Origin of the sequence: Stenotrophomonas sp. GZD-301 (assembly GCF_049310345.1) — a bacterium.
Taxonomy (GTDB): domain Bacteria; phylum Pseudomonadota; class Gammaproteobacteria; order Xanthomonadales; family Xanthomonadaceae; genus Stenotrophomonas.
This window is the reverse complement of the sequence record NZ_JBMOWY010000054.1, coordinates 1-56,834: the sequence shown is the minus strand read 5'-3', so window position 1 is coordinate 56,834 and position 56,834 is coordinate 1. Positions and strand designations below refer to the sequence as shown.

The following is a 56,834-nucleotide window of genomic DNA, read 5'->3' as shown; positions in this document are numbered from 1 at the left end:
GACGAAGACGAGGCTCTCCTTGCCCTTGGCGTCGTAGTCGTAGACCCGATAGCTGGCGTAACCGCTGGTGGTGGGCGTGACCTTGAGTACGCCACTCTCTGCGTAGCGCTTCAGATCTTCCCTGGCAACCTCCTGCGACATGCCGCCGTAGTGGATCACCCGGGTCAGCCTGCCGTCCACGCCATACATCTCCTGGCGGTTCAGGTCGGCGCCCCGCCATTGCCGCTGGCGGGGCGCGCGGCGGTTGGCGTCGAAGAACTCCATCACCGTGGACCCGCTGCGATGCGGATAGGTGCGTACGCGCGGGTACTTGTCGAGTGAAGCGAACTGATCGTCGATGACCGAGAGCGGAACCGGCTGGGTCGGGAAGTCGTATGCCAGCTTGGCGCTGCCATCCGTGCTGCGCAGCTGGTAGGGCGGCTGGGCATCGAAGGCGGCAAATCCCATGTCATGCGTGGCGAACGTGTAGATGCCCTGCTTCGGAATGAAATTGAACAGTGCTTCTTCGCGCTTGGCGTCTTTGCCTTTCAGCCACGCGTTGCCCTGCCCCCGGCCGCGCGCGCTCGGCGGCTGCGACGCCGTGTCGTCATCCGCCTGCCCGGGGCCCGGGGTGCGCAGATACGACAACAGCGTACCGTCGGGATAGTAGGCATACGTGGACATCGCCGCCGTGTCCGGCGCGACCTGGCTGCACTGGAAACCCGGCTGGAGGCTCACGGCTTCGCTCGGGCCGCTGGCCATCGTCATCCGGCCCTGCGCATCGTAGCGGGCACAGAAGGTCAACCGGTCGGCCACCACGGAGCGCGCGGTGTGATTGCGGGCCACCGTGATGTCCGGCGTCTCATGCATGCGTGCCTCGACCAGGTGCCCACCCGCGTCGTAGAAGAAGGCGTCGACGCGGGTCATGAAGTAGTGGGGCGTCAGTTTGGCCAGGATCGGATTTCGCTCCTGTCCGGGCATGGGACGCGGTGCAGCCGCCTGCACCTTACCGGCAGGGGCACGACGCAGACCGGGCTTGCCATCCGGCTGCGGGCGCTCCAGGGGGCTGTACACCCGGCTTTCCCATTGCTCCAGCCGGCACACGCGCTGGCCGCCCTTGCCGTCCGATTCCAGATAGACCACCTGGCCCTCGGCCGGACCGAACCGGCCCGCCGCGAGGCTGGCGGCGGACGGCACCAGTGCAGGCGGCCGCAGACGGCCGTCCTCCTGGATCTGGCCGTGCTGCAGCATTACCCGCGCGCCGGCGCCGTCGTTGAACATCAGCGTCACGCCTGCGACGGGCGACGCCAGCGGATCGGACCGGTCCGTGCAGGCGGCCGCCGCCTGGAACGCCGCGGCCCCCATTGCGATCGACACCGCCCCCGTCACGCAGCGCTTGAATCTCATACCTGTTCCGTGCCCGTCTTGATCGGGTTGACCGATGCCATGCGTGTTCCTTCGTCGTGGATGCCACGGTGCGTCGGCACGGCGGCGATGATCTGGTTGGGCATTGCGGCGGCAGGGTCGTCCATGTTGTGACCCCACTCCAGCGGCATCGTCACCCAGAACCCCTTTACCGCTGCTGCACCATCGCGCAGCCGCGCAAGGCCCTTGCTGACATTGTGGCGCCCTACGGTCCGGGTTACCTCGCCGTCCATCACACTTGGAACCGACATGTAGCCGGCCTGCAGGTCCGATGGCTGGGCGTAGATGTAGCGCCGGACTTTCTCGCGCTTCTCATCCATGCCAGCCGTGGCGAAGCCCTGGAACACCGCATCGTAGGTGCCCATGCTGTTGCGCGGGACGTTCTGGAACACCTCTTCGAACGCCGCCGCATTGGCATCGGCGAGCTTCTGGATCGCGGTCCAGCACGCACGACTGGCCGGCTGCTCGATGAAGGACACGTCATCCGCGTTCGGCCGGATCGGCGGGTGATAGGCGCTCCCCGCCATGTTGGTGTAGCCCTGGTCCTTGGCGACGCGCCCCGGCACAGCCCCCGTCTCGATGGATTTCCCCAGGAATTTCTTCCAGAGGCGCAGGCGCAGGTCGCGCGCGAAGCTCCGCGTCACCACCATCGCGCCATTGCCCAGGTTGCGAACCTTGTTTTCCGTGTCCACGATGACGGCCGCGATCTCGGTATCGCCGGTGCCTTCCAGGCTGCGGTCGTTGCAGTTGGCACTGCCGATGATCGCCACCGCGTCGTCGACGATCAGCAGCTTGGAGTGCACGTAGCACTGCTCGGTCACCAGGTACACCGGGGGATTCGCGCTGCTGCCCTCGGCGGTTGGCGGCGCGCTGCGGTAGTTGTCGTGGTTGATGTCCTTCAACACGCCATAGCTGCGCAGATTGAGGATGGTCAGGTAGTCCTTCCAGCCGCCTTCGGCGACCGCCGCGCGCAGGTCGGTTTCGCTCACACTCTCGCGGCGGATCTTCAGCTTGCGGGCCACCAGCGCGCGCGCGATCTGCCGGATGAGGCTGTCGCGCCCACGCAGCAGGCTCTGCTGCACCCAGTACTGCTGCTTGAGCACCGCGCCATCGAACAGGCTGCCTTCCGGGTGCACCGGCAAGGTCACGTAAACGTGGAAGTCCTGGCCGCAGCCGATCGCCTTGATGATGCGCGAAGCCAGCGTGGCCACCAGCTTGTTGTGCGCCGCCGATGGCTGGCCCTGCCGGAATTCGCGGATGTCCTTGATCGCGTTGCCGGCACCCAGCCGATCAGCGACGCCCTGGGTGGCGCCCAATCCCCGGTCGGCGATCTTGGCCTTCTTGTCCTGCGCCGGGGTCAATTCGCCGCGGCGGCCGCCGGTGATGATGGTGTCCAGCTTTCGCCCGGGCTCGGCATCGGAGAAGCCACAGTCGGAAATCAGGAACTGCGTTTCCACATAGACATAGGCCTGGGCGGATTCGATGCAGTTGAGCATCGCATCCTGGATGGAGCGCATCGGCTCGTTCCGGTCCCAATACGGGCTCAGCCCGGGATCACTCATGTCCAGGCCGTGCTCCTTGCAGGCCTCGCGCTCCATCGTGTGCAGCGCCGTACCGGACGATCGGAGCACCTGTACCGTGACGCCACCCGCGGTGCCGCGCCGCGTTACATCACCGAACAGTGCCTGCCGCCCGCCCATCGCCTCCAGCCATTTCCCGGACAGCGGAGTCAGTTCGCGGCCACGCGCCAACGACACCTGCTCGGGGATCGCGGCACCGATCCGGTTGGCGGTTCGGATGCCCGCGTTGGTGGCCTCGCGGATCTTCTGGCCTGCAGCCCGGTCGCCACGCTGGTTCTGCCAGACCATCGCGTTCCATCGGTGCATGAAGTTGCGGCAGATATCGGACACGGCAGGCCCTTCCATGCGGGCGTGTACGTCCTGCCAGGGCATGCGCGCATGGCGGCCTGCGTCCAGCAGCATCTGCGCACGGTCGATGGGTTCGTTGAGCCACTTCTCAAACGCGAGGAACGCATCCTTGGCCTTCTGCAGCGCGTCCAGCGCGGCCGCCTTGAGCTTGTCCACGTCCTTGCCGATTTCCGAGGGATCATCGATGTAATCACCCGCCCGATCGATCACCTTGCCGCCGGTCTCACGGACCGCCTCGACGGTCGCCTTCAGCTCATTCCAGCGGGCCATGAATGCCTTGGCCTGGATGTCGGCGAAGGCCTTGGCGGCATTCAGGGCATGGTCGGTCGCACCGCTGACATTGCCCTTGCCCAGTTCGTCGTAGCTGCGGTTGCTGGAGGCGATGACCTCCGAGTACTTCAGATCGGCCTGCGCCAGGCTCTTCTGGATGCCCTCCAGCAGGGTGCCCAGGGTCTGGACCAGGCTGGTGGCGGTGGAGTAGCCCGGAATGACCAGACTGCGGATCTTCTCCGTCACCGCGTGCTCGGCCGCGTCGGGAATGCCGGCCTTGTCGGCGTAGTCGAGGATTTCCGCCAGGGCGGCCCCCTTCTCCCACTGGTCCTTGAGCAGGTCCATCGCCGTGGCCATGTTGGGCAGGTAGGCCGCCGCGAACCCCGGCCGCATCCGGCCGGTGGCGTCGGGGCTGGTATCCATGACGTCGCGGGTGAGCTCCCACTCGTCCCCGGTCATGCCGCGCGCCTTGGTCACGCTGTTGTTGTAGTGATCGTTGATGACGTGCAGCGCCGGGTCGCAGACCACGTCGAAGTTGCCGTCGTCCCAGCGGCCATGCGCGACGTCCAGACCACCCACGAAACCGATCTTGCCGTCGATCACCAGAATCTTCTGGTGATGCGAGAAGGCGATATTGAACGCGTCGGAGCGGCCGGTAGCCGGGTTGTGCAGGCCCACTTCAATGTTGCCCGGGGTGTTGTCGTCGCGCATCTTGTACAGCGCGGTCCGGGCTTCGTTTTCGTGCGTGTAGGCGGCGGCCTCGATGCTGTCGTAGAGCAGCACACGCACGTCCACGCCACGCAGGTTGATGGCGTCGAACAGCAGCTCACTGAGACGGCTGCGGTGCTCCTTTTCTCCGCGCCCGGTCAGCTCGGTATCGAAGTTCATCTGCCAGTCGGCGATGAAGATGAACTTCTTCGCGCCGCGGATGGCCTCTGCCATTGCATGCATGGCAGAGCGTCCATCAGTGAAGGACTTGACCGCGTTGCCCTCGCGGATCGGCGCGAACTGGCGATCGGCCGGCGCGTAGTAGTCACGGCTGGACGTGCTCTGCTGGCCGGTCTGGCAGGTCAGCGCGTTGCGCGCGACGGTGCTGGTGTTGGTCCCATCGGCCATGACTCAGATCTCCTTGCGCTGCTTGGGCGTAGCGGTCAACTGGGACTGGAACTCGTACTCGATCCGATGGCGGATGGCGCGCAGCGCGTCGCTGTCGGGCAGCAGCTGGAGGTCCTTGCTGTAGTTGTTGGCATCCAGGGTTTCCACCATCTCGCGGACACCCGGGCCGGTACTGAACTGACGCATCTGCAGCGGGATCGCGTCGATGCCGTGCACCAGATACAGGCGCCCCGGGAAACGGGCCACCGCATCCCAGACCGCCTTGCAGTCGGCATCGTCCAACGCGACCTTGCCGTCGCCGTCGGCGCTGCCCTCCTTGAGCACCTCCACCCACTCGTCGGCGTCTACCGCGTGCAGGTTGTCGGGGGTATCGGTGGCCGCCTGGCGCGTCCGCACGATCTTCCACGGCTGGCCGGCCAGCGCCACGCCCTGTGGGCCGGGAATGTCCTGCAGGCGGAAGGCGAAGGTCGGCATCACCTCGGGCGACTCGCTGCGCGGCATGGTCGGCAGCGGGTAGGTCAGGTTGGTCGGGCCGACGAACGACTTGCTGCCGGCATGGACGGTGATGGTGCCCGGGCAGGTGACCGTCAGGTTGCCACCTTCCAGGGTGATGCTGGCGCCGCCGGCGGTGGCCACATGCAGGGTGGTCGGCGCTGCCAGTTCAACTGCGGCGGACGCACTGGCCATGCGCAGGCTGGCCCGCGACTGCACCAGGATCTGGTTGTCCTGGGCCTGCACGATGAGCTCGCCCAGGCCGCTGACCACGCTGAGGCTGTTGCCGGTGGGCGTGCCCATCGTGGCGGCCAGTGCACCGACCGCCTGCCCGCCGTGCAGGCGTGCGCTGCCCTGCACGATGCCTTCGGACGCCAGGCCGCTGGCCAGGGTGAGCACCTCGCCGACCGCCCATTGCAGGCTCTGCCCGGCGACCTGGGCAATGCCAGCGCTGGCCGACAGGCCCAGCGTGGGCTCACCGGTGTGCGGCAGGCGGCCGGGGCCGGCATCGCTGGCGAACGCCGGCGCATCGGTGCGGCCGGTGTCGAACGCGTCGCCGCCGACGGTGGTGCGGGTGCTGCGCAGCAGCTGTGCCAGCGGCGCGGGTTCGTCACCCTGCCCCGCCACGCCGGCATGGCTGGCCAGCACCACGCTGCGATGCGTCTTGGCAGCCTGGTCCTGCGCCTTGCCCAGGTCGCGCAGCTGGGTCAGCAGGGCGGCCTGCGCCGCTGCTTCGCCGGCCGGCGCCTGTGCCGAACGCGACTGTGCGGTGAACCACAGGCCGGCGCGCGCGCGCACCGCGCCCCACGCATCGGTGCGCAGTTCATTGCCTTCGCCGCGCAGGCTGCCGCGGAAGTTGTCGGCCTGGTGGATCAGGTGACCCAGGTTGAGCTGGGTGCTGGCATGGGTGGTAGCCAGCTGCAGCCGCAGCTGGCCATCGCTGTCGTCGAACACCAGCCGCGAATGGCCTTCACCATGCCACTCGCGCGACTGGATGCCCCACAGCGCGGCGGCATTGCGGTGCGCGTCGTCGCCCTTGCCCATCGCATGCCAGGCCGGGGCGTGGCCACCGGCCAGGTTGCCCTGCGCGCTGGCGAGGGTGTCGCCTGCCTGCGCGTAGGCCGCAAGATCGGAGGACGCCGAGGCACCGGCCGGGGTGGGGGCAACGCCGGCTTCGCCGCGGCCGTTGTAGAGCGCCCCGACCACCAGCGGCCGGTCGATGTCACCCTCGAGGAAGGCCACCAGCACTTCCTGGCCCACGCGCGGCAGGAACTGGCTGCCCACGCCCGGGCCTGCATAGCGCTGCGCCACGCGCAGCCAGGCACTGCCGTCGTCGCCGTTGCCCGGGGACTGGAAATGGAAGCGCACCTTGATCCGGCCGAGCGTGTCGCAGGACACCTCGCCGGTGTCGCCGCCGTCGGCCGCGATCACGCGCGCGGTCTGGTAACCCGGCGCGATCGGACGGGGATTCAGGCGCAGGCCGGTGCCATCCTCGCGCGCCGGGCGCCACGGCTGGCGGCGGTCCACGCCGTCGAACGCGTTGGCATAACCGAGCGTTTCGGCACGGGCCTGGAGGCGGGCGAAGCGCTCGGCATCGGCGCCGCTCGACGCCGGCATCGGCTCGCCCAGGCGCTGCTGCAATGCCTCGCGCGTGGCGGTGGGGAAATTGTTGCTGCCCTGGTGCAGCACCCGGGTGACCAGCACGGACGGCGCACCGCCGCGGTCGGCCATCGGCCACTGGCGCACCCCGAACCACGTGCCGGTGCGCAGGCTGGGCGCGGTGCTGCTGCCCAGCCAGGATGCGCCGCGCGATTCGTGCGCCTGCGCGGCCAGGCGGCTGTAGTGCTCGGCCGCGGCGCGGCCGGCGAAGGCGTAGGCACCCACCGGCGCATAGTCCTCCAGCGCGGTGCCGTCCTGCTGCGCCGCCAGCACCGGGGTCTGCCCCTGGCGGGCCTGACGCGAGACGTAGTCGTCGCTGGCCAGCACCAGCCGGGTCACCCCGACACGCTGGGTACGGCCCAGTGCCAGCACGCTGTCGGTGGCTTCGGTGGCATCGCTGCGGTGGAAGCGCAGCCCGCCGTCACGCTCGGCGGTGGCGTCCTGCGCCTGCGCGCCGCTGTCGGCGAACACCACCAGCGCATGGCCGGCCGGGGCGCTCTCGTCTTCCTCGATGCGCCAGCCCAGCCCTTCTTCGGCCAGCAGGCGCTGCATGAAGTCCAGGTCCGACTCGCGGTACTGCACGCAATAGCTGCGCGCCGGCACCGCTGCCAGGAAGTCCACCACTTCATCACTGACCCGCCAGGCGGCATGCGCGCTGTACGGCTCGATCACGCTCTGCAGGATCTCCAGCACCGTGCGTTCCTGGAACACCCGGCTGTGTCGTCCCTGGCCCATCGCCCAGGTCCAGGGCACCAGGCACAGGCGGTAGCGGGCCAGGCCGCCATCGGCGGCGATGCAGGCCGCTTCGCGGACCACGCCACTGCGCACGGCATCGTGACCACCGGTCTGCCGCGAGCGCAGCGTGGCCGTTGTGCCCAGCCAGCCATCCAGATCCAGATGGGCATCGGTGGCGAGCACGTCGACCCACCATTCGAAGCCGTCGGACAGCTGTTCGTGACCCCACCAGCGTTCCACCAGCAGCGGCGCGCCGGCGGCCAGCGCCAGGCGATGCGGACGGCTTTCCCCGTCCATCCCTGCCACGCCCGTCAGCGCGGAAAACACTGCGACTGCATCCTGCATCGTACCCGTCCATTCGCGGCCATCCGGCCGACTCATTGGTCCAGAAACCACCGTGCGCCACGGCTGCCCGGATCGCGGACTGCCATCGTGCACCTCCATGTCCTGCGGACTGCGTCGCATGCGGGATCGTCCACGCACCCCCTGTGCGCTGGACGCATCCGTCGACCGGTCTGCCCGGCGCAAGAATATCGCAGATGGCCGCCCCGTACGGGTTCCGGTCGAACTCTTAGTGCAATTCTTACGCCAATGTCAGAAATCCCTGACGTGAATCCGCCGTGCATGCGGGGGCGTGCTGGTCATTTCCTGACCACCCGGCCACATCCCCTGCGGCACAAGGCGCTTCCCACGCTATCCACAGGTTGACCGCATCCAGGTCCACATCCTGTGTGGACAACCGGGAATGCGACCGGCGGTTTTTTCACCACGGCTGTTCCGGCCTGCCCGCACAAGGGCTGCCGGTGGATATCCACAGGTTTGCCAACGAGACCTCCACACCCGGTGTGGACAACCGGCGACGCTGGCAGGCACCCGGAGCGCGCGCTACCCTGTAGACCCTTTCCCTGCCCGCGGCCCGGTCCCTGGATCGAGGGCCGCCAGACGCAATGACCGCACTGTCCCAACGCGATTTCACCCTGGCCCCGGAGAACAACGAGCAGCTCGCGAACCTGGCCGGCCCCTTCGATGAGCACCTGCGCCAGATCGAGCTCAAGCTCGGCGTGGAGATCGCCAACCGGGGGCATGTGTTCCGAATCACCGGCCCGAAGGCGGTGGTCGACGAGGCGCAGACGCTGGTCGAGGCGTTGTATGCCGAAGCGGCCGAGGTGAGCTTCGACGCGCCTGCCATCCACCTGCGCCTGAACCAGGCCAACGTCGAGCACGTGGTGGAGCGTGCCTACGAGGCCCAGGACGTGGCGATCAAGGTCAAACGCGGCACCGTGCGCGGGCGTGGCGCCAACCAGGCGCGCTACCTGCACCAGATCACCACCCACGACATCAACTTCGGCATCGGCCCGGCCGGCACCGGCAAGACCTTCCTGGCCGTGGCCAGTGCGGTGGAAGCGCTCAACGAATCGCGCGTACAGCGGCTGATTCTGGTGCGCCCGGCGGTCGAGGCCGGCGAGAAGCTCGGCTTCCTGCCCGGCGACCTCAGCCAGAAGGTCGACCCTTACCTGCGCCCGCTGTACGACGCCCTGTACGAAATGCTCGGCGTGGAGAAGGTGCTCAAGCTGCTGGAAAAGAACATCATCGAGATCGCGCCGCTGGCCTACATGCGCGGACGCACGCTAAACGATGCGTTCGTGATCCTGGATGAAGCGCAGAACACCACCGTGGAGCAGATGAAGATGTTCCTGACCCGGCTGGGCTTCGGCTCCACCGCGGTGGTCACCGGCGACCTCACCCAGACCGACCTGCCCAAGCACGTGAAGTCCGGCCTGCGCGATGCCATCGAGGTGCTGCGCGACGTCGAAGGCGTGAGCTTCACCTTCTTCGAGGCGCGTGATGTGGTGCGCCATCCGCTGGTGGCACGCATCGTCAGTGCCTACGACCGCCGCGACCTGCAGCAGGTGAAACCGGGCGCGGAGTAGCCGTAGACTCTCCCCATCGCCGCGCGCACAGGGAGTGCCATGTTTCATCAAGGGAAGAGGCTCGCCATCGTGCTGCTGTCGCTTGCGGCGGTGGCCACGGCAGCCGCCAAGGTGCCCACGGCACCGCAGGCATTCGTCGACACCAGCTATGTCGTTGCCCCGCGCGAAGCCGGCGGCTTCACCCTGGAACACAGCAGCTACGATCCGGGCAGGCGGCTGACCGGTGCCAGCTTCCAGTATCGGCTGGCCGAACACCCGGATGTGGTGGTCAGCGTGTACGTCTATGCCGCCGGGCGGATGGCGCCCGACGACGCGCTCGCCACCGGCATGCAGGCCTTCCGTACGGACCTGCAGCACGCTGTCGATGCGGGCACCTATGCGCAGCTGGAGGAACGCGGCCAGACCGGCTTTGCGCTCTCCCCCGCCGATGTTCCTGCGCCCACTACGCAGCGCGGGGTCGACGATGCAACCCTCTCGGCGATCATCGGGCCGGACCGGGTGAGCGGGCAGAAGCTGCGCCTGGACATGCAGCACACCAACAGCCGTCAGGCGCTGCTCTCCAACGGCTACCTGTTCTACCGGCAGCTGTACTACGTCAAGGTGCGCGTCTCGGCCTTCCGCACGCTGCTGGCCGACACTGCCTTCGATGCACTCGCCGACCGCGCCGCGCGCGCCCTGGTGCCGGCGATGCAGGTGGTCAACGTCGGCGGCTGCGCCAACGCGACCATCCACCTCGACGTCAATGCGACGCCGGCGCAGTCCGCCGCCGAACTGAGCCGCCAGTGGAGGGTGCACAAGGGGTACAACTGCTACGCCTCGGCCGAAGAGGCAGGCATCGCCGAACGCACCCGCAGGGCCGATGTCATCCCGATCCATTACGACGCCTCGGACTGGACGTCGCAGTGACGGCCTGCACGCGCGATACTGTCGCTTCCTGACTGTTCTGAATTGCCGGTATCGCCATGACCAAGGGTCCTGTCCGCCTCGATGTCGCCGTGAGCTACGCCCTGCCCCGTGCCGGGCTGCCCTCGGCGGTGAGCTTCCGCAAATGGGTGGCCGCCGCGCTGAAGGGCCGCATCCGTGAAGCCGACCTGGCCATCCGCCTGGTCGACGCCAAGGAGGGCCAGTCGCTGAACCGGCACTACCGTGGCAAGGATTACGCCACCAACGTATTGAGCTTCCCTGCCGACGTGCCCGAGGGCCTGCCCAAGGGGGTCAAGTTCCCGCTGCTGGGCGACCTGGTGGTCTGTGCGCCGGTGGTGGCCCGCGAGGCCGAGGAACAGGGCAAGGCGCTGAACGCGCATTACGCGCACCTGACCGTGCACGGTGTGCTGCACCTGCTGGGCTGGGACCACGAAGACGACAAGGAAGCCGACGCAATGGAACAACTGGAACGCGAGATCCTGGCCGAACTCGGCATCGCCGACCCCTACGCAGGCGAGCGCTGAGCCATGCGCGCCGAGCCGTTGTCCGACCGCAGCCCCTCGCCGTGGCCGGCGGCGCTGTTCGTACTGGCGCTGCTGGGCTGTGCGCTGGTGTTCCTGCTGGGGCCGGCCAGCCTGGGTGAGGTGCGTTTCGGCATCTGCGCGGTGCTGGCCGTGCTGGCGCTGGCCCTGCTGGCACCGGCGCGTCGTGGCGGCCGGGCCGCCTGGGCCCGGTTGAGCGCGCCCACGCAGCGCCGCATCCGCATCATCGCCGCCCTGACCTGCGCCACCAGCCTGGTGGCCACCCAGGTGATCGGTTTCGTGCTGCCGCGTTATCTGTCCGACCCCTCCGATCCGAGCCACAGCCCGGGCGGATTCGGTGCGCTGATGGTGCTCGGGCTGGTGGCCGCGCTGACCGCGCCGTCGGCCTGGCGCACCCTGTACCGGGCGCTGCACCGCGACCGTCCGACGCCGGAGCAGCAGCCGTTCTTCCGCGCCAGCGCTGCCCAGTTGGGCTTCCTGTTCGGCTTGGCGGTGCTGTGCGTGCGCATGCTGCCTGCGGCGGCCCTGCAGCTGGAGCAGGCGTCCGCCGGTTCATCGCTGTGGATGACGGTGGCAGGCGCGTTGCGGGTGCAGGCCTGGCTGTCGCACTGGACGCTGCTGTTCCTGCTGCTCACCGCGGTCGGCTGGGCGTTCCGCCGCTGGCGGCGTGCCCCTGCCGACCTTGCCCGTTCGTGATGGAGCCGTGGTAATGCTGTCCAGACTCTCTATCGGCCTGATGGCCCTGCTGCCGCTGGCCGCCGGCGCCGCCGACGCCCCCCTGCTCGACCTGCCCGCCCTGATCGAATGCCGCCAGAGCGTGGCCGACTACGCGGCCGTGGCTGCGGTGGTCGCCGACCCGCTCAAGGCCGTGGCCAACGGCCTGCAGCCGCTGCCGCAGACCAACCAGTTCATGACCGAGTTCCGCCTGGCCACCCCGCTGACGGTGTTCGGCCAGCGCACCGAGTACGTCGCCGTGGCCGGCGCCAGCATCATGGCGATCCTGGACCTGGCCGACCCGCGCGCCCTGGCCGGCACCCTGAAGCTGGAGACCGCCGTCGACAACCCGGAAAAGTTCATGGCCGGCCACGAGCTGGTCAGCCGCGACGTGACCGACCCGACGACCGGCGAAGCGCTGATCGAATCGGTGATCCTGAGCCTGTCCACGGTCAAGACCCACCCGGGCAAGACCCTGGCCGGGTGCACCTACAGCCTGGACCTGCCGCCGGAGGAGGAGGCGCCGGAATCGCCGTCCGCCCTGCCCGTCCCGTCGGTGAATGCGGCCCCTGCCGGAGGGCGCTGACAGCGCCGCGCATCCTGCTAGACTAAATCCAACGCCCGGCTCGCCGGGTGCCTTTTTTCCAGAGATGTCTGAAGACGACAGTAGCAGCTCCTCCGCGGAGCACATTGAGAAGAAGCGCAGCTGGCTTGAACGCCTGACCTCTGCCTTCTCCGGCGAACCCCACACCCGCGACGAGCTGGTGGCGGTCCTGCACACCGCACAGGAAGACGGCCTCATCGCCGCCGATACCCTGCGCATGATGGAAGGCGCGATCTCGGTAGCCGAGCTCACCGTCGGCGACGTGATGATCTCGCGTTCGCAGATGGTGTCCCTGCCGGTCGAAGCGCCTTTCCTGGACCTGATGAAGCAGGTGGTCGAATCCGGCCATTCGCGCTTCCCGGTCCACGGTGACAACAAGGACGACATCCTCGGCATCCTGCTGGCCAAGGACCTGCTGCGCGGCGTGGTTGCCGACAACGGGCCGGCCAACATCCGTGAGCTGCTGCGCCCGGCGGTGCTGATCCCCGAGGCCAAGAAGCTCAACGTGCTGCTCAAGGAGTTCCGGCTCTCGCGCAACCACATGGCCATCGTGGTCGACGAGTACGGCGGTGTCGCCGGGCTGGTCACCATCGAGGACGTGCTGGAGCAGATCGTCGGCGAGATCGATGACGAGCACGACGAGGCCGAGGACCACACCGCGCAGATCGCGATCCAGGCCGACGGCCAGTACGTGGTCGATGCACTGACCCCGATCGAGGATTTCAACGAGCGGTTCGGTGCCACCTTCCCCGACGACGACTACGACACGATCGGCGGCCTGGTGACCGAAGCCATCGGCCACCTGCCGGAAACCGGCGACGAGCTGACCCTGGACCGCTTCGTGTTCCGGGTGGCGCGTGCCGATGCGCGCCGCGTGCAGGCCTTCCACGTGACCGTGCTGGCCCCCGACGTACAGGACGAGGATTGACCCACGCCATGCGGCCCCTGCTGATGCGGTGGCCGTTGTGCCGCCTGTTGTTCCTGTCGTGGCTTCTTGCCCTGGCCAGCCTGCCGTCGATGGCGCTGGCCCAGGACGCCCCTGCCCCGCCGCCGGCGCCTGTCGCCGCTGACGCCGCCTCGGCCCCGCCGCGCATCGGCGTAGTGACCATGCAGCCGGGCGAAATCTTCTTCGAGCGTTTCGGCCACGATGCACTGGTGGTCGTGGACCCGGTGACCGGCGCGGCCACGTCCTACAATTTCGGCTACTTCGATCCGTCCGAACCGGACTTCATCGGCCGCTTCGTGCGCGGCGAGATGATGTACTACCTGGTGGCGCTGCCGCTGGAGCAGGACCTGTCCTATTACCGCGACAGCGGCCGCGGCGCCAGCATCCAGTGGCTGGACCTGGACCCGCAGCAGGCGCGCACGCTGGCCGCTTCGCTGGCCGAGCGCGCCAAGCCGGAGAACGCGCGCTACCACTACGACTACTACACCGCCAACTGCGCCACGATGGTGCGCGACGCGGTCGACCAGGCCCTCGGCGGCGGGCTGCATTCGCAACTGTCCGGGCGCTCGCGCGGCAATACCTACCGCAGTGAATCGGTGCGGCTGGCCTCGCCGTCGCCGTGGATGTGGCTGGGCTTCGATATCGGGCTGGGGCCGTTCGCCGATGCGCCGCTGTCGCGCTGGCAGGAAGCGTTCGTGCCGATGCGGCTGGCCGATGCGCTGCGCCAGGCCCGCAACAGCGACGGGCGCCCGCTGGTGCAGGCCGAGCAGGTGCTGCTGCCGCACCGGATCGCCCCGGAGCCGGCCGAATCGGCGCGCCGCTGGTGGCCGTGGCTGCTGTGTGGCCTGATCGCCGCTGCCGGCGTGGTGGCGCTGCGGGCGCGGCGGCGCTGGCTGGGCGGTATCGCCCTGCCGTTCTGGCTGTTCTGCGGCATTGCCGGTGCACTGCTGACCTACCTGTGGGGCTTCAGCGCACATCAGGCGGCGTGGGCCAACCGCAACCTGCTGCAGCTCTCGCCGCTGTGCCTGCTGCTGTTGCCCGGCGCCATCAGCCTGCTGCGCGGCCGCCAGCCGTGGCGCGGCTTCCGCGTCGTGCTGTGGGCGGTGGCGCTGCTGTCCGGGCTGGGCCTGGTCCTGCACTGGCTGACCCTGCAGGCGCAGTACAACCTGCAGTGGATCGTACTGCTGCTCCCGATCCACATCGCCCTGGCCTGGGTGCTGGGCCGCCGTGACCTGCCCGTCACCCCCCGCTGACGCACGATGCCCGCCATGCAGACCGTACCGATCGACAATCCCGCCTGCGTCATCAACTGCGTTCACTACGATGACCAGGGCAAGCGCCACGACATCAGCCTGGACGCGATCAGCGACGTGATCGAAAGCGGCAACGGCTTCGTCTGGGTAGGCCTGTACGAGCCCGACGACAGCGTGCTGCTGAAGCTGCAGGAAGAGTTCTGCCTGCACTCGCTGGCCATCGAGGATGCACGCAACGCGCACCAGCGGCCGAAGGTGGAGGCGTACGGAAATTCGCTGTTCGTGGTGGTGACCACCGCGCAGATGGTGGACGAGCGCATCCAGTACGGCGAAACGCATGCCTTCCTCGGCCCGCGCTTCCTGGTCACGGTGCGCCACGGCGCGTCGCTGTCCTACGCCGCGCCGCGCGCGCGGGTGGAACGCGAGCCGGACCTGCTGCGCCGCATGGGCCCGTCGTACTGCCTGTACGCGGTGCTGGACTTCGTGGTCGACAACTACCTGCCCATCACCCAGCGCTACCGCGACACGCTGGAGCTGCTGGAGAAGGACATCTTCGCCGACCGCTACAAGCGTCAGACCGTGGTGCGGCTGTACGAACTCAAGCGCGAACTCAACAAGATGCGCATGGCGGTGGCCCCGCTGCAGGACATGCTCTCGCAGATCAAGCGCTACCAGGGCGAGCTGGTGCCGGACGAAGTCAAGCTGTACCTGCGCGACGTGCACGACCATGCGGTGCGGATCAGCGATGTGATCGACACACTGCGCGAGATGCTGGGCACCGCACTGAGCGTGAACCTGTCGCTGGTGACGCTGGCCCAGGGCGAGACGGTCAAGCGCCTGGGCGCGTGGGCCGCCCTGCTGGCGGCCCCGACCCTGATCACCAGCTGGTACGGCATGAATTTCACCCACATGCCCGAGCTGGACAAGCCGTGGGCCTACCCGGCGATGATCATCGGGGTGGGCGCGGTGTGCGTGGGCCTGTATCGCCTGTTCAAGCGGGTCCGCTGGCTGTAAGGCGAGGGTGTACCGACCAACGGTCGGTACCTACCCATCAGGTCTGGCCAGCCCCACCCGTCAGGCCTGGCGACACCCGTCCATCAAGCGACGTAGACGGTCTTGATGTTCATGAACTCATGGATGCCGTGGTCGGCCAGTTCGCGGCCGAAGCCGGACCGCTTGGTGCCGCCGAACGGCAGGCGCGCATCGCTCTTGACGATGGCGTTGACGAACGCGGCGCCGCATTCCAGACGCTTGGCGATCGCTTCGCCACGCACCGGATCGCCGCTCCACACGCTGCCACCGAGACCGAAGGTGGTGTCGTTGGCCACGCGCAGCGCGTCGGCATCGTCGCGCACGCGCAGAATCGCGGCGACCGGCCCGAACAGCTCTTCGTCATAGGCCGGCATGCCCGGCGCCACATGGTCGAGGATGGTGGCCGGGTAACCGGCGTGGGAACCGGCCACCGGCTCGCCGCCAAGCAGCACGGTGGCGCCCTTGGCCACGCTGGCCTGCACCTGCTTGTGCAGCTCATCACGCAGGTCGGCACGCGCCATCGGCGCCAGGGTGGTCTTGGCGTTCTGCGGGTCGCCATAGACGCGTTCGGCGGCCGCCGCGACGAACTTCGCCACAAAGGCATCGGCGATCGCATCGACCACCACAAAGCGCTTGGCGGCGATGCAGGTCTGCCCGCTGTTGTCGAACCGCGACTTCACCGCCGCGGCAACGGTCTTGTCCAGATCTGCGTCATCGAGCACCACGAACGCGTCGCTGCCGCCCAGCTCCATCACGCACTTCTTGAGCTGGTCACCGGCATTGGCGGCGATCGAGCGCCCGGCGCGTTCGCTGCCGGTCAGCGTGACTGCCTTGACCCGCCTGTCACGCAACACCTCGGCCGCCTGGTCGTTGTCGATGTGCAGCACATCGAATACACCGTCGGGCAGGCTGCCATCGCGGCACACGGCCAGGATCAGGTCGGCGCACTGCGGCACGTTGCTGGCGTGCTTGAGCAGCGCCACATTGCCGGCCATGAAGGCCGGGGCGAGGAAGCGGAACACCTGCCAGATCGGGAAGTTCCACGGCATCACCGCGAACACGCAGCCGATCGGCTCGTAGCGCACATAGCTGCGCTGGGCCTCGGTGTCGATCAGCTGCGGTTTGAGGTAGTCGGCGGCGTGGTCGGCGTAGTACTCGCAGGCCTGCGCACACTTCTCGATCTCGGCCAGCGCCTCGCCCTTGAGCTTGCCCATTTCGCTGGTCATCGCCTGCTGGATGTCGTCCCTGCGCGCGCGCAGCTGCGCGGCGATGCCGCGCAGGATGCCGCCACGCTCCTGCAGCGAGCGCGCCGACCACAGCGGGAAGGCGGTGGCCGCCGCCGCCAGGCGCTGTTCGATCCCGGCGGCATCCAGCAGTTCGTGGCGGTAGGTGACCTGGCCGGTCGCGGGATTGACGATTTCAACGGTCATCGTGGTACTCCGGAAGACAGACCGCCATTCTGCGCCCGCCCCTGTGAGCCGGATGTTGCCGGAGCTGGCCGGGACGGCAGCGCGGATGCGACACAGCGTCGCGGCCGTGCAGCGCCCGGCGCTACCCCTTGTCCTGGAGCGCCATCTGCAGGTCGCGCTGGCGGCGTTTCTCGCCGCGGGCGGTGATGTACCAGCCGATCACGGCCGCCACCGATACCGCCAGCACCATCAGCGTGGCCAGGGCATTGATCTCCGGCTTGATGCCCATGCGCACCGAGGCGAACACCTTCATCGGCAACGTGGTGGAGTTGGGGCCCGCCACGAAACTGGCGATCACCACGTCGTCCAGCGACAGCGTGAAGGCGAGCAGCCAGCCGGCCACCAGCGCCGGTGCGATGATCGGCAGCGTGATCTGGAAGAACACCTTCAGGCGCCCTGCCCCGAGGTCCATCGCGGCCTCTTCCAGCGAACGGTCCAGTTCCTGCAGGCGCGAGGACACCACCACCGTCACGAACGACAGGGTGAAGGTGACATGCGCGATCCAGATCGTGACCACGCCGCGGCTCGGGAAGCCGGGAATGCCGCCCATCGACACCAGCAGGGTCATCAGCGAGAAGCCGAGAATGACTTCGGGCATCACCAGCGGCGCGGTGATCAGCGCCCCGAACACGGTTTTGCCCGGGAACCGCCGGAAACGGGTCATCACCATCGCTGCCATCGTGCCCAGCACAGTGGCGGCGGTGGCGGTCCAGAACGCCACTTCCAGGCTGATCCACAGCGCATCCAGGATCTGCCGGTTGTTGAACAGCTCCCCGTACCAGCGGGTGGAGAAGCCCGACCACACCGTGGCCAGCTTGGAGGCGTTGAAGGAATACACCATCAACAGCAGGATCGGCAGGTACAGGAAGGCAAAGCCCAGCCCCAGCACGCCCCAGCCCAGCCAGCGGTTGCCGCGCACCATGCTCATGACAGTTTCCCTTCCAGCTCGCGCTGCTGGAAGCGGTTGAAGACCAGGATCGGCACCAGCAGCAGCGCCAGCATCACGATCGCCACCGCCGAGGCCGTGGGCCAGTCGCGGTTGTTGAAGAATTCGCCCCACAGCACCCGGCCGATCATCAGCGTGTCCGGCCCGCCGAGCATCTCGGGAATCACGAATTCGCCCACCGCCGGGATCATCACCAGCATGCAGCCGGCGATGATGCCGCTGCGCGACAGCGGCAGGGTGATGCTGAGGAACGCGCGCCACGGTTTGGCGCCGAGGTCGTACGCCGCCTCCAGCAGGCGATGGTCAAGCTTGACCAGATTGGCGTACAGCGGCAGCACCATGAACGGCAGGTAGCAGTACACGATGCCGATGTACGCGGCGGTCGGGGTGTACAGGATCTGCAGCGGCGCATCGATCAGGCCCAGCTTCATCAACCACTGGTTGAGCAGGCCGTTGCGGTCCAGGATGCCGATCCACGCATACACGCGGATCAGGAACGAGGTCCACGAGGGCAGCACCACCAGCATCATCGCCACGTTGCGCGCGGCCGGCGACATCCGCGAGATCACATACGCCATCGGGTAGCCGATCAGCAGCGTGAGCAGCGTGGAGATCAGCGCGATCTTGATCGAGCTCAGGTACGCCAGCACGTACTGGTTGTCCTTCACCAGCGCGGCGTAGTTGCCAAGGTTGAGCTTGAGCGAGAACGCCCCGTCCACGTATTCGAGCAGCCACGTGTACGGCGGCGAGCCCACCTGCGTGCGCGCGAAGGAGATCATCAGGATGATCACGAACGGCACCGCGAAGAACAGCAGCAGCCACAGGTACGGCGCGGCGATCACGCCGCTGCGCGTGCCGGGGAGCCAACGCTTCCAGCCGGTGGCGTTCATGCGGTGAGCACCACGCCGTCGTTGTCGCGCCAATGCACCCACACGCTGTCGCCCCAGGTCAGCCCGTCGCTGGCCCAGCGCTGCGAGTTGGCGAAGTTGGACAGCACCTTGGCGCCGCTCGGCAGGCGCACGTGGTACACCGAATGGCTGCCGAAGTAGGCGATTTCCTCAATGACGCCCTGGGCCTTGTTGGTGGCACCGTCCGGCTCGTCCTTGCCGATCATCACCTTCTCCGGCCGCAGCGCGAAGGCGACCGGCTGGCCTTCGTAACCGGTGATGCCGTGGGCGACGTAGATCGGGGCCGGGAACAGCGGGGTGCGCACGGTGACGTACTCCGGCAGGTCCTCGTCGATGACCCCGTCGAACAGGTTCACCGAGCCGATGAACTCGGCGACGAAGCGGTTGGCGGGCTGCTCGTAGATCTCGTCCGGCTTGCCGACCTGCTGGATCCAGCCGGCATCCATCACCGCGATGCGGGTGGCCATCGTCATGGCCTCTTCCTGGTCGTGGGTGACCATCACGCAGGTCACCCCGGAGGTCTCGATGATGTTGACCAGTTCCAGCTGCATCTGCGACCGCAGCTTCTTGTCCAGCGCGCCCATCGGCTCATCCAGCAGCAGCAGCTTGGGCCCCTTGGCCAGCGACCGTGCCAGCGCCACACGCTGCTGCTGGCCGCCGGAGAGCTGGTGCGGCCTGCGCTTGGCCAGCCTGCCCATCTGCACCAGCTCCAGCATCTCGCCCACGCGCGTGCGGATCGCATCGCGCGTCAGCCCGTCCTGCTTCAGGCCGAAGGCGATGTTCTGTTCCACGGTCATGTGCGGGAACAGCGCGTAGGACTGGAACATCATGTTGATCGGGCGCTGGTACGGCGGCAGCGCGTTGATGCGCTGGCCGTCCAGGTCGATGCTGCCCGCGGTGGGCGTCTCGAAGCCGCCCAGGCAGCGCAGCAGGGTCGACTTGCCGCTGCCCGACCCGCCCAGCAGGGCGAAGATCTCGCCCTTCTTCACGTCCAGGCTGACGTCGTCAAGCGCGACGAAGCCGTCGAACTCCTTGCGCAGCGCGCGGATGGACAGATAGCCCGGTTCGAGGACCGGCACGACCTCGCCTTCCGGCTTGGCTTCTAATGGCATGGGGAGCGGCTCCGGGAGCACGGCGGGACGGGGGGGAGGATCCCATTTTAACGGTCGCGGCGGCGTCATGGGCCGCAACCGACACCGCCGGCACAGGGCCGGCGGTTGAAGGGGCGTACCGGACGGGGGCGGTTCAGCGCCCGGTCTTGACCTCGGTCCACAGCCGCGTATAGAGCTTGTCCGCTTCCGGGGTGTTGATCGAGTAGGTGAACATCTTGGCGGCCACGTCGGCCGGCGGGTAGATGGTCGGGTCGTTGCGGATGGCCGCGTCCACCAGCGGCGTGGCCGTGGTCACCGGGTTGGCGTAGTGGATGAAGTTGGTGTTGGCCGCGGCGACCTTGGGTTCGAGCAGGTAGTTGATGAAGGCGTAGGCGGCCTCGGGGTGCTTGGCATCCTTGGGGATGGCCAGCATGTCGAACCACTGCGGGGCGCCTTCGCGCGGGATCGAATAGGCCACGGTGACGCCGTTGTCGGCCTCGGCGGCACGGTCGCGGGCCTGGATGATGTCACCGGACCAGCCCACCACCAGGCAGGTACCGCCGTTGGCCAGCGAGCCCACGTACTGCGAGGAGTGGAAGTTCTGCACGTACGGGCGGATGCTCTTGAGCAGCGCGGCGGCCTTCTGCAGGGTGGCCGGGTCGTTGCTGTGCGGATCTTCGCCCAGGTAGTGCAGCGCGATCGGGATCATGTCCGACGGGGTGTCCAGGATGGTCACGCCGCAGTCCTTCATCTTGGCGATGTTCTCCGGCTTGAACACCAGATCCCAGCTGTTGGCGATCTCGGTGCTGCCCCCGAAGCGCTGCTTGAGCAGCTCCACGTTGTAGCCGATGCCGGTGGTGCCGATCATGTAGGGCACGCCGTACTGGTTGCCCGGATCCTGCTGGGCGATGCGCTTCATCATCTCCGGGTCGAGGTTGCCCAGGTTCGGAATCTTGCTCTTGTCCAGCGGCAGGAACACGCCGGCCTTGATCTGGCGCCCGAAGAAGTTCAGCGTCGGCACCACCACGTCGTAGCCGCTGTCGCCGGCCAGCAGCTTGGTTTCGACCATTTCATCGCTGTCGAACACATCGTAGGTCACCTTGATGCCGGTGTTCTTCTCGAAGTCCGGAATGGTGTTCTCGGCGATGTAATCGCTGTAGTTGTAGACGTTCAGCACCTTGGCGTCTTCCTGTTTGCCGCCGCCACAGGCGCTGAGCAGGGATACGGCAATGCCGAGGGTGAGGATTCGCAGCTTCATCGGACTCTCCACAGGTCAGGTGCGAGATGGGGGAACCGGCCGGACCGGCAAGACGGGTGCCAGCCTACCGGGCGCGCGCCCATTTTCCCAGCACGCGGCCCTCACGGCCTTGCCGCACCGGGCGCGTGGCGGCACTCAGACGTTGAGCAGCAGGAACTCGCGCTCCCACGAACTGATCACCCGGAAGAAGGTCTCGTACTCCTTGCGCTTGACCGAGACATAGGCCCGGCAGAAGCGCTCGCCAAGCATCTCGCGCAGTTCCGGGCAGCCTTCCAGCCCGTCCAGCGCCTCGCCCAGCGAGCGCGGCAGGTCGTAGCCCAGCTCCTTGGCGCTGCCGCCGATCGGCGCGGTCGGCGAGCCCTGCTCGCGGATGCCGAGCAGGCCGGCCGCCAGCGTCGCGGCCATCGCCAGGTACGGGTTGGCGTCCGAACCGGCAAAGCGGCTCTCCACGCGCATGTTCTCCGGGGTGTCCATCGGCACGCGCAGCCCGCAGGTGCGGTTGTCGAAGCCCCAATGCACGTTGCTCGGCGACACCTCGCCGAACACCAGCCGGCGGTACGAGTTCACGTTGGGCGCGAAGAAGGCCATCGCCATCGGCACATACTTCTGCAGGCCGGCCAGGTAGTGGCCGAAGATCGGGCTGAAGTCTTCGCCGCCGTTGTCGCCACTGAACACATTCTGGCCGTCGCTGATCCGTATCAGGCTCTGGTGTATGTGCATGGCGCTGCCCGGCTCGGTCTCCATCGGCTTGGCCAGGAAGGTGGCGTACACCCCGTGACGCATCGCCGCCTCGCGCATGGTGCGCTTGAACAGGAACACCTGGTCGGCCAGGTCCATCGCATCGGCGTGGGTGAAATTGACCTCCAGCTGCGCCGCACCGGATTCGTGGATCAGCGTGTCCACGTCCAGCTTCATCGCGTCGCAGTAGTCGTACATCAGGTCGAGGATCGGATCGAACTCGTTGACCGCATCGATGGAGTAGGACTGGCGTGCGGTTTCCGGACGTCCCGAGCGGCCGGCGGGCGGCAGCAGCGGGAAGTCCGGGTCGGTGTTCTTCTGCACCAGGAAGAACTCCAGCTCCGGCGCCACCACCGGGCGCAGGCCCAGTGCCGTATAGCCGTCCAGCACCCGCCGCAGCACGTTGCGCGGGGCCAGCTCGTGCGGTTGGCCGGTCTTGGTGTAGCAGTCGTGGATCACCTGCGCGGTCGGATCGGTTGCCCACGGCACCATGCGCACCGTGTCCGGGTCCGGCCGCAGGATCATGTCCGAATCCGACGGCGAGGTCAGTTCGTAATAGTCGTCCGGGAACTCGCCGGTCACGGTGGTGGCGAAGATGCCCTCGGGCAGCCGCGTCCCGTAGTCATGGGAGAACTTGTCGGCCGGAATGATCTTGCCGCGCGCGTTGCCGGTGATGTCCGGCACCAGGCACTCCACCTCGGTGATGCGCCGGTCCTTGAGCCAGCGCAGCAGCACGCTTTCCTGCGGGACGGGCGGCGTGGCGGTTTTCTTGCGCGAGCGCGTTCGGGTGGTCATGACCGGTCTGCTGTAGAGGAGTAGCGGCGACAAGCATCGCCGAACGCACGGAAAATACCGTGATAGAACGCATCGCTGGCGACACGCCATTCCGGGTGCCACTGTACGCCGAGGACGAACCGGTGCGCCGGACTGCGCGCGGCCTCGATCAGCCCGTCCGGCGCGCGTGCCTCGACCTGCAGGCCGGGCGCGAGCCGGTCGATGCCCTGCCCGTGCACCGAATTGACCCTCGCCGTGTCCGCGCCGGCCCATCCGGCCAGCCAGCCGCCCGGTGTGAGCGCGACACTGTGGGCCGGTCCGTACTGTACGTCCACCGGGGCGGTGGGGTCCTCGCGATGATCCCGCATTCCCGGCACCGCCTGCACGCAGGGATGCAGGCTGCCCCCCAGCACGACATTCAGTTCCTGGAAGCCCCGGCAGATGGCGAGCACCGGCAGGTCGCGTGCCAGCGCCGCCGACAGCAGCGCGAACGCCGTGGCATCGCGCGCCGGGTCGTGCGGGTTGCCGGGCCAGGACGGCGGGCCCTCGTAGTGGTGCGGTTCGATGTTGCTGACCGCACCGGTCAGCAGCAGACCCTGCAGCCGGTCCAGCCACGGCCCGGCCGGCAGCGGCGGTTGCAGGCTCGGCAGCAGCACCGGCACCACGCCGGCCGCCTGGACCAGCGCCTGCACGTACTTTTCGCCCGCCATCGCAAACCGGTGATGGCCCAGCAGCAGGCTGTCGGTGGGCAGGCCGACCCAGGGTGACGGGTCCATGCAACGTGCTCGGATGACCTGGCTGCACGGTACGCCGGCACGCGCGGGCCGCGCAAGCGCGCCCTCCACGATGCGTTGCCGGCGTTGCTGGCATGCTGTGCGCATGACTGACGTTCCCCCCATCCCCTGCCGGTGCCACGCATGAGCGGCACCGCCGTCGCGCATGCCCCGAGCTGGTACGCCGACAGCGTGCCGCCCGTGGCCGCCCACGCGCCGCTGCGCGGCGACCACGTGGCCGACGTCTGCGTGCTGGGTGCCGGCTACACCGGCCTGTCCGCCGCGCTCGCGCTGGCCGAGCGCGGCTATCGGGTGATCGTGCTCGAAGGGCAGCGGGTCGGCTGGGGCGCATCCGGACGCAATGGCGGCCAGGCCATCGTCGGCTACGGCTGCGAAGTGGACACGTTGGAACGCCTGGTCGGCCCTGCCGACGCCCGCCTGCTGTTCGATTTTTCGCGTGACGGCATGCGCCTGCTGCGCGATCGCCTCCAGCGCCACCAGATCCAGTGCGACTGGCGCGATGGCCATGCCAGCGTGCCGATCAACGCTCGCCAGGAACGCGCGGTGCGCGCGGGCCTGATCGCACTGGCCGAACGCTACGACTATCCACTGCAGTGGTGGGACCGGGACCAGCTCCAGCAGCAGCTGGACAGTCCGCGCTATCGCGGGGCGATGTTCGATGCTGCCAGCGGCCACCTGCATCCGCTGGCCTATGCGCAGGGCCTGGCACGCGCGGCGGCGTGCGCCGGCGCGGTCATCCACGAGCACTCGCCGGTGCTGCGGCTGGAACGGGGCACGCGCCCGCGGCTGCGCACCGCCGTCGGCAGCGTCAGCGCCAGCCACGTGGTGATCGCCGGCAACGCCCTGCTGCAGGGCATCGCGCCGGCTCAGGAAGCGCGGATCATGCCGGTGGGGACCTACATCGGCGCCTCGGAGGTGCTGGGGCAGGCGCGCGCGCAGGCGCTGATCCGCAACGACATGGCGGTGGCCGACGTGAGCTGGGCGCTGGACTACTTCCGCCTCAGCCACGACCACCGCCTGCTCTTCGGCGGGCGGGCCAGCTACTCGGCACTGCCGCCGCCGGGCCTACGCGGGGTCATGACGCGGCGCATGCACAAGGTGTTCCCGCAACTGGCCGATGTGGGCATGGAGTACGTCTGGGGCGGCCTGATCGACATCACCCGCAACCGTGCGCCGGACTGGGGCCGCCTGGACCCGAACGTGTACTACGCGCAGGGATTCTCCGGTCACGGCGTGGCCGCCGCCGGGCTGGCCGGCGCGGTGCTGGCCGAGGCCATTGCCGGGCAGGCGGAGCGGCTGGACGTATTTGCCCGCATTCCGCACCGCCGGTTCCCGGGGGGCCGTGCGCTGCGCACCCCGCTGCTGGTGGCGGCGATGTCCTGGTACAAACTGCGCGACGCGTTGTGGTGATCGGATGTGAATGTGAAATGCGTCAATTCATTCACGCTTACATACTGATGATTACGTCACATTTCACACGGCAACGCACGATTCACTTCACAAAAACGCAGGTAATTTCACCTCGCGATTGCAACCCCTGGAATCTGCCGATACTGTCCCGTCTTGAGGGAGTGCTGCCTGGATGGATTTTCCGCCGCGACGGAATAGCGGCTTCATACGACACGCAGGGGAGTCGCACGATTGGATTGGTGGAGAAACGGACTTCAACTGAACCTGCGCATTCGGCCCGTTGGCCTTGCCTTGGCCGCGGTATATGCCCTCGTCTGCTGGGCAGCACGCCAGTATTCCATTGACCAGTTCAATCTGACGGCCGGCGTCCGTGTCGCCGCGCTGCTGGTGTGCCCGCCGCGTCTGTGGGCCTATCTCATCCTCGGCGAATACGCCTATTTCGCCCAGGTACGTATCCCGATGATCGACAAGTACGGCCTGGCCTGGGTCGTACTGGGCTCGGCGTGCCTGATGCCGGCTGTGGCGCTGGTGGTCCAGCTGCATCGCCGCCGCATGCAGGTCACCTCGGAAACATGGCTGCTCTCCGTGGCCGCCTGTGCAGCCGTACTCACCGCGCTGATCAAGCTCAGCCTGTCCCATCTCCTCTGGCCGATCCCACCGGCCAACCCGTTCCTCACCAGCGCCGTACGGTATGCGCTGGGCGATTACATCGGGATTCTCACGCTCGCCCCGCTTGCGCTGCTCTGGGCCAGGCGCAGCACGCCCTACGACTGGAACGTGTGGCGCCGTCCGGCCACGGTCGCATCGCTGGCTTCACTGCTGGCGATCGGGGTGTTCGCCGCGCTGCTGCCGGAAGCAGCGGCCGCCGCCAAGACCAGCCTCCAGCTGCTGATGGCAGTGCCGGTCATCGTGCTGACCTGCATGCACGGCTGGCGCGGGGCGGCCATCGGCGTCTCGCTGCTCAACCTCATCATCAACGCGACTACGCCGAGCACCGGCCTGCCCGGTTCCTACGACGCGCGTACCTTCATGACCCAGCAGCTCATCGCGGTGGCCTGTACCGCCCTGCTCGTGCTGGGCTCGCGCATTACCCATTACTACCATCAGTACGCCGCCCGGGCGCGCGATGGGGAACACGCGGTGTCGGTCTCCCGCAATGCGCACCTGGCCAATGAAATGGATCTGCGTGAGCGCGCGCTCGACCTCCGGCGCATTGCCGACAACATCGAGGATTCCATCACCGAAGCCGTCGCGCTGCTGCGCGTGCACGGTCACAACGAGCCGGCGGCCAGGCTGCTGGATGCGTCCGCAGCCCACTCCCGCCAGTTCCGTGAGAAGACCAGCATGGTCTATCCCACCGCATTGGAGCAGGTTGGGCTGTATCTGGTGCTGCAGGCCGGCGGCATCCGCGAGGCCTGGGACACCAGCCATCGCGTGGTCGCATCACACCTGACCGGCGACCCCTGCCAGATGAGCGTTGGCCTCCAGCTGGCGACGTACCGTACGTTGACCGAGGCGGTGTCGCTGCTGCTCAGGAACGAATACGGGCAGATCCGCGTCAGCGCACGCTGTGGCCAGCTGGGTGGGCAACGCGGCATTCTGGTCAGCGTGGCGCTGCTGGACAGGCACCGTCCGCTCTCCGGGGAGACCGTGACGATGGCGCTCGAGCGGTTGACCGCGCGCCCGCTGGCGTATGGCGGCACCGTGCAGTGCCGCGGAAACCGCATCCGCATGGTGCTGGTGGAGGCGGCGACCCCGCCGGTTCACGGCAGGATGGCGCCCCGGTACGAGACGTCGCACTACAATCCTGCCTGATCCAACCGTCCGGGCCGGGCAGTCAACGCCGCGGGTGACCGTGGCCACCCGCGGCACCGTGCGCTGGATTACGCGCCAGTCAACGGCCCTGCCCGGTCGGCTCGACCGACCACACGGCATCGGCGCCGTCACCGTAGACGACGAGCGCGAAGTCCGCCTGCTGGTACACCACGTACCGCACCGCCGCCGCCGGCACCGCCAGGCGACGCGACGGCAACGACGTCCGCGCCGCGATCCGGCCGGCAGGCAACGTCCAGAACTGATCGCCGGCGTGGCCGACGATCACGCGCACCTGGCCGGCAAGATCGTTGACCTGGTAATACGCAATGCCATCGCGCTCGAAACCGTACACAAGCCAGTTCGGGTTGTGGCTCAGATTCTCCGCGACCGGAAGGGATTCCCCCAATCCGCTTTTCGCCAAGGGCTTTCCGTTTCCGTCGTCAAGACAGCAACTTGCCATGCCAATTGCCGGAAGGGAAAGCAGAGCTAGACTCAATACCACACCATGAGAGCGGGAAAATCGCACAGGCACCTCCTTATTGAGAATGACGAACAGCATCCATGAAAACAGCATCGTCGCCGCACTACGCTGCGGATCGTGAAGCATAGCGACGTGCCCAGCATATGCATCGGGACCGCCAGGCGCCATGCCGAGGCCGGATATCCGGCCCCGGGCGCGTGGTGGCGGGCATATACCGGGACCGGGTGGGTGGCCGCGCGGGACGATGGCGACATAACCGCCGGGCAGACGGCGCGTACTGCAGCCCCGCATTGCACGCACGCGGTTATGTCGCTACTGTCCCCTGCGGACACGCCACGCGCCTTGATGGATCGCCGCATGAACCCGGTACCGGCCTGATATGAACCGCAGGGACGATGTGGGGCTGGACTGGTGGAACAACGGCCTGCAACTGCGCCTTCACTTCCAGCCGACGGGAATGGCGCTTGCCGTGCTGTATGCCCTGGCCTGCTGGACCGCGCGCCAGTATTCGCTGGACCAGTTCTACCTGCCTGCCGGCATTCGCGTCGCCGCCCTGCTGCTCTGTCCGCCACGCCTGTGGGGATACCTGATTCTGGGGGAATACGCGTACTTCGCCCACATGCGCATCCCGATGATCGACGGCTACGGGCTGCCGTGGGTCGTACTGGGCTCGGCCTCCCTGATGCCGGCCGTGGCGCTGGTCGTTTACCTGCACCGTCACTGGATGCGGCCCCCCTCGGAGGCGTGGCTGCTCCCGGTGGCCGCCGGCGCCGCCGTCGTGGCCACGGTGCTGAAGGTCGCCCTCCCCTACCTGCTCTGGCCGACGCCCCCGACCACCCCGTGGACAGCGGCCGCGATACGCTACGCCCTCGGCGACTTCCTCGCCATTCTGGCCCTCGCCCCACTCGCCCTGCTCTGGTCACGGCGACACCTTGCCCCCGGTTGGAACCCGCGGCTGGTGGTGCCCACGGTCGCGTTGATGGTGGTGATGGGGGCACTTGCGCTGGCCTCCACGCTAACGCCGCCCGGCGCCGCCGGGGCACGGACCGGCGTACTGCTGCTGATGGCCTTGCCGGCCATCGCGCTGACCTGCCTGCATGGGTGGCGTGGCGCCGCGATCGGTGTGCCGCTGCTGACGCTGCTGGTCCACTTCACCACGCCCAGCACCGGCACGCCGGGCTCGTTCGATGCAGCGACATTTGCCATGCAGCAGAGCATGGCGGTCATCAGCATCGCCTTGCTGGCACTGGGGTCCATCATCAGCCATTACCGGCGCCAGCATCGTTCGCGCGACGTGGATGAGCGCAGGGTGGTCGCCTCGACCCGCAGCTCGCTGATCGCAAGCGAGATGGAGCTGCGCGACCGGGCGCTGCACCTGCGCCGGATCGGCGAGGGAATGGACCTCTCCCTTGGCGACGTCATGGACTGGCTGAACGCGCATGGCCACCACGACGCGGCCAGCCGGCTCGAACAGACCTCGGCCGCGCATTCGCGCGAGTTCCGCGCACTGGCCAGCATGGTCTATCCCACCGCGCTCGAACAGCTCGGGCTGTACCTGGCACTGCAGACCGGCGGTGTTCGCGAGGCGTGGGACCAGACCCACCGCATCGCCCGGCCCCGATTGGCCGGCGACCCCTGCCAACTGACCATCGGCCTGCAGCTGGCCGCCTACCGCACGTTGACCGATGCGGTGTCGCTGCTGCTCGAACATGAAACCGGGCAGCTCCTTCTCCGCGCACGCTGTGGCCACCTGCGAGGGCGGCGCGGCATCTTCCTGTCCGTGGCACTGCTGGACACCCGGCGGCATCTGTCCGAGGCGACCACCGCCCTGCTTGCCGCGCGGTTGACCGCACGCGCGCTGGCCTACGGCGGCGTGGTGCAGTGCCGCGGCAACCGGGTCCGGCTGGTCCTGCTGGAGATGCCGGTCGCTGCGCCGGCCAGGAGCAGCACCGTGGCGGGCCATTGACCCGTGGCGCGCCACGCTGCGACCGTTGGCCACTTCCGCCGGCCGGCAGGCGCGCCTAAAGTTTCATATGAAATGGCCGCTATCCCTGCCGACCCACTCGACTCCGAGCGTACGCCTCATGCCGGCACTGTTGCAGGGCGCTTTCGACAGCGACCCCGGTGATGCTTTGCCCCAGCGGATCCTGCTGGTGGAAAACTCGCGCACGTTCACCAGCATGCTGCGCGAGGCGATCGAACAGCGTCTGGAGCTGCCGGTGTCGGTGGCCACCAGCCTGGCCGAGGCAGGCCGGTTGCTGGACGAGGAACAGGGCTGGTTCCTGGTCCTGACCGGCCTGGTGCTCGCCGATGGCGACCGCGACGGGGTGGTGGAATTCTTCCTGTCGCGCGGGCTGCCCACGGTGGTGGTCAGCGGGGTCTACGATGAAGACCTGCGCAAGCGTGTGCTGCAGCAGCAGATCATCGACTACGTGCTCAAGAACACTCCCGGCAGCATCGACTACCTGGTGTGGCTGGTGCAGCGGCTGGAGCGCAACCGGCGCATCGCCGCGCTGGTGGTGGACGACTCGCTCTCCGCACGGATGTACGCCGCCTCGCTGCTGCGCATGTACGGCCACGACGTGTACGAGGCCGCCGACGGTGCCGAGGGCCTGAAGGCGATCGAAGCGCACCCGGCGATCCGCCTGGCGGTGGTGGACCAGGAAATGCCGGGCATGGAAGGCGTGGAGTTCACCCGCCGCCTGCGCACGCTGCGCTCGCGCGACAAGGTCGCGGTGATCGGCATTTCCGGCAACACCGATCCGTCGCTGATTCCGCGCTTCCTCAAGAACGGCGCCAACGACTTCCTGCGCAAGCCGTTTTCGCGCGAAGAGTTCTTCTGCCGCGTCTCGCAGAACGTGGACCAGCTGGAACTGATCGGCACCCTGCAGGACCTGGCCACGCGCGATTTCCTCACCGGCCTGCCCAACCGCCGCTGCTTCCTGGAACAGAGCCAGCGCCAGCTGCCGCAGCTGCACCTGGACGGCGAACAGGTGGCGGTGGCGATGATCGACATCGACCATTTCAAGCACATCAACGACACCCACGGCCACGAAGCCGGCGACGATGCGCTGCGCGCGGTGGCCGCCGCCGTGGCCGCGCACGCGCGCGACCAGGACCTGATCGCGCGGTTCGGTGGGGAGGAGTTCTGCCTGCTGGTGCCGGGGCTGGACCAGGAGGCGGCCATGACCTACTTCGAGGGGCTGCGCCAGGCCATCGCCGCGCTGGAGGTGAACCTGGGCGAGACCACCCTGCGCATGACCGTCAGCATCGGCCTGTGCTGCCTGCGCCCGCAGCGCGACTCGCTGCATCGGCTGATTTCCGAAGCCGACCGCCAGCTCTACCTGGCCAAGGCCGGCGGTCGCAACCGGGTCAACTGCACCACGGTGGCCACCAGCACCAACGCCCGCGCGCGCGAACCCGCGTTGGCGCCTTGATCGAGATCAACGCGGCCCGGCCGCGTCGTGCCTAGAGTCGTGCCCAGTTGAAAAGCACAGGGAACGCATCATGGCACTTCTGGTCTGGCAGGACGATCTCAACATCGGGATCGAGGTCATCGACCACCAGCACATGCGCATCGTGGAGATGCTCAACCACCTGCATGTCGCGCAGAAGAGCCTGGAGCGACTGGCGGTGGCCGAGGTGATCGACGAGCTGGTGGACTACACCATGTCGCACTTCGCTTTCGAGGAGGAGCTGATGGAGGAAGCCGGCTATCCGTTCTGCGCCGCGCACAAGCGCGTGCACGAAATCTTCGGCAAGCGCGTGGCCGAGTACCGGCTGCGTTTCCAGGCCGGCGAGGACATCACCGATGAACTGCGCACGATGCTGTCGCGCTGGTTGTTCAACCACATCCGTGGCGACGACAAGGCCTATGCGCCGCAGGTCAAGCAGCACCTCAACCAGTTCGCCCGCGAGCACCAGCAGGGCAGCTGGCTGGGCCGCACGCTGAAGCGGTTCTTCCGCTGATCAGCGCCCGCGGCGGCCCATCGCCAGCAGCGCGACGATGGTGACCAGCGCGGTCAGGCAGAGGTAGTAGCCCACCGCCACCAGGCCGAAGCGTTCGGCCAGCCAGGTGGCCACGTACGGCGCGGGCGCCGCGCCGAGGATGCCGGCCAGGTTGAACGACAACGACGCCCCGGTGTAGCGCACCTGCACCGGATAGATCTCGGCCAGGAAGGTGCCGCAGGGGCCGTAGGTCAAGCCCATCAGGAACAGGCCCAGCGACAGGAAGGCGAGCACCATCCACGGGCTGCCGGCCTGGAACAGCGGCGCGAACAGCACGCCGAACGCCAGGATCAGGCCGCTGGCGACGATCATCGTGCGCCGCGTGCCCCAGCGGTCGCCGTAGCGCGCGGACAACGGGATGCCAGCGGCGAAGAACAGGATGCCGGCCATCTGCAGCAGCAGGAAATCCTCGCGCGCATAGTGCAGCACGGTCGTGCCGTAGCCGAGGGTGAACACGGTCATCAGGTAGAACAGCACGAAGGTGGCGAACGCCCCCAGTGTGCCCAGCAGCAGGGTCATCGGATGTGCGGTGATGACCGTCCACATCGGCAGGCGCACCCGTTCGTTGCGGTCCAGCGCGGCCTGGAACTGCGGCGTCTCGTGGATGTTCAGGCGCACCCACAGCCCGACCGCGACCAGCAGCGAGCTGGCCAGGAACGGTACGCGCCAGCCCCACTGCAGGAAGTCGGCATCGCTCATCGCGCGGCCGAGCAGCAGGAACACGCCGGCCGACAGCAGGAAGCCCAGCGGCGCGCCCAGCTGCGGAAACATGCCGTACCAGGCGCGTTTGCCGGGCGGCGCGTTCTCGGTGGCCAGCAGCACCGCCCCGCCCCACTCCCCGCCCAGCCCCAGGCCCTGGCCGAACCGGCACAGCGCCAGCAGCGCCGGCGCCCACAGGCCGATGCTGGCATGCGTGGGCAGCACCCCGATCAGCACCGTGGATACGCCCATCGTGAGCAGCGCAGCCACCAGCGTGGCCTTGCGGCCGATGCGGTCGCCGTAGTGGCCGAACACTGCCGAGCCAACCGGCCGCGCGATGAACGCCACCGCGAAGGTCGCCAGCGACTGCAGCAGGGCCGCACCGTCGCTGCTGTCGGGGAAGAACAGGTGCGGAAACACCAGCACCGCCGCCGTGGCGTAGATGTAGAAGTCGAAGAACTCGATGGTGGTGCCGATCAGGCTGGCCAGCAGCACACGGCGGGGCGAATTGACGGCAGGTGCGGCAGGAGTCGACATCGGGCACACGAAAAGGGGCAGCTGCCGGATTCTGCCACGCCCGTTGCCTGCGGCGGGACGATGGTTGCAGACGTGACTGTCCGCCGCCGACGCCCGCCGCGGGGGTTCACGCCCCCAGATGGATCCAGGTGGCCTTCAGCTCGGTGTACTTGTCGAAGGCATGCAGAGACTTGTCGCGACCGATGCCGGACTGTTTGTATCCGCCGAACGGCGCGGTCATGTCGCCACCATCCCACTGGTTGACCCAGACGCTGCCGGCGCGCAGGCCGCGCGCCACGCGGTGCGCACGGCCCAGGTCGCGCGTCCATACGCCTGCGGCCAGGCCATACACCGAATCGTTGGCCAGGCGCAGCGCATCGGCCTCATGGTCGAAGGGAATCACCGCGAGCACGGGACCGAAGATTTCCTCGCGGGCGATGGCGTGCTGCGGATCGACCTCGTCGAACACGGTGGGCTCGACGTAGCTGCCGCCGGCCACCACCTCCACCCGCCGGCCGCCCAGCAGCAGGCGGGCGCCCTCGGCTTCACCACGCGCCACGTGCTCGAGCACGCTGTCGGCGTGGGCGGCGTCGACCAGCGCGCCCATCGCGGCGTCCGGCTCGAACGGATGCTGCGGCTGCATGTGCCGCCCGTAGGCCAGCACCCGCGCCACGAACGCGTCCTTGATCGAACGCTGCACCAGCAGGCGCGAGCCGGCCGTGCAGACCTCGCCCTGGTTGTAGAAGATCGCGGTGGCGGCGGCCTGCGCGGCCGTGTCCAGGTCCGGTGCATCGGCAAACACCAGATTCGGGCTCTTGCCGCCGCATTCCAGCCAGGTCCGCTTGAGGTTGGACTGCCCCGCGCACTGCAGCAGCCGCCGGCCGACGGCGGTGGAACCGGTGAACGCGAGCGCGTCCACGTCCATGTGCAGCGCCAGCGGCTCACCCGTGCGCTGCCCGTGGCCCGGCAGCACGTTGAACACCCCGTCGGGCACGCCCGCTTCGGCCACCAGCGCCGCCAGCCGCAGCGCGCTCAGTGGCGAGCGCTCGGACGGTTTGAGCACCACCGAATTGCCGGCAGCCAGGGCCGGGGCGATCTTCCAGCAGGCCATCAGCAGCGGAAAGTTCCAGGGCACGATCGCCGCCACCACGCCGATCGGCTCGCGGGTGATCAGCCCCAGCGTATCCAGCGCCGTGGGCGCCACCTCGCCGTAGACCTTGTCCACCGCCTCGGCCGTCCAGCGCAGGCAGCGCAGCACCCCCGCCAGGTCGCCCTGGCGCGCGTCCCGCACCGGCTTGCCCATGTCCAGGGTCTCCAGCAGCGCCAGTTCGTCGGCATCGCGTTCGACCAGCTCGGCCAGCCGCAGCAGCACCTGTTTGCGCTGCGCCGGGGCGGCCCGCGACCAGTGGCCGGCCTCGAAGCTGCGCCGCGCGGCGGCCACGGCACGGTCCACGTCGAGGTGGTCGGCATCAACCACCTGTGCCAGCACACGGCCGTCGATCGGGCTGATGCAGGCGTAGCGTGCGCCGCTGGCGGCGTCGACGTAGCGCCCGTCGATGAACGCCTGGTCGGGGATGTGCAGGCCATCGGCCTGGCGCTGCCAGTCGGCGCGGGTGCGTGCGGCGGTCATGGAGGCTCCTCGTTCGATCGGGTGGGCTACCGGGTTTATACCCGCGGCCCTCACGGCACGTCGTGACGCGTCTGCGATAGAGTCGTGACCATCACGACCCTGCGGAGCCGCCATGCCTCGTTCCGAATCGTCACTGAGCGCGCTGTCCCGGCAGGTACCGGCCGATCTGGACGCGTACTGGATGCCGTTCACCGCCAACCGCCAGTTCAAGGCGGCGCCCCGCCTGCTGGTGCGCGCCGAGGGCATGTACTACCACGATGTCGACGACCGCCCGATCCTGGACGGCGCTGCCGGGCTGTGGTGCTGCAACGCCGGCCACGCGCGGCCGCGCATCGTGCAGGCGATCCAGCAGCAGGCCGCCACGCTGGACTTCGCGCCGCCGTTCCAGATGGGCTCGCCGCTGCCGTTCGTGCTGGCCCAGCGCCTGGCCGCCCTGGCGCCGGCGACGTTGAACCATGCGTTTTTCACCAACTCCGGCTCCGAAGCGGTCGACACCGCGATGAAGATCGCGCTGGCCTACCATCGCCTGCGCGGCGACGGGCAGCGCACCCGCTTCATCGGCCGCGAGAAGGCCTACCACGGTGTGGGATTCGGCGGCCTGTCGATCGGCGGGCTGCCCAACAACCGCAAGACCTTCGGCCCGCTGCTGGCCGGCAGCGATTTCCTGCGCCATACCCTGGACCTGGAGCGCAATGCGTTCAGTCCCGGCCTGCCCCGGCATGGCGCCGAGCTGGCCGAGGACCTGGAGCGGCTGATCGCCCTGCACGACGCCTCCACCATCGCAGCGGTATTTGTCGAACCGATTGCCGGCTCGGCCGGCGTGATCCTGCCGGCGCCGGGGTATCTGCAGCGGCTGCGCGAAATCTGCGACCAGCACGGCATCCTGCTGGTGTTCGATGAGGTCATCACCGGCTTCGGCCGGGTCGGCAACGCGTTCGCGGCGCAGCGGTTCGGGGTCACCCCGGACCTGCTGACGATGGCCAAGGGCCTGACCAACGGGGCGGTACCGATGGGCGCGGTGCTGGCCAGCGATGCGATCCACGCGGCCTTCATGCAGGGACCGCCGGCGGCCATCGAGTTCTTCCACGGCTACACCTATTCCGGCCACCCGCTGGCCTGCGCGGCGGCGCTGGCGGCGCTGGACACCTATGCCGAAGAACACCTGTTCCAGCGCGCGATCGAACTGGGCGAGTACTGGCAGACCCGCCTGCACGGGTTGCGCGGCCTGCCCCACGTGATCGACATCCGCACCTTCGGCCTGATCGGCGCGGTCGAGCTGGCGCCGCGCAAGGACGCCCCGGGCAGCCGGGGGTATGACGTGTTCGACCGCTGCTTCCGCGACGGGCAGCTGCTGGTGCGCTGCACCGGCGATGTGATCGCCCTGTCGCCACCGCTGATCATCGACAAGGCGCAGATCGACCGCATCGCGGACATCCTGGGCGAGGCGATCCGCGCCACCGGGTGATGTCAAGCCCCGCGCGGTTCATCTCGATCAGGTTGCCGGCCGGCGACCGGCACTACAATGGTCGGTCACGTTTGGCTCGCGTATCGGATTGCATGGACATTGTCGTCAAAGAAGAACTCAAGGCCTACATCGACCCGCTGACCGCGGACGAGCACGACGCACTGGAGCGCAGCATCCTGGCCGAGGGCTGCCGCGATGCGCTGGTGCTGTGGGGCGATGTGCTGGTGGACGGCCACAACCGCTACGGCATCTGCCGCAAGCACGACCTGCCGTTCCAGACCGTGCAGAACACGCGCTTCCAGTCGATGGACGATGTGCACCTGTGGATGATCGAACAGCATCTGGGCCGCCGCAGCGTCTCGGATTTCCAGCGCGGCGTGCTGGCCCTGCGCAAGCGCGACATCCTGGCCGAGCGCCACCGCCTGGAACAGGCGCAGCTGCAGAAGGAAAGCGATGGCACGGCCCCTGCCGATGAGGCGGCCGACGATGCCGACAGCCCGCCGTGGGCACCGGCACCGAAGGTCAGCCGCGCCGAGATGGCCCGCGAAGCGCGCCTGAGCAACAGCCAGGTCACGATGATCGAGCGCATCCACAAGCAGGCCGCGCCGGAACTGGTGGAAGCGGTGAAGACCGGCGTGATCTCGATCAGCGCCGCCGCCGCCGTGGCCGCGCTGCCCGAAGACGAGCAGCGCGCGGCCGCCGCCGCCGGCAAGGACGAGCTGAAGCAGGCCGCCAAGCGCGTGCGCGAGGCCAAGCGCAAGCCGCGCAAGCCGCCGCAGGAGGTGCTGCACAGCGCCGACGGCGACGCCGACGCCGACCCGAGCCGCGCAGCCGAGATCGCCGATGCGCTGACCGCGCTGGGCGAAGGCCCGGCCGAGCTGCGCCAGCGGGTGATCGCGCTGACGCTGGAGAACGACACCCTGCGCCAGCAGTTGGCCGCGCTGCGCAGGCAGCTGGCCGAGGCCTGAAGTGGTGCTGCGGTTGGGTAGACTGCGGGGATGACGCCCCTTTCGCCCCCCGACCCGCGCCGCGCCCAGTTGCGCCGCCTCAAACTGATCGCGCTGGCGATGCTGCTGGCGATGCTGGCCGGCTTCGTGCTCAGCCACTGGATGGGCGAGCGCGGGGTCTGGGCCTGGGTCGGCGCGTTCTGCGAAGCCGCCGCCGTGGGTGCGCTGGCGGACTGGTTCGCGGTGGTGGCCCTGTTCCGCCGCCCGCTGGGCCTGCCGATCCCGCATACGGCCATCATCCCGCACAGCAAGGACCGCATCGCCGACAGTCTGGCGGTGTTCGTGCGCGACCAGTTCCTGGAACCGCAGGCGCTGTTGGCGCGGCTGCAGGTGTTCGACCCGGCCAGCCGGCTCGGCAGTTGGCTGGCCGAGCCCGAACGGGCCCGGATGCTGGCCGACATGGCACGCGGCTGGGCGCTGCAGGCCCTGGATTTTCTCGACGAAGCGGCGGTCCGGCGCAGTATCCAGGCCTTCGTGATCCAGCAGCTGCGGCAATGGAACGCGGCCGCCACCGCGGGCGAACTGCTCGGCCTGCTGACCGCCGACAACCGGCACCAGCGGGTGCTGGACGAGGGCCTGACCCGGGTCGGCGACTGGCTGGGCAACGAAGCGGTCAAGCAGCGCGCGTCGGCACTGATCGTGCGCTACATCCAGCGCGAGTGGCCCAAGCTGGCCAGCACGGTCAACTGGGTCAAGCCCATCGATGAGATCGGCGACAGCCTGGCCGAACGGCTGGCGCATGCGGTGCTGGCCGAGCTGCAGCAGATCCTGGCGCAGCCGGAGCATCCGCTGCGGCGCGACTACGAAGTCTGGCTGGGCGAGTACATCCAGCGCCTGCGCACCGATCCGGCACTGGCCGCGCGGGTCGAGGACCTCAAGCAGCAGATCATCGACCACCCCGCCGTACAGGAGTACGTGCAGGGCCTGTGGGCGCGCATCCATGCCAGCCTGCGCGAGGACCTGGCCAGCGAGGACTCGGCGCTGGCCGGCCACCTGCGCCGCAGCCTGGCCGCGGTCGGGCAGTCGCTGCAGGACGACCCGGCCCTGCGCGAGGCGCTCAACCAGCACCTGATGGACGGCGCCGAACGCCTCACCAGCCGCCTGCGCGAGGGCGTCACCCAGCACATCGCGCAGACCGTGAAAGGCTGGGACGAACGCCACCTGGTGGAACAGCTGGAACTGAGCGTCGGCCGCGACCTGCAGTTCATCCGCTTCAACGGCACGTTGGTCGGCGGGTTGATCGGCCTGCTCCTGCACGCCCTGACCGTCTGGCTGCACTGGTAGCGGACGGCGCACTTGACGCTTTGACCGGGTGTTTTTGTGCCGCAGCTCACGTATTCTGCGGCGCATTCAGGGCCGGAGTGGCCTGCCTGGGGGGATCCATGCGCAACACCATCGTGCTGCTGGCGCTGTGCGCGCTGGCGGGCAACGCCGAGGCCGGGCGCATCTACAAATGCGCGGCCAACGGACAGACCATCTACCAGTCGGTGCCGTGCCCGGCCGATCAGGACACCGGCGTGACCCGGCCGATCATCAAGGACCCCAAGCTCAGCTGGGAAGAGCGCAGCCGCGCGCAGCGCGAGCTGTACGACGCGCGCCGTCGCATGCAGGCCGACGCCGGCCGCACGGCCGCGCCGATCCGCGGCACGGTGATCGATGGCGCCGCCGATCCGGAGAAATGCGAGGAGCTGCGGTTCCGCCGCGAGCTGGCCGAAACCCTCAGCGGGCAGAAGGCCCCGCAGCGCATCAACGACGCGGTACGCCAGGCCTGCGCGGCGCGCTGACCCGCCTCAGCCGGCCACCGCACGTACCGCGGCCACCAGCGCCTCGATCTGCGCCGGCGGGGTGAAGATGCCCGGGGTGGCGCGCAGGCAGGCGCCCGACGCCAGGCCCTCGCGCGGGACCACGAACACACCGTGGTCGCGCAGCATGCGCTCGGCGGTGGCGGTGTTGGCCGCCATCGTGGTTTCCCCGCGCAGGCGGAACGCGGCGATGGCGCTGGACAGGCGCGGGTCCGGCGAGGCCAGCAGTTCGATGCGGTCATCGCCACGCAGCGCATCCAGCCACTGGTTGCGCAGCCGGAGCAGCCGCGCCCGTTTGTTGGCCACGCCGATCCGCGCATGCAGGGCCAGCGCCGTGGGCAGGGCCAGGCACGCGGCGAAGTTGAGCGTGCCGGTGTGGACCCGCGCGTCGATGCGGCCGTCGTCGTGCTCGCCCAGGTACGGGGCCACGTCGGCGATGCGGTCGCGGCGGATGTACAACGCGCCCAACCCGACCGGCGCGCCGATCCACTTGTGCAGATTGATGCCCGCAAACGCCACGCCCAGCGCCGGCAGCGACGTATCGACCTGGCCGATGCCGTGCGCCGCATCCAGCACCACCTCCACCCCGGCGGCACGGGCCAGCGCGGCGATGTCCGCGACCGGCAGCAGCATGCCGTTGCGATGGTTGACGTGGGTCAACAGCAGCAGCCGCGTGCGCGGGTGCGCAGCCAGCGCCTGCCGATAGGTCTCCAGCACCGCCGCATGGGTGAACGGCTCCGGCATCGTGATCGCGACGCTGCGCACGCCGCGCCGCTCGCCCAGCCACTGCATGGCGGTGATCATGCTGTCGTAGTCGATGTCGGCATGCATCACCGTGTCGCCCGGCGCGAGCCGGCGGTACCCGGCGATCAGCACCTGCATGGCCTCGGTCGCACCGCGCGTGATCACGATTTCATCGGGGTCCACGCCGAGCATCCGCGCCACCTGTGCGCGCGCCTGCTCCAGCAGCGGCGGAAACGCGCGCCGCCCGAACCAGGCGTTGCCCGCGTTCACCCGCCCGGTCCAGGCCTGGTAGGCCTGCAGCACCGGCCGCGCCATCGCGCCCCAGTACCCGTTGTCGAGCATCACCACCGTATCGTCCAGGTCGTACAGCGCCTGCACCTGTCGCCACCAGCGGTCATCGGCAGCCAGGTCCTCGGGCGCGCGCCCGGCGGGGTCTGGCAGGTCGGCACGGTCGAGCCATTCGCAAGCATCCATCCGCACAGTATCGCAGCGTCGCCATCGAACGAATTGATAACGCTTGTCGAACGAAATGATAATGACTATCATTCACGCACTGGTTGTACGCCCAGCCCACCAGGCCAGTGCCGCGCGATTCGCACCGGCTGGCTTCGCCCCGTGTACTGCCCCACCCCCATTCGCTTCCGTCCCCGGGTGTGCCGCCAACGGCAGCGTCCCCGTGCCCGGCAGCGGCAAGACGGGCGATGCAGGCGTGCCTGCTCCATCACGTTGTCGCGTGCGTCGCGCAAGGCGTGGCCCGCAATGGATTGCCTGACACCTTTTACGCCTGGAACCGCCGCTACCATGATCGCTACGCCCGCTTCGCCGTTGCCCCGCCCGTCCCTGCTGGCCCTCGCCCTGGTCACCGCACTCGGCCTGCCCGCGCTGCAGGCCCGTGCAGAGACCGCACCGGCCGATGACGCCACCACGCTGGACGCGGTCAAGGTCACCGCCAAGGGCGACATACCGAACGCATACACGGTCAAGCAGGCGCGCACGGCGACCCGGCTGGACCTGTCGCTGCGCCACACCCCGCAGTCGGTCACCGTGGTCACCCGCCAGCGGCTGGACGACATGGGCCTGTTCGCCCTGTCCGACGTGATGGGCCAGGTGACCGGCGTGCATGTGGCGGTCACCGACAGCGAACGCATCAACTATGTGTCGCGTGGCTACAACATCAACAACTTCCAGGTCGATGGGATGCTCAACACCTTCGGTGGCTACATCAAGACCAACACCGACAGCGTGATCTACGACCGCATCGAAGTGGTGCGCGGCGCCACCGGCCTGACCACCGGCGCCGGCGACCCCTCCGGCACGATCAACATGGTGCGCAAGCGTCCGACCGATACCGTGGCGATGAGCGCCAACCTGACCCTGGGCCGCTGGGGCAACCAGCGCATGGAAGTCGACCTGGGCGGTCCGATCGCACTGGACGGCCGGGTGCGCGCCCGCGTGGTCGCGGCCAAGCAGCAGAGCGATTCCTTCCGCGACGTGTACCGGCTGGACAAGGACGTCTTCTACGCGATCGTCCAGGCCGACCTGACCGACAGCACCCTGCTGGAAGCCGGCTACGAGTACCAGTCGCCGGAAACCAAGGGCGTCACCTGGGGCGTGCTGCCGTACTGGGGCGTGGATGGCCAGCCGGCCAATCTGCCGCGCTCGACCAACCTGTCGGCGCGCTGGAGCAGCTGGCCGATCGTGGAGAAGTCCGCGTTCGCCCGTGTTGAACAGCAGCTGGGCAATGGCTGGTCGATCAAGGGCAGCTACACCCGCTCCAAGCGCGAGACCGAAGGCAACGTCTGGTACGGCGCCGCCGGCTATCCGCGCCCGGACGGCAGCGGCGTGATCGCCTACATCGGCGCCTTCGGCGAGCGCGGCGACATGCAGGTGGCCGACCTCAACGCCGGCGGCCCGTTCCAGCTGTTCGGCCGCGAGCATGAACTGGTGGTCGGTCTCGGCCAGTCGGTGCGCAAGGGCGAGGTGCCGGATTCCTCCGACATCGATTACGCCAACGGCTACGACAAGGTGCCCGACTGGCGCCACTGGACCGGCGACGTCGCCCCGCTGAATGTCACCCGCTACTCCTGGCTGCAGTCGCAGGACGAGCTGAAGCAGCGCGCGGCCTACATCGCCACCCGCCTGCAGCTGGCCGACCCGCTGATGGCCGTGCTGGGCGCGCGCTACGGCAGCTGGGAAACGCGCACCTGGACCTACGACCGCGACAGCGCCGGCACCCTCACCGGCACCCGTCGTGGCGGCTACAAGCCCGACGACTCGCTGACCCCGTACGCGGGCCTGATCTACGATTTCGGCGGCAACTTCAGCGCCTACGCCAGCTATACCGACATCTTCCAGCCGCAGAACTACCGCGACAGGAACAATGACTATCTGGAGCCGGTGGTCGGCGACATGTGGGAAGCGGGCGTCAAGGGCGAGTTCCTCGACGGCCGCCTGAACACCTCCGCCGCCGTGTTCAAGGGCCTGAAGGACAACATCGCCGAGGTGGACGATTCGGTGCCGGAAGGCTCGCTGCCCGATGGCAGCACCGCCTACCGTTCCACCGGCAAGGGCAACAAGGTCAAGGGCTGGGAACTGGAAGCACAGGGCAGCCTCACCGAGCACTGGAGCCTGTCGGCCGGGTACACCCACACCACCATCCGCAACCAGCAGGGTGTGCGCCAGAACACGAGCACCCCGGTGGACACCTTCCGGCTCAACACCAGCTGGCGCCCCGGCGGGGTCCTGAACAAGCTGTCGCTCGGTGGCGGCGTGACCTGGCAGAGCGAGATCTGGCGCATGACCAACCGCCCGGCGGCCGACTACCTCACGAGTGGCAAGACCTACAAGTCGCCGATCACCCAGGACGCGTTCGTCCTGGTCAGCGCATTCGCCGGCTACCAGTTCAACGAGAATTTCTCGGCACAGCTCAACATCAACAACCTGCTGGACAAGAAGTACTACAGCAACGTCGGGTTCTACGACGGCGTGTACTGGGGCGAACCGCGCAATGTGCGGCTGACCCTGCGCTGGAAGCTGTAACCGCTGCATTGGATGCGGACCTGCCGGCCTCATGCCGGCACGGTTCCGCCCCGGCCACGGACGGCCACCTTTTCCTGTCACCGGCTGCGGCCGGTGATGCCCGTTGTTCGACTCGCTATTGCAGGTTTCCGTGGACAGCACGCCCAACGCCAGCTGGCATACCCGCTTCACCGCCCTGTTCGCCCGCCCCTGGCTGGGCGTCCTGTCGCGCTCGCTGGCCGCCATCCTCGGTGGCTATGCACTGGCGGCAACGTGCGCGATGTTCTTCGCCGTCGCGCTGCCCATCGCACGCGGGCAGGCCGTACTGACCGGCATGCTGGTGGCCATCGCCCTGTGCGCGTGTGCGGCCCTGTGGGCATTCGCCACGCGCACCGCACTGCGCGCCTGGGTCGGCATCCTGATCCCCACCGGACTGTTCTGGCTGGGCACCGTACTGATGAGGGCGGGCGCATGAAAAACGGATTCCGCCAATCGATGGCGTGGCTGCACACCTGGACCGGCCTGCTGGTCGGGTGGCTGCTGCTGCTGATCTTCATGGCCGGCACGGCCAGCTACTACCGCGAGGAAATCAGCCGCTGGATGCGTCCGGAGCTGCCGCGCAGCACGGTGGGCGCCGATGTGGCGGCCGAACGCGCGATCGCCTTCCTGCAGCACAAGGCACCCCAGGCCGAAAGCTGGAACGTGACCCTGCCCGACCCGCGCAACCCGGCGATGCGCATGTTCTGGCGCAATCCCGAATCGATGGTCAAACCCCCGGCCGAGGGCGAAAAGCGCCGCCGTCGCGGTGGCGGCCGCTTCGGCGATGCCACGGTGGACCCCAGCAGCGGCCAGGAAGTGGCCGCGCGCGAGACCCGCGGCGGCGACTTCTTCTACCGCCTGCACTTCGACCTGCACTACATCCCGGTGCTGTGGGCGCGCTACCTCGTGGGCTTCTGCGCGATGTTCATGCTGGTGGCCATCATCACCGGGGTGATCACCCACAAGAAGATCTTCAAGGACTTCTTCACCTTCCGGAAGGACAAGGGCCTGCGTTCGTGGCTGGACTTCCACAACGTCAGCGCGGTGATGGCCCTGCCCTACCACGCGATGATCACCTACACCGGCATCGTGACACTGATGTTCATGTACCTGCCGTGGGGGGTGAACGTGGCCTACCCCAAGGATGAGGACGCGTTCTTCAGCGAGGCGTTCGCGCGCCTGGCCGACATCGATACGCCGTCCGAGGGGCGTGCGGTGGCACTGCCGATCCAGCAGCTGCTGGACAGCGCGCGCGCCGAATGGAAGGGCGCGGACGTGGGCGGCTTCACCCTGTACCACCCGGGCGCGGCCAATGCGGTGATCGACATCCAGCAGCGCGACGGCAAGCGCCTCTCGGTGGATACGCCGTCGCTGCGCTACAACGCAGTAACCGGCGCGCTGATCGAGGCCAGCCCGGCCTCCGGGGGCGCCACCCAGACCCGCGGCGTGATGTACGGCCTGCACCTGGCGCGCTTCGCCGACTGGGGCCTGCGTGCACTGTTCTTCCTGTCCGGGCTGGTCGGCTGCCTGATGGTCGCCAGCGGCGTGGTGCTGTGGGCGGTCAAGGAGCGGCCCAAGCATGCCAAGTCGGGCAAGATCGGCTTCGGCCTGCGCCTGGTGGATGCACTCAACATCGGCGCGGTGGCCGGCCTGCCGATCGCCTTCGCCGCGTACTTCTGGGGCAACCGGCTGCTGCCGGTGCAGATGGCCGAGCGGTCGACCGCCGAAGCCGACGTGTTCTTCTACGCGTGGGGCGCCGCCCTGCTGGCCGCGTTCCTCTGGCCCAAGCGGATGATGTGGGCGTGGCAGCTGTACCTGGGCGCGGCGATGTTCGCGCTGATCCCGGTGGTGAACGCATTGACCACCCACGCGCACCTGGGCGTGACCCTGCGCAGCGGCGACTGGGTGCTGGCCGGGTTCGACCTCACCATGATCGCCTTCGGCGCGATGCTCGCGTACTGCGGCCTGCGCATGCAGCGCTGGCAGCCGGCCCTGAGCGCGGCCGAGAAGAAGCGCCGCCAGCAGGCCGCCGCCGCCGCGGAGGCCACGGCATGATGCTGCTGGCCATTACCCTGTGTTTCTCGGGCTTCACCGCCCTGTCGCTGGCGATGGACAAGCACCAGCTGGACCTGCATGGCAAGGCGCAGGCCACACCGGCACGGATGCGCCTGTGGCGCTGGGTCGGTTGGACGCTGGTGACGGTGGCGTTCGCCCTGTGCGTGGCCGATCACGGCTGGGCCCTGGGCCCGGTGCTGTGGCTGGGTGCGCTCACCGTCGGCGGTCTGCTGATCGCCTTTGGCCTGTACCCGTTCCGCCCGCGGTGGATCGTGCCCCTGGCGTGGGCACTGCCGGTGATCGGTGCGGTGGTGGCGCTGTTCTGAGCCCTGCTGCCCGCCGCGGCGGGCGGGCCGCCGTGGCGGCGCTCAGGGCACCAGTGAGAACACGTGCGCCGGTGCGGGCTGGCCGTCGATGACCAGGCGGTTGCGCGCCACGCCCTCGCGCAGCGCACCGGATTTCACCGCCACGCGCTCGCTGGCCAGGTTGCCCACCGCCACGACAATCTCCACCCGCTGCAGGTCGAGCGGCCCGAACGCCTGGACCGCCAGCGCGCGCACGACACGGGTGGCGATGCCCTCGCCCTGCCGCGACTGCCGCACCCAGTACCCCAGATTGCAGAACCGGTGATCGTGCCGGATGGCGTTCAACCCGGCACCGCCCACGAATGCGCCGGTGGCCAGGTCGAACACCCCGTACTCGTAGGCCGTGGTCGCTGCGCGGCCGCTGCGGCAGGCCTGGAACCACTGCAGCGCCTGCTCCACGCCGTAGTCGGTGGAGCACCACGGCATCCAGCGCCGCATGCCGTCGGCCGATTCCCGCACCGCCGCGGCGAACGCGGCGGCATCGCCATCTTCGAACGGACGCAGCAGCAGTCCGTCGGCGAGAAGCTGGCTGTCGTCCATGTCAGCCCCTCTCCGTCACGCGCCGTAGCGGCGCAGTTCCCAGGCGCGGTGGATGCGCGGGTTGCGCTCGAAGTCATCGCCGATGGTCTCGGCGGAAATCTCCTTGCACTCGGCAAATTCCTTGATCGCTTCTTCGTCCAGCTTGAAGCGGCGGAAGTTGTTGGAGAAGTACAGCACGCCTTCCGGGCTCAACCGTGCCACGGCCGCCCGCAGCAGGCGGACGTGCTCGCGCTGGACGTCGAAGTCCTCGGCGCGGGCGGAGTTGGAGAAGGTCGGCGGATCGCAGAAGATCACGTCGAAGCGGTGCCGCTCGGCTTCCAGCCACGCCAGCGCATCGGCCTGGATCAGCTGATGCTGACTGCCGCCCTTGCCGTTCAGCGCCAGGTTGTCGGCACACCATTGCAGGTAGGTGCCGGACAGATCCACGCTGGTGGTCGACGCCGCACCGGCTACCGCCGCCTGCACGCTGGCCACGCCGGTGTAGCAGAACAGGTTGAGGAAGCGCTTGCCGATCGCCTCCTGGGCCATGTGCCAGCGCAGCGGGCGGTGGTCCAGGAACAGGCCGGTATCGAGGTAATCGAACAGGTTCACCCGCAGCAGGGCGTCGTTCTCGCGCACCAGCACGAACTCGCCGCGCTGTTCGAAGCGGCCGTACTTGCTGCCGCCCTTGCCACGCTCGCGCGACTTCAGTGCGACCTGCTCGGCCGGCACCTGGAACACCTCGCGCGCGGCCGACAGCAGCTCGTTGCGGCGGCGGCGCACATCGACATCGGGAATGGTCGCCGGTGCCGCGTATTCCTGCACGTGCAGGAAGGTGCGGCGCGCGCCGGCGTCCTCTTCGTAGACGTCGATCGCGGCGGCGTACTCGGGCAGGTCGGCGTCGTACACGCGGTAGCAGGTGATCGCCTCGCGGGCACGCCAGTTCTTGAACTTCTTGATGTTCTTGCGCAGGCGGTTGGCCACCATCTGCGCGCCTTCGCTCAGCTCACGTGGCTGGCCGGCGTTCTCGCGCTGCGGCACCGCGATCGGATCGCAGACGATCAGCGCGCATTCGATCGCGCCGTTGAACAGCTGGTACTTCTTGTTGGCGCGCAGGCCGGTGGCGAAGGCCAGGTCGGCACTGCCGCACAGCAGGCTGGCGCGCCACTGCGGCACCGCGCGCTTGAGCGCATCGCCGAGGCGGCGGTACAGCACCGCATCGGCGGCCAGCCGCTCGTCGTACGGCGGGTTGCACACCACGCAGCCGGTTTCCTGCGGCGGCACCTGCATGTCGGCCACATCGCGCACGCCAAACCAGATCGCCTCGGCCACACCGGCGGTCTCGGCGTTTTCCTTGGCAGCACGGATCGCATGCGGATCGATGTCGCTGCCGTGGATCACCTGCTTGAGTGCCGCACGCCCGGCCGTCTCTCGCGCGCGCGCGTCGGCCATCAGGGAGTTCCAGGCATCCCGGTCGAAGCCCAGCCAACGGCTCGGCGGAATGCTGCCGTGGCGCTGCAGGCCCGGGGCGACGTCGGCGGCCATCAGCGCGCCTTCGATCAGCAGCGTGCCGCTGCCGCACATCGGGTCGAGCAGGCCACCGCCTTCGGCATGGATCTTGGGCCAGTTGGCGCGCATCAGCACGGCCGCGGCCAGGTTTTCCTTCAGCGGCGCTTCGTTCTGCGCCATGCGCCAGCCACGGCGGTGCATCGGGCCACCGCCAAGGTCGATGGAGATGCTTGCCCGGCCCTTGCGCAGCGACAGGTTGATGCGCACATCGGGGAACTCGGTGTTCACCGACGGCCGTTCCAGGCCCTTGGCGCGCAGGCTGTCAACCACGCCGTCCTTGACCCGCTGCGCGGCGAAGCGCGCGTGGGTGATCTCGGTCCCGGACACGTGCGCGTCCACCGACAGGGTCAGCTCGGGGCTGATGTGCCGGTCCCACGCCATCGCCGACACGCCCTGGTACAGCGAGCCTTCGTCCGGGCAGTCGAACTCGGTCAGCGGCCACAGCACGCGGCTGGCCAGGCGCGACCACAGCACCACCTTCAGCGCCTGCGGCAGCTCGCCCTCGGCGTTGACGCCGGCGATGGTGGCGGTGGCCTTGTCCAGGCCGAGCGCCAGCAGTTCGTCGGCGAGCAGGTACTCCAGGCCCTTGGCGCAGGAAACAAAGAATTTCACGGAATCGGTATCGCAGGTCAGCGGAAAGGGGGTGCCCACCGGGCACGGCAAGCGGCCCGGCGCGGGGCCGGGACGGCCATTGTACGGTAGAGCCGGGCCCTGCCCGGCTGGCAGAGAGCCTGTGTTGCCGGTAGTGCCGGCCGCCGGCCGGCTCCCCAGTTCACTCCAGCGACTGCAGCAGGTCCTCGAACGCCCTGGCCGAGACCTCGACGTGGTTGTTCAGCCGATGCCCGTCATCCACCAGCAGCAGGCGCGCCGAGCGGGCCTGTGCCCAGGCGATGACCTGTGCCGGCGGAATCAGTTCATCGTGCCAGGCGTGCACCACGCTGGTCGGCACCGGGGCGGCGTCCAGCGCCGGCATCGGCCCCATCGTGGTCGGCGGCACCATCAGGAACAGGCCGCGGGTGGGCACCTGCAGCGAGGCGATGGCCGAGATGTACGCGCCAAGGCTGGAACCGGCCAGCACCACCGGCCCGCGTGCGGCGGCTGCCGCCGCCAGGCCGGCCAGGCGCTGCAGGCGGGCGCGGACGTCGCCGACGCTGCTCACCGCACGCATCGCGTCCAGGTCGGTGTAGTCGGGGCGTTCGTGGGTCCAGCCCAGGCGCTGGGCAACCTCGGCAAGCGCGGTCACCTTGGTGGCGTCCGGACCGCTTTCGAACCCGTGGGAAAGGATGCAGTGGCCGCGGCTCATGCACGCGCCCTGCAGGATTGGATATGAGCGTTCATGGCGGAATGCTAGCATCGCGCCATGCCCGGCCGCGCCCCGCCCCCGATCGACCTGCAGCCCCTGCCCTATGTGGCACGGTTGGGCGAACGCGCCCCGGCCGACATCGATCTGGTGGTGATCCACTGCACCGAGCTGCCGGACCTGGCGATGGCCCGCGACTACGGCGAGCGTGTGCTGTACGACAGCGGCAGCGGCAACAGCGGGCACTACTACATCGACCGCGATGGCCGCATCGTCCAGTACGTGGCGGTGGACCGCATCGCCCACCATGTCAGCGGCCACAACCCGCGCTCGATCGGCATCGAACTGGTCAACACCGGCCGCTACCCGCACTGGCTGGATTCACGCCACCAGGCAATGGACGAGCCGTACACCGAGGCGCAGATCGCCGCGCTGATCGACCTGCTGCAGCACCTGTGCGACGCGCTGCCCGCGCTGCGGCACATCGCCGGTCACGAATGGCTGGATACCCGCGAGGAAGTGGCCAGCGACGACCCGGAGCGGCGCGTGCCGCGCAAGCGCGATCCGGGTCCGCTGTTCCCGTGGCCAAGGGTGTTGGCGGCGGTGCCGCTGCAGCCGCTGGATGCGAACCGCCCCTGACGCCGGGCGGTGGGTGCCTCAGGGGCCGGTGGCGACCGGGCGGCTGGCATCGCCGACCCAACCGCTCCACGAATCGGCATAGATGCGCGCGCCCTGCAGGCCGGCCACTTCCATCGCCAGCAGCAGGTGGCAGGCGGTGACGCCCGATCCGCACATCAGCACCACCTGGTCCGGATCGTGGGTACCGATCAGGGGGCGCAGCGCGGCCTGCAGATCCGCCGCCGGCCGCAGGCGCCCGTCGTGGACGTTCAACGCGAACGGGCGGTTGACCGCACCGGGGACGTGCCCGGCAACCGGATCCAACGGTTCCACCTCACCACGGAACCGCTCGCCGGCCCGGGCATCCAGCAGCCAGCCGGGCGCATGCTTCAGGCGCGCCGCCACTTCGCCGGCCGAGGCGATCTGGCTGCGATCGAACTGGCCGGGGTACGGCGGCAGCGCGGGCACCTCCGGCACCTCGGTAGTCAGCGCCAGACCGGCGGCCTGCCAGGCGGCCAGGCCGCCATCGAGCACGGCGACACGGCGATGGCCGATCAGGCGCAGCAGCCACCACAGGCGCGCGGCGGCCATGCTGCCGTCCCCGGCGTCATGGACCACCACCTGGGTGTCCGGCCCGATGCCCCACTGCCCCAGCCGCGCGGCGAACGCCGCGCTGTCCGGCAGCGGGTGACGTCCCTGGCCGTGCTTGCCCATGTCGGCCAGATCACGGTTGAGGTCCGCATGCAGCGCACCGGGCAGGTGACCCTGGGCATAGGCCTGCGCGCCGGACTGCGGGTCGGCCAGCGAGAAGCGGGCATCGACCACGCGCACGGCGGTACTGGCGGTGGCACGCGCGTCGAGCACGCGCGCCTCGCCCTGCTGCAGGGCGTCCGCAAGGGCGGCAACATCGACCAGGGTGGTCCAGGGAAGCGGTGCGGAAGTCATTCGGTCTGCTCCAGGCGGCGACGCAGGTTGTAGAGAATGGCGGCGGTAGCGCCCCAGATGCGTTGGCCCGGCCAGCCGTACTCCAGCACGTGGCGGATGCGGCCGCGATGGTCAATCTCCACCTGGTGCAGGTTGGACGGCTCCATCAGATAGTTCAGCGGCACTTCGAACACTTCGGCCACCTCGTCCGGCTGCGGCACGGCCACGAATGCCGGGTCGATCACGGCCACCACCGGCATCACCCGGTAGCCGGTGATCGTGACGAACGGATCCAGGTAGCCAAGCACCTGCACCTGATCGTGCTTGAGCGCGATTTCCTCATCGCTTTCGCGGATTGCCGCGGCCACGGCATCGCGATCGTCCGCTTCCATGCGTCCGCCGGGAAAACCGACCTGGCCGCCGTGATGGCGCAAGGTGTCGGTGCGCCGGGTCAGCAGCACCTGGGCACCGCCTTCGCGTGGAATGATGCCGGCCAGCACTGCCGCTTCAACCGGCGGGCCGGGGGGCAGCAGGTCACTCAGCTCGCTGTGGTTCCAGCCATCGCCGGTCGGCGGCGCATCCAGCGGATGCAGCGCGCGCATCAACCGCGCGTGTTCGGCCAGCGAACCGCGCAGCGACTGCCGCAACTGCTCGCGCAATGGCAGCGTGTGCTGCATGACATGGGTCTGTTCGTGACGGCTCATCGTTCGCCAGCGGGTGATTTCATCCACGGTGCGCAGACACCCCGCGCAGATATCGGCGCTGTCCAGCGCGCAGATACCGATGCAGGGGGTGAGGTTGGCACGCGGGGGATCGTCCAGTGATTGCACTCTGCAACAGTAGCGCGATTGGCAGGCTGGATCGAGAGCACGGATCGCGCAGTGGCTGCAGATAAAAAAAACGCGCCGATGTTTCCATCGGCGCGTTTCTGTGACTGCCTGATCTTACTTGACGCTGATCAGCTTGATTTCGAACTGCACGGCGACGTTCGGCGGGAACGGCGTGCGCGGATCGGCACCATAGGCCTGTTCCGGCGGCAGCGTCACTTCCCACTTCGAGCCAGCCGGCATCAGCAGCAGCGCTTCGCGCATGGCCTTCATTTCGACTTCGCTGACCTTCATTGCCGGGATCTGCTGCGCCGGGCGGGCTTCAGCCGGACGGGTGCCGTACGGGTACGGGCCGGCGACTTCCAGCTGCACGGTGCTGGCCTGGGTCGGCTTGGCGCCGGTGCCGGCGTCGACCACGCGGTACTGCACGCCGCTCGGCAGCGTCTGCACGCCGGGCTTGGCCTTGTTGGCGGCCAGGAACTGGGTGCTCTTGGTCTTGTTTTCGGCAGCGGCCTTGTCGTACTCGGCCTTGGCGGCCTGCGCACGACCCTGCTCGCGCTTCTGGAAGGCTTCGACGGCCGGCTTCAGCTGCTCGGCGGTGATCGCCGGCTGCTTCTTGGCGTAGGCATCCTGCAGGCCCTTCACCACCGAGTTGATGTCCAGCTGCTCGCCGCGCGAGGTGAGCTCAGCCAGATTGTTGCCGTAGTCGTAACCGAAGTAATAGCTCAGCTTGCCCTTTTCGGACGAGGTGTCCTGGGCGAAGGCATTGCCCGTCAGGGCCAGGGCCGCGACGGCGACCGCGATAGAACGCAACTTCATCAAACATTTCTCCAGGGGTGGTAACTCAGGACGCGTTGGGCCGCCCTGAGGCGACGGGTTAGGATAGCCGCCGCAACGTTGAACCGCCACTAACGACGCAAGCTCTGACCTGACTTCGTTTCAAGAGTTCAACCTCACTTTTTTTTAACGTTTTTCCAGGAGCCCCGCCGTGGCCGATTCCCCCCTCGCCGTGACCGATGACGGCGCCATCCGCACCCTCACCGTGAACCGCCCGGACAAGCTCAATGCCCTCGACCGGGCGACGCTGGAGGCGCTTTACAGCGCGTTTTCAGCGGCGGAGACCGATCCGGCCGTGCGCGTGGTGGTGCTCACCGGGGCGGGTCCGAAGGCGTTCGTGGCCGGGGCCGACATCGCCGAAATGAACGGACTCAGCGCGGTTCAGGGTCGTGATTTCTCCGCGCTCGGGCAGAAATTGATGCGCTGCATCGAACGCATGCCCAAGCCGGTGATCGCCCGGATCAACGGTTTTGCGCTGGGCGGCGGCCTGGAACTGGCGATGGCCTGCCACCTGCGCATCGCGGCCGAAACCGCCAAAGTCGGCCAACCGGAGATCAACCTGGGGCTGATTCCGGGCTTCGGCGGCACCCAGCGCCTGCTGCGTCTGTGCGGCCGCGCCGCGACACTGGAACTGTGTCTGCTGGGCACACCGATCACGGCCGCGCGTGCGCTGCAGTTCGGCATCGTCAACGAGGTGGTGCCCGCCGATGCGCTGGATGCGCGCGTGCAGACGCTGGCACAGCAGTTGGCGCAGGCGGCGCCGCTGGCGCTGCGTGGCATCCTCGACGCTGTCCATATCGGCGGCGAGTGCGCGCTGGGCGAAGGCCTGGCGTACGAAACCGCGCAGTTCGGGCTGATGTTCGCTACCGAGGACATGCGCGAAGGCACCGCCGCCTTCCTTGCCCGCCGTCCGCCGGTGTTCCAGAACCGCTGATCATGATGGCCAACGACCCTGCCCTGCCCGCGCGGCTGCTGACGCTGCTGCTGGACGACGACATCGACGGCGCACTCGCGGCCGGCTTGATGGACTACGTGCCGCAGCCCGGCGATGCGCACCGCCTGCCCGGCCATCCGGAGCTGCCCGCGCGCCTGCTGCAGGCCCAGCAGCAGCTCACCCGTGCGTGGGCCGCACGCGAGCGCTACCGCCAGCGCGCGGTCCGCCTGGGCCGCCGTGCGGCCGAGCGCGACGCGCGGCGTGCACCGGCCGCGACCACGCCGGATGCGAAGCCTGCGTTGCCGTCGGCGGCTGCGGCCATCCTTGCCCGCGCCAAGGCCCGCGCGGCCGGGCACGGCGCCTGATGGCCGTCATCAGGAAGGCGGCACCGCGCGCCGCGCGCATGCCCAAGGCCGATGTGATCGAGATGTTCACGCGCCTGCGCGAACTCAATCCGCATCCGCGTACCGAGCTGGAATACAGCACGCCGTTCGAGCTGCTGATCGCGGTGGCACTGTCGGCGCAGGCCACCGACGTGGGCGTCAACAAGGCGACGCGCAAACTGTTCCCGGTGGCCAGCACGCCACAGGCGATGCTCGCGCTGGGCGAAGACGGCCTGAAGAAGTACATCGCCACCATCGGTCTGTTCAACGCCAAGGCGAAGAACGTGATCGCCACCTGCGCACAGTTGATCCGCGACCACGGTGGCGAAGTGCCACGCGACCGCGCCGCGCTCGAAGCGCTGCCGGGGGTGGGCCGCAAGACGGCCAACGTGGTGCTCAACACCGCCTTCGGCGAGCCCGTGATGGCGGTGGACACGCATATCTTCCGCGTGGCCAACCGCACCGGGCTGGCGCCGGGCAAGGACGTGCGCGCGGTGGAGGACCTGCTGGTCAAGGTGATCCCCGCCGAGTTCCTGCTCGACGCGCACCACTGGCTGATCCTGCACGGCCGCTACGTGTGCAAGGCGCGCAAGCCCGACTGCCCGCAGTGCGTGATCCGCGACCTGTGCCGGTACAAGGAAAAAACCGCCGCCTGAACCCCGGCGGCGATTGCCATCTGCACGCAACCCGGCGGTCATCTGCGCCGGGCATTCATGGAAAGCCCTGCTGGGCCGCGGGGTCCGGCGGACGACGGTTTGTCTGAAACTGTCACATTTACGCAATCTTCACTAATTAGCCTGCGCAGCATCTTCCCACCTGCCTGCAAGGCTCCTTTCCATGAAACTGCATCGCCAACTTCTTACTGCGGCCGTGGCGGCTGCGCTGTTCGTGCCGGCCGCTCACGCTGAAGTGGCCATCGACGTGATCGGCGGTTCGGAGATCACCTTCGAAGGCCTGGTCCAGGCCGACGGCAACTGGTTCGACAACGATCTGACCGACCTCAACGGCGGCGATGCCGGCAACGGCAAGGACAGCGAGTTCGAGCTGCGTCGCGCCGAGCTGGTGCTCAAGGGCAAGGGCCCGGGCAATGTGGAATGGGTGGTGGGCTACGACGCCAAGGCCGACAAATTCCTGGACACCAACCTGAAGTACAAGCTGGCCGGCAACGCCAACCACTTCGTGCAGTTCGGCCAGTTCAAGCAGCCCAACAGCCTGGAAGAACTGTCCAGCACCAAGAACAACGACTTCATCTCCAAGGCGACGGTCACCAACACCTACGCGGTGGCCCGCCGCCTCGGCGCCGCCTACAGCATCGGCGACAACAACTGGTCGGTCACTGCCAGCGCCTTCGGCCGCGAGCTGACCCGCAACCTGGCCCACGGCAGCGGCTACGGCGCGCGCGGTACCTGGGCGCCGATCAACGAGAAGGGCCAGGTGCTGCATTTCGGCCTGAGCTATGTCGACTACGACACCGACGCGGACACCCTGCGTGTGCGCGCCCGTCCGAACGCCGACCTGGCCACCGCACGTCTGGTTGACAGCGGCAACATGGTCGACACCGACCGCGTCAGCACGCTGGGCGCCGAAGCGATGTACATCGGCGGCCCGTTCAAGGCCCAGGCCGAGTACTACACCAGCAAGGCCAAGCGCTACACCCGCGACAACTACACCAGCGATGGCTTCTACGTCAGCGGCCTGTGGAACATCACCGGCGAGAGCTGGGGCTACAAGGGCGGCACCCCGACCACCGGCCTGCCGGACGAGCCGGGCCGCGGCATGTGGCAGCTGGGCGCCCGCTACGACCAGATGGACCTCAACGACGGCAACGTCAGCGCCAACCCGGTGGCCGGCCGTCCGCCGATCGTCGACGGCGTGCTGGGTGGCAAGATGAACATCTGGACCGTCGGTGTGAACTACTACTGGCGCTCCAACACCAAGTTCGCCCTGAACTACGTGATGGTGGACAGCAAGAAGTACAACGCGACCTCGCGTACGTTCGTCAACGACGACCCGAACATCCTCGAAGCGCGCATGCAGTTCTTCTGGTAAGACCTGCAGCATCAATGCAACACCAGGGGCGCAGCGCAGGCTGCGCCCCTTTTCGTTGGGCCTGCATGCCGTGCCGCCTGCGTATGCTGTGCGCCACGTTCCCCACGGATGGCCCCATGCGCCCCACCCTGCTGCTCCTGCCTGCGCTAGCGCTTGCAGCCGCCATTCCCGCCGCCCACGCCCAGCAGTGCACGAACGCCGTCGCGGTGATCGAGCATGCCTACGCCGCACGCCCCGCCGACGTGCTTCCCGACCGCGCGGGCTGGCGCCGCGAGCCCTACGCAGGCACCTGCCGCATCTGGCCGGCGCATCCCGAACTGACGCTGCTGGCCGTGCCGGTCTGGAACGACCGCGACAGCCTGCCTGACGCGCCCGACGGCGACCTCGAGCTGATGGTGGTCGACACCGCCAGCGCCACTCCGCGTGCCTGGAGCGTGCTCCGTGGCGCGGTCGACAGCGACGCCGTCCGCTTCGACGGCGTCACCCTGGATACCGCCCGCTACCGCCTCGACGACGCGCACTGGACCTTCGGCGTGCGCACCCGGTTCACGGGCTCGTCCAGCCCCAACCCCTATTCGGAAACCCGGCTGCGCCTGCTCGCCTATGCGCCCGGCCACCTGCAGATGCTGACCCAGCCGATCAGCATCGACATCGCCCAGGGCGAGTGGGACACGCGGTGCGCCGGCGAGTTCCGCACCATCGCGCGGACCCTGGCGGTCGGCCCGCCGCGCCCGCACGGATTTGCCGACCTGATCGTCCGCGAACGGGAGGTGGAGCGACGCAGCGCCCTGCGCGGCGATCAGTGCGTGGACACGGAACGCCCGGCCATCCAGCGCAGCTACCGGCTGCGCCATGACGGCACCGCGTACCCCGTCCTGGACGCGCTCAGCCCGTACTGAGGGGCACCCCCCTGCGCGAAATTGCGTGACGCAGCGCACTTTGTGACGCCGACAACGTCACTGCGCCGGGCGTCGCAGGGCGGTGCCGCACCCTGTCACGGTTGCGTCATATGACAGACGCTGCGCTGTCATCGAACCGTTATGGAATGGGCGCCGGGCGGGACACCCCGCACCGTCATCCATCCCAGGAGCCATCCCGTGATCCACGCCTTCAAGTCGCGCGCCGCCGTTGTCGTCCTCGCCGCGTCGTCCGTGTTTGCCGCCAACGCCGCCGATGTCACCGGCGCGGGCGCCTCGTTCATCTACCCGGTCATGTCCAAGTGGTCGGCCGACTACAGCACCGCCACCGGCAAGAAGGTCAACTACCAGTCCATCGGCTCGGGCGGCGGCATCGCCCAGATCAAGGCGGCGACCGTGGACTTCGGCTCCTCCGACGCCCCGCTGAAGCCGGAAGAACTGGCCTCGGCCGGTCTGGCCCAGTTCCCGTCGGTGATCGGCGGCGTGGTGCCGGTGATCAACGTGGCCGGCATCGCCCCGGGCGCGCTGAAGCTGGATGGCCCGACCCTGGGCAACATCTTCCTGGGCAAGATCAAGACCTGGAACGACCCGGCCATCGCCGCGCTGAACCCGAGCGTCAAGCTGCCGGACGGCAAGATCACCGTCGTGCACCGCTCGGACGGTTCGGGCACCACCTTCAACTTCGTCAACTACCTCTCCAAGGTCAATCCGGAGTGGAAGAGCAAGGTCGGTGAAGGCACCTCGGTCCAGTGGCCGGTCGGCATCGGTGGCAAGGGCAACGAAGGCGTCGCCGCGTACGTCAAGCAGATCAAGGGCGGCATCGGCTACGTCGAACTGTCCTACGCGCTGCAGAACAAGATGTCCTACGCCGCCATGAAGAACGCCGCCGGCAAGATCGTCCTGCCGAGCGACACCTCCTTCGCCGCCGCGGCCGCCAGCGCCGACTGGGCCAGCTCGAAGGACTTCTACCTGGTCATGACCAACGCGCCGGGCGCCGACGCGTGGCCGATCACCGCCACCAACTTCATCCTGGTGCGCAAGCAGCCCAAGAACGCCGCCAACGCCAAGGCGACCCAGGAGTTCTTCCGCTGGATCTACAAGAACGGCGATGCCCAGGCCAAGCAGCTCGACTACGTGCCGCTGCCGGACACCCTGGTCAAGCAGATCGAGACCTACTGGTCGCAGAACCTGAAGTATTGAGGTGCCGTCACGACCCCGGTCGTGACCCACCCCCGGCAGGTATCGCCAGTGGTCGGTACGCTTCTGAACCACCGGACAAGGCAATGGCGGCGGCAGGTCCTCTCTCCCCTGCCGCCGCCGGGGGGGGGGCGGAGGAGTCGCGGCCTTTTTTTTTTCGGTCTCTTCGCCCGGAACC

General features: G+C 68.4%; 48 protein-coding genes (1 of these 48 running past the window's edge). 28 read left to right on the top strand and 20 right to left on the bottom strand.

The window, feature by feature from the left end:
* The 3 genes in view from ACO6VK_RS14810 to ACO6VK_RS14800 are tightly spaced (at most 3 nt apart) and all read right to left on the bottom strand, a layout consistent with a single transcriptional unit that may run on beyond the window.
* Positions 1-1,386 carry the 5' portion of a hypothetical protein gene (locus ACO6VK_RS14810; RefSeq protein ID WP_422508397.1) on the bottom strand. The gene continues 240 nt to the left of window position 1, outside the view, so 1,386 of the gene's 1,626 nt are visible here — the first part of the coding sequence; the start codon lies at positions 1,384-1,386; its stop codon lies off the left edge, out of view.
* Positions 1,383-4,718, bottom strand: coding sequence for a phospholipase D-like domain-containing protein (locus ACO6VK_RS14805; RefSeq protein ID WP_422508395.1), 3,336 nt, complete (start codon positions 4,716-4,718; stop codon positions 1,383-1,385). Before ACO6VK_RS14805 ends, ACO6VK_RS14810 begins: the two co-directional genes overlap by 4 nt.
* A 3-nt stretch (positions 4,719-4,721) precedes the next feature.
* Positions 4,722-7,949, bottom strand: coding sequence for a type VI secretion system Vgr family protein (locus tag ACO6VK_RS14800; protein ID WP_422508393.1), 3,228 nt, complete (start codon positions 7,947-7,949; stop codon positions 4,722-4,724).
* Between the two features lie 602 nt (positions 7,950-8,551).
* Here ACO6VK_RS14800 and ACO6VK_RS14795 point away from each other — a divergent pair.
* From ACO6VK_RS14795 to ACO6VK_RS14760, 8 genes are all read left to right on the top strand, one after another.
* Positions 8,552-9,535: a PhoH family protein gene (locus ACO6VK_RS14795; RefSeq protein WP_422508391.1), complete on the top strand. Its 984-nt coding sequence runs from the start codon at positions 8,552-8,554 to the stop codon at positions 9,533-9,535.
* Between the two features lie 39 nt (positions 9,536-9,574).
* Positions 9,575-10,441, top strand: a complete 867-nt coding sequence (locus ACO6VK_RS14790; protein WP_422508389.1) for a hypothetical protein — start codon at positions 9,575-9,577, stop codon at positions 10,439-10,441.
* 56 nt (positions 10,442-10,497) lie between these two features.
* On the top strand, positions 10,498-10,983 hold the full coding sequence (gene ybeY, locus ACO6VK_RS14785) for an rRNA maturation RNase YbeY (protein WP_411850526.1): 486 nt from the start codon (positions 10,498-10,500) through the stop codon (positions 10,981-10,983).
* 3 nt (positions 10,984-10,986) lie between these two features.
* Complete coding sequence (locus ACO6VK_RS14780) at positions 10,987-11,697, top strand: hypothetical protein (RefSeq protein ID WP_422508386.1); 711 nt, start codon at positions 10,987-10,989, stop codon at positions 11,695-11,697.
* Between the two features lie 13 nt (positions 11,698-11,710).
* Entirely contained in the window at positions 11,711-12,301 is a 591-nt protein-coding gene (locus tag ACO6VK_RS14775) for a hypothetical protein (protein WP_422508384.1), read from the top strand.
* 64 nt (positions 12,302-12,365) lie between these two features.
* The gene (locus tag ACO6VK_RS14770) at positions 12,366-13,247 is read left to right on the top strand and encodes an HlyC/CorC family transporter (RefSeq protein ID WP_422508382.1); all 882 of its coding nucleotides are present in this window, start codon (positions 12,366-12,368) and stop codon (positions 13,245-13,247) included.
* Between the two features lie 8 nt (positions 13,248-13,255).
* Positions 13,256-14,518: a DUF4105 domain-containing protein gene (locus ACO6VK_RS14765; RefSeq protein WP_422508380.1), complete on the top strand. Its 1,263-nt coding sequence runs from the start codon at positions 13,256-13,258 to the stop codon at positions 14,516-14,518.
* Between the two features lie 15 nt (positions 14,519-14,533).
* Positions 14,534-15,532: a magnesium and cobalt transport protein CorA gene (locus tag ACO6VK_RS14760; protein ID WP_422508378.1), complete on the top strand. Its 999-nt coding sequence runs from the start codon at positions 14,534-14,536 to the stop codon at positions 15,530-15,532.
* Positions 15,533-15,615: 83 nt separating this feature from the next.
* Here ACO6VK_RS14760 and ACO6VK_RS14755 read toward each other — a convergent pair whose 3' ends face one another.
* The 7 genes from ACO6VK_RS14755 to ACO6VK_RS14725 form a co-directional block, all read right to left on the bottom strand.
* Complete coding sequence (locus ACO6VK_RS14755) at positions 15,616-16,980, bottom strand: NAD-dependent succinate-semialdehyde dehydrogenase (protein ID WP_422508376.1); 1,365 nt, start codon at positions 16,978-16,980, stop codon at positions 15,616-15,618.
* A 121-nt stretch (positions 16,981-17,101) separates the two neighbouring features.
* Positions 17,102-17,947 carry an ABC transporter permease subunit gene (locus ACO6VK_RS14750; protein ID WP_422508374.1) on the bottom strand — a complete coding sequence of 282 codons (846 nt, stop codon included), beginning with the start codon at positions 17,945-17,947 and terminating at the stop codon, positions 17,102-17,104.
* Positions 17,944-18,855, bottom strand: coding sequence for an ABC transporter permease subunit (locus ACO6VK_RS14745; protein WP_422508372.1), 912 nt, complete (start codon positions 18,853-18,855; stop codon positions 17,944-17,946). Before ACO6VK_RS14745 ends, ACO6VK_RS14750 begins: the two co-directional genes overlap by 4 nt.
* Positions 18,852-19,985 carry an ABC transporter ATP-binding protein gene (locus tag ACO6VK_RS14740; RefSeq protein ID WP_422508370.1) on the bottom strand — a complete coding sequence of 378 codons (1,134 nt, stop codon included), beginning with the start codon at positions 19,983-19,985 and terminating at the stop codon, positions 18,852-18,854. Before ACO6VK_RS14740 ends, ACO6VK_RS14745 begins: the two co-directional genes overlap by 4 nt.
* A 133-nt stretch (positions 19,986-20,118) precedes the next feature.
* The gene (locus ACO6VK_RS14735; protein ID WP_422508368.1) at positions 20,119-21,222 is read right to left on the bottom strand and encodes a polyamine ABC transporter substrate-binding protein; all 1,104 of its coding nucleotides are present in this window, start codon (positions 21,220-21,222) and stop codon (positions 20,119-20,121) included.
* 135 nt (positions 21,223-21,357) lie between these two features.
* Positions 21,358-22,755 (bottom strand): glutamine synthetase family protein, encoded by a 1,398-nt coding sequence (locus ACO6VK_RS14730; RefSeq protein ID WP_422508366.1) that lies wholly within the window; start codon positions 22,753-22,755, stop codon positions 21,358-21,360.
* Positions 22,752-23,510 (bottom strand): gamma-glutamyl-gamma-aminobutyrate hydrolase family protein, encoded by a 759-nt coding sequence (locus ACO6VK_RS14725; protein ID WP_422508364.1) that lies wholly within the window; start codon positions 23,508-23,510, stop codon positions 22,752-22,754. Before ACO6VK_RS14725 ends, ACO6VK_RS14730 begins: the two co-directional genes overlap by 4 nt.
* Positions 23,511-23,651: 141 nt before the next feature.
* Between ACO6VK_RS14725 and ACO6VK_RS14720 the strand changes: the two genes are divergently transcribed.
* Entirely contained in the window at positions 23,652-24,938 is a 1,287-nt protein-coding gene (locus ACO6VK_RS14720) for an NAD(P)/FAD-dependent oxidoreductase (protein ID WP_422508362.1), read from the top strand.
* Between the two features lie 291 nt (positions 24,939-25,229).
* The gene (locus tag ACO6VK_RS14715) at positions 25,230-26,753 is read left to right on the top strand and encodes an MASE1 domain-containing protein (RefSeq protein ID WP_422508360.1); all 1,524 of its coding nucleotides are present in this window, start codon (positions 25,230-25,232) and stop codon (positions 26,751-26,753) included.
* Between the two features lie 79 nt (positions 26,754-26,832).
* Here the strand turns inward: ACO6VK_RS14715 and ACO6VK_RS14710 are convergent, their stop codons facing one another.
* Positions 26,833-27,360 (bottom strand): hypothetical protein, encoded by a 528-nt coding sequence (locus ACO6VK_RS14710; RefSeq protein WP_422508358.1) that lies wholly within the window; start codon positions 27,358-27,360, stop codon positions 26,833-26,835.
* A gap of 253 nt (positions 27,361-27,613) precedes the next feature.
* On the opposite strand from ACO6VK_RS14710, the gene ACO6VK_RS14705 reads away from it, so the two are divergent.
* The 3 genes from ACO6VK_RS14705 (at position 27,614) to ACO6VK_RS14695 (ending at position 31,203) form a co-directional block, all read left to right on the top strand.
* Entirely contained in the window at positions 27,614-29,200 is a 1,587-nt protein-coding gene (locus ACO6VK_RS14705) for an MASE1 domain-containing protein (protein WP_422508356.1), read from the top strand.
* Positions 29,201-29,318: 118 nt separating this feature from the next.
* The gene (locus tag ACO6VK_RS14700) at positions 29,319-30,671 is read left to right on the top strand and encodes a GGDEF domain-containing response regulator (protein WP_422508354.1); all 1,353 of its coding nucleotides are present in this window, start codon (positions 29,319-29,321) and stop codon (positions 30,669-30,671) included.
* A gap of 70 nt (positions 30,672-30,741) precedes the next feature.
* Positions 30,742-31,203, top strand: a complete 462-nt coding sequence (locus ACO6VK_RS14695) for a bacteriohemerythrin (protein WP_411850508.1) — start codon at positions 30,742-30,744, stop codon at positions 31,201-31,203.
* Here the strand turns inward: ACO6VK_RS14695 and ACO6VK_RS14690 are convergent, their stop codons facing one another.
* Together ACO6VK_RS14690 and ACO6VK_RS14685 are read right to left on the bottom strand one after the other, a co-directional pair.
* On the bottom strand, positions 31,204-32,478 hold the full coding sequence (locus ACO6VK_RS14690) for an MFS transporter (RefSeq protein ID WP_422508351.1): 1,275 nt from the start codon (positions 32,476-32,478) through the stop codon (positions 31,204-31,206).
* Between the two features lie 106 nt (positions 32,479-32,584).
* The gene (locus tag ACO6VK_RS14685; protein ID WP_422508349.1) at positions 32,585-34,087 is read right to left on the bottom strand and encodes an aldehyde dehydrogenase; all 1,503 of its coding nucleotides are present in this window, start codon (positions 34,085-34,087) and stop codon (positions 32,585-32,587) included.
* A 112-nt stretch (positions 34,088-34,199) separates the two neighbouring features.
* Between ACO6VK_RS14685 and ACO6VK_RS14680 the strand changes: the two genes are divergently transcribed.
* From ACO6VK_RS14680 to ACO6VK_RS14665, 4 genes are all read left to right on the top strand, one after another.
* On the top strand, positions 34,200-35,552 hold the full coding sequence (locus ACO6VK_RS14680; RefSeq protein ID WP_422508347.1) for an aspartate aminotransferase family protein: 1,353 nt from the start codon (positions 34,200-34,202) through the stop codon (positions 35,550-35,552).
* Between the two features lie 92 nt (positions 35,553-35,644).
* Positions 35,645-36,520 (top strand): plasmid replication/partition related protein, encoded by an 876-nt coding sequence (locus ACO6VK_RS14675; RefSeq protein ID WP_422508345.1) that lies wholly within the window; start codon positions 35,645-35,647, stop codon positions 36,518-36,520.
* 30 nt (positions 36,521-36,550) lie between these two features.
* A complete protein-coding gene (locus tag ACO6VK_RS14670) occupies positions 36,551-37,843 on the top strand; it encodes a DUF445 domain-containing protein (protein ID WP_422508343.1) in 1,293 nt (430 codons plus the stop codon).
* A 98-nt stretch (positions 37,844-37,941) separates the two neighbouring features.
* On the top strand, positions 37,942-38,343 hold the full coding sequence (locus ACO6VK_RS14665) for a DUF4124 domain-containing protein (RefSeq protein WP_411850502.1): 402 nt from the start codon (positions 37,942-37,944) through the stop codon (positions 38,341-38,343).
* Positions 38,344-38,349: 6 nt separating this feature from the next.
* Here the strand turns inward: ACO6VK_RS14665 and ACO6VK_RS14660 are convergent, their stop codons facing one another.
* Positions 38,350-39,579 carry an aminotransferase class V-fold PLP-dependent enzyme gene (locus ACO6VK_RS14660; protein ID WP_422508341.1) on the bottom strand — a complete coding sequence of 410 codons (1,230 nt, stop codon included), beginning with the start codon at positions 39,577-39,579 and terminating at the stop codon, positions 38,350-38,352.
* A 327-nt stretch (positions 39,580-39,906) separates the two neighbouring features.
* Here ACO6VK_RS14660 and ACO6VK_RS14655 point away from each other — a divergent pair, with 327 nt between their 5' ends.
* The 4 genes from ACO6VK_RS14655 (at position 39,907) to ACO6VK_RS14640 (ending at position 44,543) form a co-directional block, all read left to right on the top strand.
* Complete coding sequence (locus ACO6VK_RS14655; RefSeq protein WP_422508339.1) at positions 39,907-42,144, top strand: TonB-dependent siderophore receptor; 2,238 nt, start codon at positions 39,907-39,909, stop codon at positions 42,142-42,144.
* Between the two features lie 130 nt (positions 42,145-42,274).
* Positions 42,275-42,598: a DUF3649 domain-containing protein gene (locus ACO6VK_RS14650; RefSeq protein WP_422508337.1), complete on the top strand. Its 324-nt coding sequence runs from the start codon at positions 42,275-42,277 to the stop codon at positions 42,596-42,598.
* Entirely contained in the window at positions 42,595-44,217 is a 1,623-nt protein-coding gene (locus ACO6VK_RS14645) for a PepSY-associated TM helix domain-containing protein (RefSeq protein ID WP_422508335.1), read from the top strand. Before ACO6VK_RS14650 ends, ACO6VK_RS14645 begins: the two co-directional genes overlap by 4 nt.
* Entirely contained in the window at positions 44,214-44,543 is a 330-nt protein-coding gene (locus ACO6VK_RS14640; RefSeq protein WP_422508333.1) for a DUF3325 domain-containing protein, read from the top strand. The genes ACO6VK_RS14645 and ACO6VK_RS14640 overlap by 4 nt, the downstream gene beginning before the upstream one ends.
* 42 nt (positions 44,544-44,585) lie before the next feature.
* On the opposite strand, the gene ACO6VK_RS14635 is transcribed toward ACO6VK_RS14640, so the two are convergent.
* The 3 genes from ACO6VK_RS14635 to ACO6VK_RS14625 form a co-directional block, all read right to left on the bottom strand.
* Complete coding sequence (locus ACO6VK_RS14635; RefSeq protein WP_422508331.1) at positions 44,586-45,122, bottom strand: GNAT family N-acetyltransferase; 537 nt, start codon at positions 45,120-45,122, stop codon at positions 44,586-44,588.
* Positions 45,123-45,137: 15 nt separating this feature from the next.
* A complete protein-coding gene (gene rlmKL / locus ACO6VK_RS14630; protein ID WP_422508329.1) occupies positions 45,138-47,282 on the bottom strand; it encodes a bifunctional 23S rRNA (guanine(2069)-N(7))-methyltransferase RlmK/23S rRNA (guanine(2445)-N(2))-methyltransferase RlmL in 2,145 nt (714 codons plus the stop codon).
* 160 nt (positions 47,283-47,442) lie between these two features.
* A complete protein-coding gene (locus tag ACO6VK_RS14625; RefSeq protein ID WP_422508327.1) occupies positions 47,443-47,973 on the bottom strand; it encodes a hypothetical protein in 531 nt (176 codons plus the stop codon).
* A gap of 57 nt (positions 47,974-48,030) precedes the next feature.
* Between ACO6VK_RS14625 and ACO6VK_RS14620 the strand changes: the two genes are divergently transcribed.
* Positions 48,031-48,609, top strand: a complete 579-nt coding sequence (locus ACO6VK_RS14620; protein ID WP_422508325.1) for an N-acetylmuramoyl-L-alanine amidase — start codon at positions 48,031-48,033, stop codon at positions 48,607-48,609.
* A gap of 18 nt (positions 48,610-48,627) precedes the next feature.
* Here the strand turns inward: ACO6VK_RS14620 and ACO6VK_RS14615 are convergent, their stop codons facing one another.
* The 3 genes from ACO6VK_RS14615 to ACO6VK_RS14605 form a co-directional block, all read right to left on the bottom strand.
* Complete coding sequence (locus ACO6VK_RS14615) at positions 48,628-49,533, bottom strand: sulfurtransferase (protein WP_422508323.1); 906 nt, start codon at positions 49,531-49,533, stop codon at positions 48,628-48,630.
* A complete protein-coding gene (locus ACO6VK_RS14610) occupies positions 49,530-50,333 on the bottom strand; it encodes a CoA pyrophosphatase (protein ID WP_422508405.1) in 804 nt (267 codons plus the stop codon). Before ACO6VK_RS14610 ends, ACO6VK_RS14615 begins: the two co-directional genes overlap by 4 nt.
* 123 nt (positions 50,334-50,456) lie before the next feature.
* A complete protein-coding gene (locus ACO6VK_RS14605) occupies positions 50,457-51,158 on the bottom strand; it encodes an FKBP-type peptidyl-prolyl cis-trans isomerase N-terminal domain-containing protein (RefSeq protein ID WP_422508321.1) in 702 nt (233 codons plus the stop codon).
* A gap of 169 nt (positions 51,159-51,327) precedes the next feature.
* On the opposite strand from ACO6VK_RS14605, the gene ACO6VK_RS14600 reads away from it, so the two are divergent.
* The 6 genes from ACO6VK_RS14600 (at position 51,328) to pstS (ending at position 56,659) form a co-directional block, all read left to right on the top strand.
* On the top strand, positions 51,328-52,110 hold the full coding sequence (locus ACO6VK_RS14600) for an enoyl-CoA hydratase/isomerase family protein (protein ID WP_422508318.1): 783 nt from the start codon (positions 51,328-51,330) through the stop codon (positions 52,108-52,110).
* A gap of 5 nt (positions 52,111-52,115) precedes the next feature.
* Positions 52,116-52,475 (top strand): hypothetical protein, encoded by a 360-nt coding sequence (locus ACO6VK_RS14595; protein ID WP_422508403.1) that lies wholly within the window; start codon positions 52,116-52,118, stop codon positions 52,473-52,475.
* On the top strand, positions 52,475-53,149 hold the full coding sequence (gene nth / locus ACO6VK_RS14590; protein ID WP_422508316.1) for an endonuclease III: 675 nt from the start codon (positions 52,475-52,477) through the stop codon (positions 53,147-53,149). Before ACO6VK_RS14595 ends, nth begins: the two co-directional genes overlap by 1 nt.
* A 181-nt stretch (positions 53,150-53,330) precedes the next feature.
* Positions 53,331-54,542, top strand: a complete 1,212-nt coding sequence (locus tag ACO6VK_RS14585; protein ID WP_422508314.1) for an OprO/OprP family phosphate-selective porin — start codon at positions 53,331-53,333, stop codon at positions 54,540-54,542.
* Positions 54,543-54,658: 116 nt separating this feature from the next.
* Positions 54,659-55,441, top strand: a complete 783-nt coding sequence (locus ACO6VK_RS14580) for a hypothetical protein (protein ID WP_422508312.1) — start codon at positions 54,659-54,661, stop codon at positions 55,439-55,441.
* Between the two features lie 198 nt (positions 55,442-55,639).
* Positions 55,640-56,659 (top strand): phosphate ABC transporter substrate-binding protein PstS, encoded by a 1,020-nt coding sequence (gene pstS / locus ACO6VK_RS14575; RefSeq protein WP_422508310.1) that lies wholly within the window; start codon positions 55,640-55,642, stop codon positions 56,657-56,659.
* Positions 56,660-56,834: the final 175 nt, after the last annotated feature.

Bases quoted from the DNA above. Each gene is read 5' to 3' on its own strand.
- ACO6VK_RS14780 (WP_422508386.1), top strand. From the start codon at position 10,987: ATGCGCGCCGAGCCGTTGTCCGACCGCAGCCCCTCGCCGTGGCCGGCG.
- ACO6VK_RS14670 (WP_422508343.1), top strand. From the start codon at position 36,551: ATGACGCCCCTTTCGCCCCCCGACCCGCGCCGCGCCCAGTTGCGCCGC.
- ACO6VK_RS14775 (WP_422508384.1), top strand. From the start codon at position 11,711: ATGCTGTCCAGACTCTCTATCGGCCTGATGGCCCTGCTGCCGCTGGCC.
- ACO6VK_RS14645 (WP_422508335.1), top strand. From the start codon at position 42,595: ATGAAAAACGGATTCCGCCAATCGATGGCGTGGCTGCACACCTGGACC.
- ACO6VK_RS14750 (WP_422508374.1), bottom strand. From the start codon at position 17,947: ATGAGCATGGTGCGCGGCAACCGCTGGCTGGGCTGGGGCGTGCTGGGG.
- ACO6VK_RS14585 (WP_422508314.1), top strand. From the start codon at position 53,331: ATGAAACTGCATCGCCAACTTCTTACTGCGGCCGTGGCGGCTGCGCTG.
- ACO6VK_RS14605 (WP_422508321.1), bottom strand. From the start codon at position 51,158: ATGAAGTTGCGTTCTATCGCGGTCGCCGTCGCGGCCCTGGCCCTGACG.
- ACO6VK_RS14735 (WP_422508368.1), bottom strand. From the start codon at position 21,222: ATGAAGCTGCGAATCCTCACCCTCGGCATTGCCGTATCCCTGCTCAGC.
- ACO6VK_RS14595 (WP_422508403.1), top strand. From the start codon at position 52,116: ATGGCCAACGACCCTGCCCTGCCCGCGCGGCTGCTGACGCTGCTGCTG.
- ACO6VK_RS14655 (WP_422508339.1), top strand. From the start codon at position 39,907: ATGATCGCTACGCCCGCTTCGCCGTTGCCCCGCCCGTCCCTGCTGGCC.
- ACO6VK_RS14705 (WP_422508356.1), top strand. From the start codon at position 27,614: ATGAACCGCAGGGACGATGTGGGGCTGGACTGGTGGAACAACGGCCTG.
- ACO6VK_RS14725 (WP_422508364.1), bottom strand. From the start codon at position 23,510: ATGGACCCGTCACCCTGGGTCGGCCTGCCCACCGACAGCCTGCTGCTG.
- ACO6VK_RS14745 (WP_422508372.1), bottom strand. From the start codon at position 18,855: ATGAACGCCACCGGCTGGAAGCGTTGGCTCCCCGGCACGCGCAGCGGC.
- ACO6VK_RS14770 (WP_422508382.1), top strand. From the start codon at position 12,366: ATGTCTGAAGACGACAGTAGCAGCTCCTCCGCGGAGCACATTGAGAAG.
- ACO6VK_RS14755 (WP_422508376.1), bottom strand. From the start codon at position 16,980: ATGACCGTTGAAATCGTCAATCCCGCGACCGGCCAGGTCACCTACCGC.
- ACO6VK_RS14665 (WP_411850502.1), top strand. From the start codon at position 37,942: ATGCGCAACACCATCGTGCTGCTGGCGCTGTGCGCGCTGGCGGGCAAC.
- ACO6VK_RS14660 (WP_422508341.1), bottom strand. From the start codon at position 39,579: ATGGATGCTTGCGAATGGCTCGACCGTGCCGACCTGCCAGACCCCGCC.
- ACO6VK_RS14690 (WP_422508351.1), bottom strand. From the start codon at position 32,478: ATGTCGACTCCTGCCGCACCTGCCGTCAATTCGCCCCGCCGTGTGCTG.
- ybeY (WP_411850526.1), top strand. From the start codon at position 10,498: ATGACCAAGGGTCCTGTCCGCCTCGATGTCGCCGTGAGCTACGCCCTG.
- ACO6VK_RS14620 (WP_422508325.1), top strand. From the start codon at position 48,031: ATGCCCGGCCGCGCCCCGCCCCCGATCGACCTGCAGCCCCTGCCCTAT.
- ACO6VK_RS14740 (WP_422508370.1), bottom strand. From the start codon at position 19,985: ATGCCATTAGAAGCCAAGCCGGAAGGCGAGGTCGTGCCGGTCCTCGAA.
- ACO6VK_RS14710 (WP_422508358.1), bottom strand. From the start codon at position 27,360: ATGCTTCACGATCCGCAGCGTAGTGCGGCGACGATGCTGTTTTCATGG.
- ACO6VK_RS14720 (WP_422508362.1), top strand. From the start codon at position 23,652: ATGAGCGGCACCGCCGTCGCGCATGCCCCGAGCTGGTACGCCGACAGC.
- ACO6VK_RS14635 (WP_422508331.1), bottom strand. From the start codon at position 45,122: ATGGACGACAGCCAGCTTCTCGCCGACGGACTGCTGCTGCGTCCGTTC.
- ACO6VK_RS14800 (WP_422508393.1), bottom strand. From the start codon at position 7,949: ATGCAGGATGCAGTCGCAGTGTTTTCCGCGCTGACGGGCGTGGCAGGG.
- ACO6VK_RS14640 (WP_422508333.1), top strand. From the start codon at position 44,214: ATGATGCTGCTGGCCATTACCCTGTGTTTCTCGGGCTTCACCGCCCTG.
- ACO6VK_RS14695 (WP_411850508.1), top strand. From the start codon at position 30,742: ATGGCACTTCTGGTCTGGCAGGACGATCTCAACATCGGGATCGAGGTC.
- ACO6VK_RS14685 (WP_422508349.1), bottom strand. From the start codon at position 34,087: ATGACCGCCGCACGCACCCGCGCCGACTGGCAGCGCCAGGCCGATGGC.
- ACO6VK_RS14790 (WP_422508389.1), top strand. From the start codon at position 9,575: ATGTTTCATCAAGGGAAGAGGCTCGCCATCGTGCTGCTGTCGCTTGCG.
- ACO6VK_RS14700 (WP_422508354.1), top strand. From the start codon at position 29,319: ATGCCGGCACTGTTGCAGGGCGCTTTCGACAGCGACCCCGGTGATGCT.
- nth (WP_422508316.1), top strand. From the start codon at position 52,475: ATGGCCGTCATCAGGAAGGCGGCACCGCGCGCCGCGCGCATGCCCAAG.
- ACO6VK_RS14805 (WP_422508395.1), bottom strand. From the start codon at position 4,718: ATGGCCGATGGGACCAACACCAGCACCGTCGCGCGCAACGCGCTGACC.
- ACO6VK_RS14580 (WP_422508312.1), top strand. From the start codon at position 54,659: ATGCGCCCCACCCTGCTGCTCCTGCCTGCGCTAGCGCTTGCAGCCGCC.
- ACO6VK_RS14680 (WP_422508347.1), top strand. From the start codon at position 34,200: ATGCCTCGTTCCGAATCGTCACTGAGCGCGCTGTCCCGGCAGGTACCG.
- ACO6VK_RS14625 (WP_422508327.1), bottom strand. From the start codon at position 47,973: ATGAGCCGCGGCCACTGCATCCTTTCCCACGGGTTCGAAAGCGGTCCG.
- ACO6VK_RS14765 (WP_422508380.1), top strand. From the start codon at position 13,256: ATGCGGCCCCTGCTGATGCGGTGGCCGTTGTGCCGCCTGTTGTTCCTG.
- ACO6VK_RS14760 (WP_422508378.1), top strand. From the start codon at position 14,534: ATGCAGACCGTACCGATCGACAATCCCGCCTGCGTCATCAACTGCGTT.
- ACO6VK_RS14675 (WP_422508345.1), top strand. From the start codon at position 35,645: ATGGACATTGTCGTCAAAGAAGAACTCAAGGCCTACATCGACCCGCTG.
- ACO6VK_RS14615 (WP_422508323.1), bottom strand. From the start codon at position 49,533: ATGACTTCCGCACCGCTTCCCTGGACCACCCTGGTCGATGTTGCCGCC.
- ACO6VK_RS14795 (WP_422508391.1), top strand. From the start codon at position 8,552: ATGACCGCACTGTCCCAACGCGATTTCACCCTGGCCCCGGAGAACAAC.
- ACO6VK_RS14730 (WP_422508366.1), bottom strand. From the start codon at position 22,755: ATGACCACCCGAACGCGCTCGCGCAAGAAAACCGCCACGCCGCCCGTC.